39 protein-coding genes, 1 tRNA gene and 1 CRISPR repeat array (1 of these 41 cut by a window edge) are annotated in these 57,671 nt (G+C 41.8%); of the genes, 17 read left to right on the top strand and 23 right to left on the bottom strand.

Going from position 1 to position 57,671, the window contains the following annotated elements; all coding sequences use genetic code 11:
* On the top strand, positions 1-2,141 hold the 3' portion of the coding sequence (gene ppsA, locus V7K50_RS19410; protein ID WP_334962800.1) for a phosphoenolpyruvate synthase. The gene continues 334 nt to the left of window position 1, outside the view; only the last 2,141 of its 2,475 coding nucleotides appear in the window; the start codon falls outside the window, past its left edge; the stop codon is at positions 2,139-2,141.
* Positions 2,142-2,456: 315 nt separating this feature from the next.
* Here ppsA and ilvB read toward each other — a convergent pair whose 3' ends face one another.
* The 3 genes from ilvB to V7K50_RS19395 form a co-directional block, all read right to left on the bottom strand.
* Positions 2,457-4,346 carry a biosynthetic-type acetolactate synthase large subunit gene (gene ilvB / locus V7K50_RS19405; RefSeq protein WP_334962798.1) on the bottom strand — a complete coding sequence of 630 codons (1,890 nt, stop codon included), beginning with the start codon at positions 4,344-4,346 and terminating at the stop codon, positions 2,457-2,459.
* A 132-nt stretch (positions 4,347-4,478) separates the two neighbouring features.
* Positions 4,479-5,741, bottom strand: a complete 1,263-nt coding sequence (locus tag V7K50_RS19400; protein ID WP_334962796.1) for an MFS transporter — start codon at positions 5,739-5,741, stop codon at positions 4,479-4,481.
* 83 nt (positions 5,742-5,824) lie between these two features.
* Complete coding sequence (locus tag V7K50_RS19395) at positions 5,825-6,439, bottom strand: hypothetical protein (RefSeq protein WP_334962794.1); 615 nt, start codon at positions 6,437-6,439, stop codon at positions 5,825-5,827.
* Positions 6,440-6,702: 263 nt separating this feature from the next.
* On the opposite strand from V7K50_RS19395, the gene V7K50_RS19390 reads away from it, so the two are divergent.
* A complete protein-coding gene (locus V7K50_RS19390) occupies positions 6,703-6,927 on the top strand; it encodes a WD40 repeat domain-containing protein (RefSeq protein WP_334962792.1) in 225 nt (74 codons plus the stop codon).
* Between the two features lie 75 nt (positions 6,928-7,002).
* On the opposite strand, the gene V7K50_RS19385 is transcribed toward V7K50_RS19390, so the two are convergent.
* Positions 7,003-7,488, bottom strand: coding sequence for a DUF3368 domain-containing protein (locus V7K50_RS19385; protein ID WP_334962790.1), 486 nt, complete (start codon positions 7,486-7,488; stop codon positions 7,003-7,005).
* On the bottom strand, positions 7,481-7,735 hold the full coding sequence (locus tag V7K50_RS19380; RefSeq protein WP_334962788.1) for a UPF0175 family protein: 255 nt from the start codon (positions 7,733-7,735) through the stop codon (positions 7,481-7,483). The genes V7K50_RS19385 and V7K50_RS19380 overlap by 8 nt, the downstream gene beginning before the upstream one ends.
* A 574-nt stretch (positions 7,736-8,309) precedes the next feature.
* On the opposite strand from V7K50_RS19380, the gene V7K50_RS19375 reads away from it, so the two are divergent.
* Positions 8,310-9,419, top strand: coding sequence for a ferrochelatase (locus V7K50_RS19375; RefSeq protein WP_334962786.1), 1,110 nt, complete (start codon positions 8,310-8,312; stop codon positions 9,417-9,419).
* Positions 9,420-9,735: 316 nt separating this feature from the next.
* Here V7K50_RS19375 and V7K50_RS19370 read toward each other — a convergent pair whose 3' ends face one another.
* A complete protein-coding gene (locus V7K50_RS19370) occupies positions 9,736-12,279 on the bottom strand; it encodes a proteasome protein (protein ID WP_334962784.1) in 2,544 nt (847 codons plus the stop codon).
* Between the two features lie 780 nt (positions 12,280-13,059).
* On the opposite strand from V7K50_RS19370, the gene V7K50_RS19365 reads away from it, so the two are divergent.
* The 10 genes from V7K50_RS19365 (at position 13,060) to V7K50_RS19325 (ending at position 24,945) form a co-directional block, all read left to right on the top strand.
* Positions 13,060-16,413 (top strand): PAS domain S-box protein, encoded by a 3,354-nt coding sequence (locus tag V7K50_RS19365; protein ID WP_334962782.1) that lies wholly within the window; start codon positions 13,060-13,062, stop codon positions 16,411-16,413.
* Between the two features lie 301 nt (positions 16,414-16,714).
* The gene (locus V7K50_RS19360) at positions 16,715-17,437 is read left to right on the top strand and encodes a cyclase family protein (protein WP_334962781.1); all 723 of its coding nucleotides are present in this window, start codon (positions 16,715-16,717) and stop codon (positions 17,435-17,437) included.
* A gap of 192 nt (positions 17,438-17,629) precedes the next feature.
* Positions 17,630-18,334: a TIGR04283 family arsenosugar biosynthesis glycosyltransferase gene (locus V7K50_RS19355; RefSeq protein WP_334962779.1), complete on the top strand. Its 705-nt coding sequence runs from the start codon at positions 17,630-17,632 to the stop codon at positions 18,332-18,334.
* 33 nt (positions 18,335-18,367) lie between these two features.
* Positions 18,368-19,132 (top strand): TVP38/TMEM64 family protein, encoded by a 765-nt coding sequence (locus tag V7K50_RS19350; RefSeq protein WP_334962777.1) that lies wholly within the window; start codon positions 18,368-18,370, stop codon positions 19,130-19,132.
* A gap of 14 nt (positions 19,133-19,146) precedes the next feature.
* Entirely contained in the window at positions 19,147-19,287 is a 141-nt protein-coding gene (locus V7K50_RS30765; RefSeq protein WP_442944633.1) for a helix-turn-helix domain-containing protein, read from the top strand.
* Positions 19,236-20,735, top strand: coding sequence for a type I restriction enzyme subunit R domain-containing protein (locus V7K50_RS19345; protein ID WP_334962775.1), 1,500 nt, complete (start codon positions 19,236-19,238; stop codon positions 20,733-20,735). Before V7K50_RS30765 ends, V7K50_RS19345 begins: the two co-directional genes overlap by 52 nt.
* Positions 20,732-21,514 (top strand): M48 family metallopeptidase, encoded by a 783-nt coding sequence (locus tag V7K50_RS19340; protein ID WP_334962773.1) that lies wholly within the window; start codon positions 20,732-20,734, stop codon positions 21,512-21,514. The genes V7K50_RS19345 and V7K50_RS19340 overlap by 4 nt, the downstream gene beginning before the upstream one ends.
* A 204-nt stretch (positions 21,515-21,718) precedes the next feature.
* On the top strand, positions 21,719-23,578 hold the full coding sequence (locus tag V7K50_RS19335) for a Mu transposase C-terminal domain-containing protein (RefSeq protein ID WP_334962770.1): 1,860 nt from the start codon (positions 21,719-21,721) through the stop codon (positions 23,576-23,578).
* A gap of 4 nt (positions 23,579-23,582) precedes the next feature.
* Positions 23,583-24,437, top strand: a complete 855-nt coding sequence (locus tag V7K50_RS19330; protein WP_334962768.1) for an ATP-binding protein — start codon at positions 23,583-23,585, stop codon at positions 24,435-24,437.
* Positions 24,391-24,945, top strand: a complete 555-nt coding sequence (locus tag V7K50_RS19325; RefSeq protein WP_334962766.1) for a TniQ family protein — start codon at positions 24,391-24,393, stop codon at positions 24,943-24,945. The genes V7K50_RS19330 and V7K50_RS19325 overlap by 47 nt, the downstream gene beginning before the upstream one ends.
* A gap of 67 nt (positions 24,946-25,012) precedes the next feature.
* On the opposite strand, the gene V7K50_RS19320 is transcribed toward V7K50_RS19325, so the two are convergent.
* Together V7K50_RS19320 and V7K50_RS19315 are read right to left on the bottom strand one after the other, a co-directional pair.
* Complete coding sequence (locus V7K50_RS19320; protein ID WP_334962764.1) at positions 25,013-26,302, bottom strand: ATP-binding protein; 1,290 nt, start codon at positions 26,300-26,302, stop codon at positions 25,013-25,015.
* A 14-nt stretch (positions 26,303-26,316) separates the two neighbouring features.
* The gene (locus tag V7K50_RS19315; protein ID WP_334962817.1) at positions 26,317-26,394 is read right to left on the bottom strand and encodes a hypothetical protein; all 78 of its coding nucleotides are present in this window, start codon (positions 26,392-26,394) and stop codon (positions 26,317-26,319) included.
* A 22-nt stretch (positions 26,395-26,416) separates the two neighbouring features.
* On the opposite strand from V7K50_RS19315, the gene V7K50_RS19310 reads away from it, so the two are divergent.
* On the top strand, positions 26,417-26,575 hold the full coding sequence (locus V7K50_RS19310) for a hypothetical protein (RefSeq protein ID WP_334962762.1): 159 nt from the start codon (positions 26,417-26,419) through the stop codon (positions 26,573-26,575).
* Positions 26,576-26,589: 14 nt separating this feature from the next.
* Here the strand turns inward: V7K50_RS19310 and V7K50_RS19305 are convergent, their stop codons facing one another.
* The 3 genes from V7K50_RS19305 to V7K50_RS19295 all read right to left on the bottom strand — a co-directional run bounded on the left by V7K50_RS19305 (position 26,590) and on the right by V7K50_RS19295 (position 31,243).
* Positions 26,590-28,986 carry a WD40 repeat domain-containing protein gene (locus tag V7K50_RS19305; RefSeq protein WP_334962760.1) on the bottom strand — a complete coding sequence of 799 codons (2,397 nt, stop codon included), beginning with the start codon at positions 28,984-28,986 and terminating at the stop codon, positions 26,590-26,592.
* Position 28,987: 1 nt separating this feature from the next.
* Positions 28,988-30,553 (bottom strand): P-loop NTPase fold protein, encoded by a 1,566-nt coding sequence (locus tag V7K50_RS19300; RefSeq protein ID WP_334962758.1) that lies wholly within the window; start codon positions 30,551-30,553, stop codon positions 28,988-28,990.
* Between the two features lie 387 nt (positions 30,554-30,940).
* Positions 30,941-31,243 (bottom strand): hypothetical protein, encoded by a 303-nt coding sequence (locus tag V7K50_RS19295; protein ID WP_334962756.1) that lies wholly within the window; start codon positions 31,241-31,243, stop codon positions 30,941-30,943.
* A gap of 221 nt (positions 31,244-31,464) precedes the next feature.
* Here V7K50_RS19295 and V7K50_RS19290 point away from each other — a divergent pair, with 221 nt between their 5' ends.
* Positions 31,465-31,725: a helix-turn-helix domain-containing protein gene (locus V7K50_RS19290; protein WP_152590402.1), complete on the top strand. Its 261-nt coding sequence runs from the start codon at positions 31,465-31,467 to the stop codon at positions 31,723-31,725.
* Between the two features lie 41 nt (positions 31,726-31,766).
* Here the strand turns inward: V7K50_RS19290 and drmC are convergent, their stop codons facing one another.
* From drmC to V7K50_RS19250, 8 genes are all read right to left on the bottom strand, one after another.
* Positions 31,767-32,564 (bottom strand): DISARM system phospholipase D-like protein DrmC, encoded by a 798-nt coding sequence (gene drmC / locus V7K50_RS19285; RefSeq protein ID WP_334962754.1) that lies wholly within the window; start codon positions 32,562-32,564, stop codon positions 31,767-31,769.
* A 5-nt stretch (positions 32,565-32,569) separates the two neighbouring features.
* Positions 32,570-34,453 (bottom strand): DUF1998 domain-containing protein, encoded by a 1,884-nt coding sequence (locus tag V7K50_RS19280; protein ID WP_334962752.1) that lies wholly within the window; start codon positions 34,451-34,453, stop codon positions 32,570-32,572.
* The gene (drmA, locus tag V7K50_RS19275) at positions 34,450-37,998 is read right to left on the bottom strand and encodes a DISARM system helicase DrmA (protein WP_334962750.1); all 3,549 of its coding nucleotides are present in this window, start codon (positions 37,996-37,998) and stop codon (positions 34,450-34,452) included. Before drmA ends, V7K50_RS19280 begins: the two co-directional genes overlap by 4 nt.
* Positions 37,999-38,052: 54 nt before the next feature.
* Entirely contained in the window at positions 38,053-39,429 is a 1,377-nt protein-coding gene (locus tag V7K50_RS19270) for a hypothetical protein (RefSeq protein ID WP_334962748.1), read from the bottom strand.
* An 86-nt stretch (positions 39,430-39,515) separates the two neighbouring features.
* Positions 39,516-43,490 (bottom strand): Eco57I restriction-modification methylase domain-containing protein, encoded by a 3,975-nt coding sequence (locus V7K50_RS19265; RefSeq protein ID WP_334962746.1) that lies wholly within the window; start codon positions 43,488-43,490, stop codon positions 39,516-39,518.
* 13 nt (positions 43,491-43,503) lie between these two features.
* On the bottom strand, positions 43,504-46,725 hold the full coding sequence (drmD, locus tag V7K50_RS19260; RefSeq protein ID WP_334962743.1) for a DISARM system SNF2-like helicase DrmD: 3,222 nt from the start codon (positions 46,723-46,725) through the stop codon (positions 43,504-43,506).
* 391 nt (positions 46,726-47,116) lie between these two features.
* Positions 47,117-47,242: a hypothetical protein gene (locus V7K50_RS19255; protein WP_334898891.1), complete on the bottom strand. Its 126-nt coding sequence runs from the start codon at positions 47,240-47,242 to the stop codon at positions 47,117-47,119.
* Positions 47,243-47,292: 50 nt separating this feature from the next.
* Positions 47,293-47,454: a hypothetical protein gene (locus V7K50_RS19250; protein ID WP_334962741.1), complete on the bottom strand. Its 162-nt coding sequence runs from the start codon at positions 47,452-47,454 to the stop codon at positions 47,293-47,295.
* A 162-nt stretch (positions 47,455-47,616) separates the two neighbouring features.
* On the opposite strand from V7K50_RS19250, the gene cas12k reads away from it, so the two are divergent.
* On the top strand, positions 47,617-49,524 hold the full coding sequence (cas12k, locus tag V7K50_RS19245) for a type V CRISPR-associated protein Cas12k (RefSeq protein ID WP_334962739.1): 1,908 nt from the start codon (positions 47,617-47,619) through the stop codon (positions 49,522-49,524).
* A 495-nt stretch (positions 49,525-50,019) separates the two neighbouring features.
* Positions 50,020-50,506: direct repeats of the CRISPR family, unit length 37 nt; unit sequence GTTTCAATTACCATCCCGACTAGGGGTGGGTTGAAAG.
* Positions 50,507-50,794: 288 nt separating this feature from the next.
* Here cas12k and V7K50_RS19240 read toward each other — a convergent pair.
* The 3 genes from V7K50_RS19240 to V7K50_RS19230 form a co-directional block, all read right to left on the bottom strand.
* Positions 50,795-50,867: transfer RNA gene (locus V7K50_RS19240), tRNA-Ala, on the bottom strand.
* A 65-nt stretch (positions 50,868-50,932) separates the two neighbouring features.
* Complete coding sequence (locus V7K50_RS19235) at positions 50,933-51,661, bottom strand: HAD family hydrolase (RefSeq protein ID WP_334962738.1); 729 nt, start codon at positions 51,659-51,661, stop codon at positions 50,933-50,935.
* The gene (locus V7K50_RS19230; protein WP_334962736.1) at positions 51,658-52,545 is read right to left on the bottom strand and encodes a class I SAM-dependent methyltransferase; all 888 of its coding nucleotides are present in this window, start codon (positions 52,543-52,545) and stop codon (positions 51,658-51,660) included. Before V7K50_RS19230 ends, V7K50_RS19235 begins: the two co-directional genes overlap by 4 nt.
* A gap of 300 nt (positions 52,546-52,845) precedes the next feature.
* On the opposite strand from V7K50_RS19230, the gene V7K50_RS19220 reads away from it, so the two are divergent.
* Positions 52,846-54,930: an RtcB family protein gene (locus V7K50_RS19220; RefSeq protein ID WP_442944629.1), complete on the top strand. Its 2,085-nt coding sequence runs from the start codon at positions 52,846-52,848 to the stop codon at positions 54,928-54,930.
* A 77-nt stretch (positions 54,931-55,007) separates the two neighbouring features.
* On the opposite strand, the gene V7K50_RS19215 is transcribed toward V7K50_RS19220, so the two are convergent.
* Positions 55,008-57,518, bottom strand: coding sequence for a BsuBI/PstI family type II restriction endonuclease (locus tag V7K50_RS19215; protein ID WP_334962734.1), 2,511 nt, complete (start codon positions 57,516-57,518; stop codon positions 55,008-55,010).
* Between the last annotated feature and the right edge of the window lie 153 nt (positions 57,519-57,671).

Raw genomic sequence — 57,671 nt, 5'->3', positions numbered from 1 at the left:
AATTGCGGGAAGCGATCGCCACAGCATACCATAGTCTCTGTGAACGATACCATGCAGAGACAGATGTTGCAGTCCGTTCTAGCGCCACTGCTGAAGACCTACCCGATGCTAGTTTTGCCGGACAGCAAGAAACTTACCTCAATGTTGTCGGTGTCCAAGGAGTTTTAGCAGCTTGTCATAAATGCTTTGCTTCCCTATTTACCGATCGCGCTATTTCTTATCGCCACACGAAGGGATTTGACCATTTTAGCATTGCTCTGGCTGTAGGTGTGCAAAAAATGGTGCGCTCTGACTTAGCAACATCTGGAGTGATGTTCTCCATTGACACAGAAACCGGCTTTAAGGATGCGGCACTAATTACAGCCGCTTACGGTTTAGGTGAAAATGTTGTCCAGGGGTCTGTAAATCCCGATGAATATTATGTTTTTAAACCAACTTTAAAAGCTGGTTTCCGCCCAATTATCGATAAAAAATTGGGCAGTAAAGAACTGAAAATGATTTATGATGACGGCTCCAAATTTACGAAAAATGTTTCGGTTTCGGCCAGCGAAAGAGGTAAATTTGCCCTGAGTGATGAAGAGATTTTACAACTAGCAAATTGGGCGTGTTTAATTGAAGACCATTATTCTCAAGTCCACGGTATTCCCACCCCAATGGATATCGAGTGGGCCAAAGATGGCATTACGAACGAACTTTTTATTGTGCAAGCGCGTCCCGAAACCGTCCAGTCGCAGAAGACGGGAAATGTGTTGCGGAGTTATCGGTTGTTATTGGCGAATCGAATCGGCAATGGGGAAAAATCTTCCCAATCCCCAATCCCCCTTGTTACGGGAAGTGCCATTGGGGAAGCAATTAGTCAAGGAAAAGTACGTCTAATTTTAGATGTTCAGAAACTCGAACAGTTCCAAGTTGGGGAAGTTTTGGTGACAGAGAGAACTGACCCCGATTGGGAACCAATTATGAAACGCGCCAGTGCAATTGTCACCAATTCTGGGGGACGAACCTGCCATGCAGCAATTATTGCGCGAGAATTGGGTGTACCTGCGATCGTGGGATGCGGTAATGGTACGGAAATCTTAAAAGCTGGTCAAGAGGTAACAATTTCTTGCGCTGAAGGAGAAGAAGGAAAAGTTTATGCAGGGTTATTACCTTTTGAGGTTGAAGAAGTCCCTTTAGAAAACTTACCGCGCACCCGCACTCAAATTTTAATGAATGTGGGTAATCCCCAAGAAGCATTAAGTTTATCGGCAATTCCCAACGATGGCGTAGGTTTAGCGCGGACAGAATTTATCATCGCTAACCAAATTCAAATTCATCCAATGGCATTGATTCATTATGAATTGTTAAAAGATGAATTTGTCAAAGCTAAAATTGCTGAAATTACCTCACTTTACGACGATAAACCCCAGTATTTTGTAGATAAATTAGCCCAAGGCATCGGTAGAATTGCGGCGGCATTTTATCCCAAACCAGTGATTGTCCGAACGTCAGATTTCAAAAGTAATGAATATGCCAATTTGTTAGGTGGCCGACAGTTTGAACCCCATGAAGAAAACCCTATGCTAGGTTGGCGAGGTGCAGCGCGTTACTATGATGAAGGCTACAGGGAAGCTTTTGCCCTAGAATGTCAAGCCATCAAGCGGGTACGGGAAGATATGGGTTTGACGAATGTGATCCCGATGATTCCTTTTTGTCGCACTCCTGATGAGGGGCGTTTGGTTTTGGCAGAGATGGCAAAAAATGGTTTAAAGCAAGGTGTTAACGACTTGCAAGTTTATGTGATGTGCGAGTTGCCGAGTAATGTTATTCTGGCTGAGGACTTTGCTGAAGTATTTGATGGCTTCTCCATTGGTTCTAATGATTTAACTCAGCTAACACTAGGTATAGACAGAGATTCGGCGTTGGTAGCGAGATTGTTTGATGAACGCAGTCCGGCTGTCAAGGAAATGGTGAAAATGGCTATAAAAGCTGCAAAAAAACATCACCGCAAAATCGGCATTTGTGGACAAGCACCCAGCGATTACCCAGAATTTGCCCAGTTTTTGGTTGAACAGGGAATTGACTCGATTAGTCTGAATCCAGATTCAGTTTTAAAGACGATGCTGGAAGTGGCAAAAGTCGAGGGTGTCAATGTGCATTAAATGCAAGTTGGGTTTCCTTACCGAAAAAATGGGTTTAGAGCTACGTGCTTCACGCAATGCTTTAAAGTAATGAGTAATAAGTAATAAGTAATAAGTGAATATTCTTACTCATTACTCATTACTTATTACTTATTACTCCAGAATCACCGTTGCTTCAGTCCGGTGAGGATGTCAAGTCAACCCAACCTACGTTGAATCCATCTGAATTTTATAATGGCGATGTCTACAACGGGCTACGCCCTCCGGGAAGAGTCCGCGATCGCCTTTCTTTAACCCCTACTTCCCTGCCTTTGTGGTCTGAATTATCAAAAAGCGTTACAACTTTGTCCCACACTCAGCGCAGAAGTTATGGGTAGGAGCATTTTTGGCATTGCAGTGGCTACAATACACTGGCTCTGGTGCAGCTTTCGTCCCTTGCTTCTGCAAGCCGACCATTTGAGCGTTGCTCTTGCCAGGGACTACCATTGGATAACAGTTTTCCTCTCTGGTGACAAGGGCATTCACAATCACAGGGCCTTTGTGTGCCAGCATTTCGGCGATCGCATCTTTTAATTGACTGCGATCGCGGATTACCATGCCTTTAATGCCATAAGCTTTTGCTAATAACTCTACGTCTGGCATCCCTACTTCCATATCTGAGGATGAGTAACGCTCACCATAGAAGGCTTGCTGCCACTGACGCACCATCCCTAGCCAGCCGTTATTAATGATTAATGTTTTGACATTTATCCCATATTGTGCAAGTGTTCCCAACTCCTGCAAACACATTTGGAAGCTAGCATCACCACTGATACAGATGACTTCTTCATCAGGAAACGCTACTTTCGCGCCCATTGCCGCAGGTAAGCCAAAACCCATCGTTCCCAAACCGGCGCTAGAAATCCAGCGCCTTGGGCCATTCTTCAGAAATTGTGCTGCCCACATTTGATGTTGTCCGACATCTGTGGTGTAGAAAGCGTGGGGTGCTTGGCGACTGACTTCTACGATCACTTCTTGGGGTGAAATGCTGTCGGGATGGTGCGGCACGATGAGAGGATACTCTTCACGCCAACGGTTAACTAAATTTAACCAGTCTTGGTTTTGATTCGGTGTAGCTTTAACGCCTGTTTCTTGGCAGCGACGCAACAAGTCTACTAAGACGTTCCGCACATCGCCAACGATGGGCACTTCGGGAACGCGGTTTTTCCCGACTTCTGCGGGATCGATATCGATGTGAATTACTTTAGCGCGGGAGGCAAATTCATCTAATTTACCTGTAACGCGATCGTCAAATCTAGCGCCGACACAAATCAGCAAGTCACAATCACTAACGGCGAAGTTAGCGTAAGCGGTACCGTGCATCCCCAACATTCCCAAAGCTAGGGGATGATGTTCGTCAAATGCACCGATCCCCATTAAGGTTGTGGTGACAGGGATGTTGAATAATTCAGCTAGTTCTTTGATTTCTTCATGGGCACCAGCTGCGATCGCACCACCACCCACATACAATAGGGGACGACGACTTTCAGCAATCAACTGGATCGCAGCATTAATCTGCCGGGGATTTCCCTTCACGGTGGGACGATAACCGCGTAACTTCACTGAACCTGGTTTTACAGGTATATAGTCAAATTCTTCTAAAGCTACATCTTTGGGGACATCAATCAAAACTGGTCCCGGACGCCCAGTACTAGCGATGTGGAAGGCTTCAGCCACAATTCGCGCCATATCCTTGGGGTCACGCACTACATAAGAGTGCTTGACAATTGGCAGTGTAATTCCGTAAATATCAGTTTCTTGAAAGGCATCTGTACCAATGGACGGACGTGCTACCTGTCCTGTCACCACAATCATCGGAATCGAATCCATGTAGGCGGTGGCGATGCCTGTCACCAAGTTAGTTGCTCCTGGGCCAGAAGTACCAAAGCACACTCCGACTTTCCCCGTGGCACGGGCATAACCATCAGCAGCGTGGGCTGCACCTTGTTCGTGTCTGACGAGAATGTGCTTCATAGCACCAGTTGCTTCTACCTTATACAGGTCGTCGTAAATTGGCAGAATTGCTCCACCGGGATAACCAAAAATATAATCAACGCCGTGGCGATGAAGGCTGTCAAGGAGAGCAAAACCGCCAGATGCACGTTTGGGCACCACTGGCGGGCTAGAAATACGGGACTGTTTCTGATTCTCAGTTTGGGGGAGACTAATTTGGTCAAGCGATCGCACGGTCAAACCTCAGACTATAGCTAAAGTTAATGCTGAATTCTGTAGTTAAGATTTCATTTTAATTGAAAAGTTCAATCAAAATCTGATTAATTTTTATATTCAATATAAAGCTAGATTATTAGCCTACATTAGTTAAATTACATCTTGCAAGACTTTGCGGGTATTTTTCCAAGCCCAAACACCGACAACCACCACAACAACACTCATTCCGACAAGCACAAATCTCAAGCCCAGAGCATCAGTTAATGGCCCAGTAATGGCCAGAGGTAACGCCAGAGCGATGTTGACGGCATGATTTTGAAAGCCAAATACTTTACCGTGCATGGTAGGTGGTGTTTGCTGTTGAATTAAAGTTTGCATGGGTACACCAATTAAGGCAGCACCTACACCCAAAAATGCACAGAGTGCTAGCGCCAGCAACAAGTTGTGCATAAAAGTGAATACACCTAAAACTAGTGCAATCATCAAAAATCCAATTAAAGGTAGAGGCTTGTGATGCAATTTCTCACCCCAATGGCCTAAAATTGCTGCACCAAATACCATACCCACCCCTGCGGCTGCCAAGAAAAAGCCAAACTGTTTTTCTTTTAAACCAAACTCCTCGGCTAATCGAATTGTCAGCACAGTTAAGGCTGCAAATACACAATATAAAGTTGTCAGTTGCAGCATAGCATTCAAGATCAAAGGGTTTTTTTTGAGATAGCGTAGGCTTTCGGTAAATTCAGCCCAAGGGTTATTTGATGCCCGATGTTCCCGGTGGGGTTTGTCTTCTTTAAACTTAATTGGCTGCATAATCGCAGCCGATAATATGTATAATCCACCAACCACAAGCTCTTGACCGTATTCTTCTCCCATCCAGCTTTTCGCCAAACTCAAAATCGGCTCTCCGATCGCAAAGCCAACAATTAAAGCTCCCATCATCGTACTGGTAAACAGTGCATTGGCTGCCAACAAATTCTCTCGCTTCACCAATAAGGGAATCGCTGCTTGTTCGGCTGGTGCAAAAAACTGCGTCACCGTGGAAATGGCAAAAGTCAGGATTAACAGAATTAGAAAGTGTCGTGGTAACAAAGGGAGACACAACGTTAATATTCCCCGCACGACATCTGAACCGACCATAATCAGCTTTTTTGGCAAGCGGTCAACAAAGATGCCACCAGCAGAGCCGAACAAAATTGCTGGTATTGTAAACGACAGCATCAAGGTTGAGTACATCGAGTTTTGTGCCAACCCAGGAAGCGGTGGGTAGTTCTCCAAGAGAGCAATCAGCAAAACGAAGAAGACCTTATCTGCTAACTGGGACAGCAGTTGCCCAATCCACAGGAGCATAAAACCACGGTTTTTGAACAGTGCGCCAAACCCGTTATTAACAGCAGCTGGTTCAGTTGGAAACATTTAGATACTTTTTTTTGGGTAGATGGGGAGTGGGGAACTAATGACTAATGACTAACTCCTGTGTACTTACTCCATTGTCCGGATTAATTTGCTTCATAATGCTTTAACAGCATAAGCAAAAATTCAGCTGCTGTCAGACGACCTTTGGGTGGAATAATTTCAATGGAAGAATCTACCCAGCAGCCTTGTACAGTTTGGGGAGATTTCCAAATCAACAAATGATCAACTGCGGGATCAGCATAAAAGTTATTTTGTCCATTACCTAACAAACATGAACTCCAATGGGTGAAATAATCATGACTCATCCGATGAATAGGGAAATTCCCCTGTAGTGGTACTCCCCATCCATCTATAGCAATAAATGCTTTGACACAACCACCCAAGAGTTGCCACAAATGCGCTGCCCCTATTGCCCCGACTACGCCAGCACTGAAGCTAATGAATATAATTGATGATTCTGGAGAGTTGGTCAAGGGATACCTGCGGTGAGCTACGCTAACGCGCAAAAATTGCAAAATGTGCAAGGCTGATAAAACCAAAACATCTTTACCCGGATAAATCAGTATATTTGCGGAATTGGGTGCGTTAGCGTAGCTCACCGCAGGTATCGCGCCATGAGAAACTAAATCTAACAATCCGACTCTAAAGCTTTCAGTTAATTCTGGCTCATGAATTCCAGGGCAAATAATTATACTCATTTTTAATATTACCTTTCATCACATGAAATCTATCTGCTACCACTTAAACATTAGGAATTAATTCTGCTACTAAATTTTTATAGCCTTGCTATACTGAGAATCGTGAAGGCGATACCGATCCTGGATATCCCGATCCAGTACTCTTCAGCCCAAATGGCGAAATTTTAGCAGTCACAGCAATCGCCAACATCACATTATGGCAAGTTAGCTCTGGAGAAAAAATACGCACAATTTATCGTCATAATCAAGATTTGGGAGGCTGCTTGGCTTTCAGCCCCAATGGACAAACCCTAGCGTTTAGTGAGTTTGCCAATGGTGTGTTCAGTATTGAACTTCGTGATGTAGAAACTGGCAGCAAGACTTGTACTCTTCAACAAACCTTGTATAAGATCACCTCGCTTGATTTCAGTGGTAATGGAGAAGTTTTAGTGAGTAGTTATAGTGATGGCACGATCGCAGTATGGCAGCAAAAGGAAGATTTAACCTGATGAATGGAGTAATGCGATCGCACTTTCAGTATGTGATTGATGAGAGCGATATTGGCGGGAAACTACAAGATCGCACTATTCACCAACAAGTCTAAGTGCTGACTCCAAAACTTGTGTACTAACTCTGAACCCAATCTGAATCAGTTGTTCAAAAATTGGTCTAGCAACTTTTATCCTACCTTCTTGTTTTGCTAGTAAAATCACACCTAAAGTTCCTCTGGTAAGCATCCCTAAAGCAAGTGCGGCAATTTTTGCCGCCCGATCATCCAAAATTGCTTCATAGCCTGGGTTGTTATGTATCCAGGTAAGAACTTGACTTTCTCCTAAACCAAGATCCCACGCTGCAATCATTGAATCAACTTGTTCTAAATCTCGAACATAGCTAGATCCTTCATTCAAAATCGAGAACTTTGCAGGATCATTATCCGGTGCAACGGAGATTTCCCGAACCACACCACTAGGAATAATAACTTCATCACAAAGTTCAAAAAGCAGATGAACCTGATTAATCTTAGCCAGTACAATCAATGGAGAAGCATTCACAACCCATCGCCTAGTCACGTTCTAACTCCTCTGCTAATTCTTCTGGAGTCACCTGGAAAGGTGAAACGTTATAACGATTGAGTGCTTCTAGAAATTGGTGACGACTGACTCCTGCGATTTCAGAACCCTTAGATTGGGAAACTATACCAACTTCATACCATTTGACAGCAGCTGCTAAACGCATTTCCTGAACAAAGGTTTCTGGGTTACTGCGGAGTGCGGAAAAAACATCATTTGGAAGTTCAATATTAATCTTTATTGTCATGAAATCAGTTGGTTCTCCAGGTTATTTTTAGGCTAACATTAATTTACTATAACTGCAAAAAAATAAGCGATCATTTGCATAAATTCTTGATTTACTATATGCAATCTCAATCTTTTATTCTCAATTTCTAACCTTTTGTTTTCCTGTTATATCTTAATCACCATCTCTTGCAACTCTTACACTTAGACATTTTCTTACACTTGCGTTTAGAAATAGGTTTTATTTTTAAATTACTTAACTCTGTAACTTCTAAACTAGAATATTTATACAAAACCCTAATTACTGTGATTAACTCATTTTTGACACTATCTGATGATAGACAAAATTTCATTGATGCTATGAAATTCCCTCATCTTCTCCAGAGGAGGACATCTAATGGCGATTATTAAAGATGGGGCATTGATTCAATTTTCAATGCCCCACGTAAGTTTTGTATATCTTTTGATGTATTATCTTGATTTTTCCACCTATCCTATCCCCCTGGATGGGATAATATTTTACTAGTAGGGAAAATATTTAAGGTATTCCCTAACGTCATGTCTCTCTGCACTCTGCTTATATTGAGGAACTCATTGTGGTTGCCACGCCGGAAAAAGTACAACATACTCACGAGCATCTATCAGGTAAAGACCGTGTAGCCGTATTGCTCATGGGCTACGGCGAAGTCGAAAGCTATGAAGATTTCGCCAACTATAACGAACAGGCTTTAAATCTACTTACAGCAAAATTTGCACCAGTACCAACCTGGATTTATCCCCCCCTGGCAAAGCTTTTGGCACTATTTGACCGCCACGAGTGGGGACACACACACCACGATTTTATTTCCCCACACAACGCCATTTTTGAACAGCAGCGTGCTGGGATTGAGAAGAATTTACAAGAAAAATGGGGCGATAATATCCAAGTTTTCAAGGCTTTCAACTTCTGCGCCCCTTTTCTACCCAATCAAGTTTTAGCAGAAGTCAAAAACCAAGGCTTCGATAAGCTGCTGATTTACCCACTACTGGTAGTTGATTCTATCTTTACCAGTGGGATTGCGATCGAGCAAGTTAACAACGCTCTGGTTGAGTTGACTGATGGTGAAGAACACTGGGTTAAAGCACAGCGCTACATTCCTTCTTTCTTCAACGAACCAGCTTACATCGATTTGATGGCTCATCTGGTTGAAGAGAAAATTGCTGAGTTAGCCGGAGCTTATCTCCCTTCTCAAATCGGTATTGTGTTAATGAACCACGGCTGTCCCCATAAAGCTAAAGGCTTTACTTCTGGGATTGCCGAAAGTGAAGCAATGTACGATTTAATTCGGGATAAGTTGATTAATCGTTATCCTTTAATCTCCGTGGGTTGGCTCAACCATGACACACCCCTAATTGATTGGACACAGCCAAATGCAGAGCAAGCAGCAAATAACCTGATTCAATTGGGTGCAAAAGTGGTAATTTTTATGCCAATTGGCTTTGCTACAGAAAACCACGAAACTCTATTGGATGTACACCACATCATCCATGCTTTAGAAAAACAGCATCCTGGTACAAACTACGTACAAATGGCTTGTGTCAACGACCATCCAGAATTTTTGGCAATGGCGGCTCAATGGGCTGATGCTCATATTGCAGAGTTGCTGTCAGAGGAAACTTTGGCAGTTAATCCGCAACTAGCAGGGCATCATCACCACCATCATTAATTCGTAATTAGTAATTAAGAGGGACAAAGCAAGCACTGATTAAGCTAATCGGCATTTACAGCTATTTTCAGGTAAATAGACCACGCGGTAGGGGCACAGCATTGCTGTGCCCCTACGACAGATGTGGTTCAAATACATGAAAACTGCTGCAAGTTGCATAATCAAGGCGCTCATGTTGCCCACCCCAGAAGATGTTGAGAAAATCTTAATATGCAAATTAGATGTGTTTTAGCTAACAACTACGAATTACCTTAATACTCCCACGCCTTGAAGCGTGGGATTTTTTGTAACTTAATCATTCATTTTCTGAGTTAGCTCATTTCAAATCATCTGAGTCAGAAACATCGGAAATTTCTGAAAGAATCTGCAACCAAGTAGGAATTTCTATCTCAGATGGCAATTCCCTAGCCGCCAAATATCTCAGTAAAGTTTCTTTTTTTGAAAGATTTTGCAGACTAGGAATAATTTGATCCAAAATGCCTTCTAGTTCAGAATTAATTTGCTGATTAACTTCGCTAACATACTGCACAAGATGAAGGCTAGCACTAGCATTAATTTCATCTCGCAGTCGCAGTACTAAAAGTTGGTGATTGCTCGATCTGGGTAAGCCTTGGCTTTTTTCTGGTGCCCAATCAAAGATTTGACCAACGTTGTGTTTATCGTCTTGACGTGCTAGTGGAAAGATGATTTCGGGAGCAACTGTTTTGTCTTTGCTACTGATTTCAGCGATGATTGCCTCTTTCCATTCGTTAGGATCGCATCCTAGCAATAATTTGTAAAAGAGATCAGCATCTTCAAAACCAAATTTTTCTTCGATTTCTTGTTCCATTTCTGGATGGAAAAATGCCTGTAATTGTTCGCGTTCTGGGGCTATATGATTTGATAATTGGTTCAACAAATCTACCACGGCTTGCTGGATGCGATCGCGGGCAAAATCTTCTACTTCTTTAACGGTTTTCTCAAATACTGGGTAAAAATCATCACTTTTAGTCGGAACGGAAGTATTTACACGGTTTCCCCGATCAAATAATTTCCCAGCTGCACCTTTAGATTCTGCCAGAGCGATCGCTCCATTGTTGGCTTTGTTGAAGAGTAAAGTCCACTGGTTCCAATTGAGGATTCTAAAGGTAAGTTCGTCTTTTACTACATCACTGACGACAAAACCACGCCTGTCTTTGAGTGGTTCTTTCCCTAAATCTTTTTGAAAATTCCTATAGATTTTATCCAAGCTTTCGAGTACAAAGCGCAATTCGATAAAAGCGGGGCTATCGCCTGTGGGGATACCTTGCTCGTGAATTTCATCTATGATATCCTTCAAGTGATCTTGTTGCTGGCTCACCACATCAGCAGCTCGGCGAGTATCTTCATGTAGTTGCTTCAGACCATGAGTAGCTACGTGGGTTTGAATCAATTCCCGTAGTTTACTAAGTCCCCCATCTTGACCAAAGTAACCCAACTGTCTGCCTAAATAACTACGAGGATCAGATTCTAGCAGCCGTTCACTTAAGCGTTCCCATTTTTCTTGTAGCCGTTTAGACCGATCTAAGTAATCAGGATAGTCTAAGTTAGCCAAAAACTCTGGTGAGCCGGCTTTCACTGTCGTAGAACGTTTTGCCAATTCAGCCAATCCCAACAATGGCGACAGTAAAACTATCCGGTCTTTTTGGGTTGTAAAGGCTTCTGCACCATCAACGGTAGTTTGCAGAACTTTGAGTTTTTGGAAAACCGTTTCTTCCTGCAAATGTGTGCCATTTTCAATCAGTTGGTCAAGTTCTCTTTCGCCACCCTCGCTGTCTAAGGGTAGTTGATCGAAGCGACCTACACCCACGAGAATTAAATCTTTCAGGTCTTGTCCCGGTCGCTGCTGCTGCATCATGGTGAAGATTTTATTGGCGCGATCGCTCCCTGGAGATTTACCATTTAGCAATACCAAAATTGTCTGTACTTCTGCCAATTCCCGCAGTGACAAAAAGGTATCTCTAGCCCCCGAATTCGCAGCCCCCAATCCCGGAAAGTCGATGAGAATAAATTTAGCTGCGCCTGCAAAATCCCAAATTTCCCGTGAGATTTTCACATCGATATCTACGCGGCGAATCAGTGGGAAACTGTTTTGTAATAACTTTGTTGGTAGCCTTTGGGGTGGACTCGGTAATCGGATGTGCGCTGGGGGTAAATCCTCAAATTTCAGAGTTTGGATTGCCATTGGCTGTTCGACTAGCTGTAGCCCTTCACGGGCGGTGATGGCATCAATCTGGTAGTGCCCACCACACATAACTTCCCCATAAGCTTGATAAGCCCGCAGGAACAATACCAACTCCCGCAGTAAATAACGTAACTCTAAATTGTTGCTACTATTCCATGCTTCTTCACACCAGCTAATAATGTCTTTCCCAGAGTTGAGTTTTGATACTGGTATCGGAGGAAGTCCGGCTGCTGTTGTTCGTTTATTGGCTTCCCCTAGCATGAAGCGTAGACACTCGTGTACGCCTTCATGAGAAAGATACTCTACCGTAAAGTTACTTAATTGCGTAGTTGCAAAGTCGTCTTGCGGGATGATATGTATGGCGGTAACATTACCTGTAGTGGGGTTTTCACTCACTGGCAAAGCATCTGCATATCCAATTAGACTGCCTAAAAGTAAAGTTTTCCCACTACTGAATTCCCCCATCACCCCAATTTTCACAGGTGAAGTTGCCAGGTCTACAGTTTTCTGAGCAGCCGACCGCAAACGCAAAAGACAGTCATCAAGACTAGCTGGAACCCAATCTTCTTGTTGAGAAGGGTACTGGGGCACAGAATCTATCTTTCGGAGGATGAATTCGCCGTACTCCTTAAAACGGCCTAGTTGATCTGGTTCCATAAAATAGTTTCCGCCTAACATGAATTTCTGTGAGCTTTATAACATAATAAAATGCGTAAGCGCAGATCGTCGTAGACATCGCTAGCCATTACAGCAGATTTCAGGTAAATGAAGTACATATATAAAACCCAAAACCTTGTAGAGACGTAGCAGTGCTACGTCTCTACGTGTATTCGATTAGAGCGCAATCTGCTGTATTGCAATGTGTTGATATCACGTTTAGCATTTCTCTCATTTAATTGGCGATTTTAGATCAGGAATTTTGAATGGTCAAAGTTCATACTAAGCACTAAAGTCGTTACTAAAAACCTTCAAAACTAGCTTGAAAAAATACTATTGCCAGGAGTCTAATTCATGCTGAATTCTTTTTGATAAAAAATCAATATTTATTTAGTATGAAATTCTTGATTATTGTAAATTTCTTATAAAGATATGAGTCACTCACAATAAATTATATAGTTTTCGTGAAGCTAAATCAGGTTTTTGGGCAATGCAATTACATAGCTAAGATGAATTTATCGATGATTTTAATAAAAACAAAGTCAAACAACTTCCCTAAGAGATGGGTAGTTTGAAATTTATCAAAAATGCGAACTTATCATAAAGAATAGCTTCAGTCTTTTTACAATTTATTTACATTAAAACCGGAATTTTTGCATATATAGAAACAAATAAAGTATTAAGATAAAAAATAGATTGGCATGAAATTATACACATGTATTAACAAATACTATTTCCCGAATATTAACTTAATAATTTAGGCAGAGCAGGCAGGCAAAAGTGTTTTCTAAAAAGGTGCAGAGCTACGTTAGCCAAATCATAGTTGATGAGGAAGAAATACAACAGGATGAAAAAGTATTTTGCCAGCAGGCGGATACTGCTCCTCTGATGATTTGGATGTCTGGATGCAATACACTTTACTGTTACTTCAATTCCAGTTGGCTGGAATTTACCGGAAAACATCTAACAACACCTGCGTCTGCATCTGAGCGAGAAAAGGAGATAGACAATATCTGGACTTACAACGTCCATCCAGAAGATAGACAGCGATGTGAAGATATCTATCTGGGAGCATTTGCGACCCATGATTCCTTCCAGAGACAATATCGCCTGCGTCGGGCTGATGGTGAATATCGTTGGATTTTAGATACAGCTGCGCCACGATTTGCAGCAGATGGCAGCTTTGTCGGTTACATCGGTTATTGTGTGGATATAACAGAACTGACCATAGTGGGAAGCCAGGCTTCCCTAACACCAAGCTGCTCACCATCGACAAATTCCTCTTGCTGCCTAGGTAAAATTACGGGAAGACAAAAATCACTAGAGCAACTGCAAGCTGAAACTGCAAAACGCCAAGCAGTTGAAGTACAGTTACGCCAAAAAACCTCAGAATTTGCCGCGATTTTGCAAGTGCTTCCTGATTTGTACTTTCGTCTTGATGCTGATGGAACTATTCTGGATTACAAGCCAGGATTGATGGAGAGTCTGTATATTCCACTAGGAGATTGTCAGGGTAAGAGTTTGCGAGAATGCCTACCCCCTGTTGTAGGCGATCGCTTCCAGCAAGCAATAACTCAAGTATTGGAAACTCAATATGAAGTCAGTTTTGAATATACCTTAACCCTACCAGAAGATAACAATAATTTTGAAGCGAGGTTATTACCATTACCAGATCAGCAAATCATAGTTCTTGTCCGCCACACCCGCGACAACATTCAAGCAGCATTAATAGAAAGCGATGGGAAATTTCGCAGCATTCTTGAAAACGCCAATAACGTTATTTTTGCACTGACACTGGAAGGAATATTTTCCTACGTTTCTCCTAACTGGACTGAGCTTTTTGGGCATGAGGTTGCAGAGATTGAAGGCAAATCCTTTATTCCCCTTATACATCCTGATGATGTATTTATCTATACCGATTATTTTCAAAGAATTTTGACAACAGGTAAGAAACTAGACGCAATTGAATATCGGGTAAAACACAAAAATGGTAATTGGCGATGGCATACAAGCAACTCATCTGCTATTAGAGATGCCAATGGCAATGTTTTATACTTCGTTGGTATTTGTTATGACACCACTGAACGCAAACAAGCAGAAGAAGCTCTAGCAGAAAGAGCGCGTTTAGCAAATTTTCGTGCAGATGTAGACGCAGCCCTTGCCCAGAGTGACAGCTTACAGAAGATGATGCGCCGTTGCACTGACGCTTTAGTTGAACATATTGATGCAGCTTTTGCTCGCATCTGGACGCTGAACAAAGAAGACAATGTATTGGAGTTGCAAGTCAGTTCGGGGATGTACACCCACATTAATGGGCCTCATCAACGTGTGCCAGTCGGTCAATTTAAAATTGGTTTGATTGCCGAAGAGGGCAAACCCCACCTAACTAACTCTGTGCAGACAGATCCCCGTGTGGGTAACAAAGAGTGGGCACAGCGAGAGGGTATGATCGCCTTCGCTGGCTATCCCTTGATTGTTGAAGGTGAAACTGTAGGGGTGATAGCGATGTTTGCCCGTAAAGCATTGACAGAATCAACTTTCACCGCACTGGAATTTGCCGCCCAGGAGATTGCCATTGGCATCAAGCGCAAACAAGCAGAAATTGCACTCAGAGAAAGCGCCCAGCGAGAAGCACTACTTAATCGTCTTTCTAATCAAATTCGAGCTTCTTTGGATCTTAATCACATTGTGGAAACGGCAGTGCAGGAGATTCACAACTTATTTCAGATCGATCGCTGCGCCTTCTTTTGGTATCGACAAGATACTGATGTACCATACTGGGAAAAAGTATATGAGGCGAAAAGTCCCTTTTTACCCTGTCTGCTTAACGATAAAGAAGCAACTGATGCCGAAATCGAACTAATCGCAGCCAAAACCTTGAACGGAGAAATCATCTGCATTGATGATGCTGAGACTGTGGGCGATTCCATAGCACAACAGTTTTTGCAGGATTTTGGTTTTACTGCCTTTATGTCGCTGCCAGTACACACCCAATCTGGCGAAATTGGCACATTTAGCTGTGGTTATTGTAATGGCTTTCGCCCTTGGCTGCACAACGAAGTAGAATTATTACAAGCAGTTACAGTTCAACTAGCGATCGCTATTGACCAAGCTAAACTTTACACCCAAAGTCGCATTGCTGCCCAAACTGCCCAAGACAAAGCCCAGCAACTAGAAGCGGCGCTGCTAGAACTTCAACAAACCCAAGCGCAACTGATTCAAACTGAAAAAATGTCCAGTTTAGGACAATTGGTTGCAGGTATTGCCCACGAAATCAATAATCCCGTCAATTTTATCTACGGCAATATTACCCACGCCCGTGAATATACCAAGGATTTGCTGCACTTAGTAGAACTTTTTCAACAGAACTACTACCCACCAGTACCAGAGATTGATCAACAAATTGACACCATTGATTTAGACTTTCTCAAGCAAGATTTGCCCAAAATTCTGGATTCTATGAAGATGGGAGCCGAACGCATTCGGCAGATTGTCCTATCTTTACGCAATTTTTCTCGCCTTGATGAAGATGGTGCCAAGGCAGTGGATATTCATGAAGGGATGAATAGCACCTTGCTGCTGTTGCAAAATCGCCTGAAAGCCAAACCAGGACATCCCGAAATCCAAGTAATCCGAGACTACGGCAACCTACCACCAGTCATGTGTCACGCTGGACAGATGAATCAGGTGTTTATGAATCTGTTGACAAATGCGATCGATGTTTTAGAAGAGTCATTTGTCATTAGTCCTTTGTCATTAGGAAATAACAGTGAACAAAGGATAAATACTTCGGCTTCTCTGCCTGACGCTACGCGTAGCTTGCTTCCCCGGAGGGGTACGCTCAGTACAAGTGACCAAGGAAAAATGACTTGTCCCCAGATTCGCATTCGCACCTTCATCGAAGAAAACCGTGTAATTATTAGCATTGCCGACAATGGTCGAGGGATGACTGAGGAAGTACGCAAACGTCTATTTGATCCCTTCTTCACGACAAAACCTGTGGGTAAAGGCACGGGTATGGGGTTATCAATTAGCTACCAAATTGTTGTCAACAAACATGGTGGGAAAATCCAGTGTATTTCGGCACTGGCAGAAGGTGCCGAGTTTATCATCGTCATTCCACTAAAAAAGTAAGTCTCAACTTAGATATCACACAACCTTGATCTAAACTTAATTAAAAGTTAACCAATTGGTTGTTAACTAAGATCAATTCACTTTTTGCTGCAATAAATATTTTAACCCCCTCAATGACCTAGAATTTACACGAGCTGGGGGGATTATTTCTCTTACTATCAAGAATTAAGAGTAGTAATGTTGCAGTTGAATCGATTAAAAAACGTTGTAATGGTAGTACTATGTTTGCTTAGGTGTAGCCCAATCCAGGCATCGCACCGTTGAAAAAATCCCTGAGTACAAATTACAATAGAAGGCTGGGATGATACAACCCCAAAATCCAAATAGTATCACCTACACACGCGTTATCCACCTAAGTCATATAATTGACCTAGATATTCCCCAATGGTCTGGAGATCCCACAGTAGAATTTGAAACTGTGGCGGAACTAAATAATGATGGCTATTACCTCCGGCGTTTCTCTTTGGGGGAACATAGCGCTACCCATATCAACGCCCCTAACAGTTTTCATCGTTCTGCCGTGGGAATTGACCAATACCCAGCCCAGTCTTTGGTTGTACCTGCGGTAGTCATCAATGTTTGCCAAGCCACAGAGGTTAATCCTGATTATGCTCTGACTATTGCTGATATCCTGGCTTGGGAAGAAGAATACGGTGAGATTTCTGATGGCTGCGTAGTTATACTGAATACTGGCTGGCAAAAAAAGTGGTTTGATAAAAGTGCATTCCTGAATCATGATGCTCAAGGAATTGCTCACTTTCCAGGGTTTGGCAGCGATGCGACTCAATTTTTACTGAATGAACGGCAAATAGCTGGAGTAGGAATTGATACTCATGGTGTAGACCCTGGACAGGATAACAGTTTTGCCATTAACCGCCTAGTTTTAGAACAACCGCGCATTGTGTTGGAGAATCTGACAAATTTGGATCAACTGCCACCAAAAGGTACTACTCTAGCGATCGCAGTTCTGAGATTACGTGGTGGTTCTGGTTCTCCTGTAGGGGTGTTGGCCTTAGTGCCTTAATTTTTATCGAAGAGAATTCAGGAGTCAGGAGCTGACTTTTCACGGTATCTGCAAAACCTCACTTCTATTTCTCTCTCCTTTTAGGAGAAAGACTTTGAATTTTCCCCCTTCCCGACGCGGGAAGGGGGTTAGGTGTTTCGTGGCTTTTCCACATAACGTGAAAAATCAGAGTCAGGAGTCAGATGAGAAATTATGAATCAGAATATTGTAAGTAGTAGAATTTCTATTATTATTCCAGCTATTAATGAAGCGGTAAATATCAAAGAAGCTAACGCAACTACCCAACCCAGCACAAATATAGAAGTGATTGTAGTAGATGGTGGCTCAAAAGATCACACACCAAAAATAGCTCAGTCTTTAGGTATCAAAGTTATCTCATCATCTCCGGGTCGGGCTGTGCAAATGAATGCGGGTGCTTTAGCAGCTAGTGGTGATATTCTGCTATTTCTTCATGCAGATACCCGTTTGCCAACTGGGTTTGATGAGATGATTCGCACAGCACTACAACAGCCTGGGACTGTGGCTGGTGCATTTAACTTGCGGATTGATGCGTCACTTTTGAGTTTACGATGGGTAGAGTGGGGAGTAAATTTGCGATCGCATTTTTACCAAATGCCCTATGGCGACCAAGCAATTTTTGTCACAAAAGAAGTATTTGAGCAAATAGGCAGCTTTCCCCAATTGCCCATCATGGAAGACTTTGAATTCATCCGTCGTTTAAAACGCCTTGGACGCATTGTAATTATCCCCACACCAGTTGTCACCTCCGCCCGTAGATGGTTGCAAAAAGGAGTATTCAAAACTACGTTACTTAATCAAATAGTAATTATTGCTTATTTACTCGGCGTTTCACCTGAGCGAATTCGTAGCTGGTATCGCCAAGAAAAATTTAAGTAGGTAAATTAAAAATTTCTCTTATCCGTCGAAGTTATGAACAAGCAATTTATCGTAAATCGATTTAATTCTGGAGACTTACGGAAGTTTTTGAGATTGATTGTATTAATATTACTAGTACTTAGCTTTGCTTTCTCATTAAACACAGACCTGGCTTTGGCACAAGAATCTGCAAATCCAAATTCTTTCAATCCCCAAGCAATTTTACCGGACGCTTTGCACTGGATTGATAACCTTGGTGCGGTGGGAGCCATAGCTTTTATTGCTCTTTATATTATCGCTACCGTTGCTTTTTTCCCAGCTTCTATTCTCACTTTGGGAGGTGGTGTGATTTTTGGTGCAATTTGGGGTTCTTTGTACGTGTTCATTGGTGCAACCCTTGGCGCTACAGCTGCTTTCCTCGTCGGACGTTATTTAGCAAGGGACTGGATTGCTCGTAAAATCGCCGATCACAAAAAATTTGCCGCCATTGACCAAGTGGTTGGAAGAGAAGGATTAAAAATTGTGCTGTTAACGCGACTATCTCCCATATTTCCTTTCAATTTATTGAACTATGCCTTTGGCATCACAGGAGTTTCACTCAAAGATTACTTTATCGGCTCCGTGGGCATGATTCCTGGAACCATCATGTATGTTTATCTTGGTTCCCTTGCAGGTAATCTTGCCATGATTGGCACTGAGACTCAACCTACCAACCCTACTTTGCAATGGGCAATTCGCATATTGGGTTTGTTTGCGACAGTCGCCGTTACAGTTTATGTCACCCAGATTGCACGCAAAGCTTTAGAAGAGGAATTGTAGGGTAGGACAGATGGATTTGCAGGGCGTTGAATTGCCAGCCTGGTGAGCTTTTGGAATACGCACCTTTAGGTGCTAGTAGTTCTTTTGTTCTAACAAAGCTGAGATGCTCCCCTATGTCACCCGGATCATGCAGGGTAAATTTAAAGCTCAGGTAGCAGCAAGCGATCGCCAAGCTTGCGTTTTGTACCAAGAATATCTTACCGCAGCTAAAACCGAACTGATTCAAGAATTAGAATCAAAAGCCGTTATTTTGCAAAGTCTGAAATTAGAATCCGCACCCGCCGAATACCGCATCTTGGTACAAGCTTATCCTTATCTAGATACCATCAAGCGCTTGGAATTTGCGGCGATTATCTCCGCCGACAGCAAAAAAGACCCCCAAACCTGGAAACAATGGACTGATGAAAATAACCACACCACCTACAAAAACCGCTTCTGGAAAAACTTAGATGAAGACGGTTTAGCTTTTTTAATTGTGAATAATAAATTGCTGGTAGGCTTCGACGCACCTTTAGAACAAGTGCTATATGTAGACCGCAGCTTAGTAGAACATGACTTATTACAAGCGATCGCTCGTACTAACCGCACCGCCGAAGGTAAAGACTACGGTTTAATTGTAGACTATTACGGTATCGACATCGCCGCCGCCATGAGTGTCTACGATCAAGAAGATGTCGATGGCGCTTGGTTTGATATCCAAGAAGAACTACCCAAATTAGACGAAGCCCACCACCGGGTAATCAACTTTTGGCAAGAACGCAACTTAAATATTGACGATGACAAAGAAGCTTGTGTAAATATCCTAAATCATGATGAGCGATCGCGCGCGGAATTCTACCAACTGCTGCGGGAGTTTCTGCAAGCAATGGATGCCTTTTTACCTCGTCCCCAAGCTTTGCGCTACCTCAAAGATGCCAAAGAATTGGGGGAATTAAAGAAATTAGTCGATGATATTTTCCGAGATGAACGCCCAGAAGACGCGAAAGAAAAAGTTCAAGCGCTGATAGACGAACACATTCAATCTCAGGGTATTAACCTCAAAGTCTCACCAGTAAATATTTTAGACTTGGACTTTGAGCAACGGGTACAACAAAGACATTCCGTGCAAACTCGCGCGGCGGAAATGGAACACGCCATCAGATACCACATCCGCACTCATCTAGACGATGACCCAGTTTATTACCGCAACCTGAGCGATAAACTAGAAGAAATTTTACAACGTTTGGGTGCAAATTGGAATGCGATCGCTACAGAATTTTTAAACCTAGCGCAAAAAGTCCGAACTGAACAAACCGAAGTTAGCGAAAATCAACCATCAGCCCGAATTCGCCCCTTCTTCAATGCTCTCATAGATGCGCTAGACTCACCAACACCGGAAATTTCCACCCAACTCCAAACCTTTAGCACCGAACTGGTAGACTATATCTACAACCAAAGTTATGTAATCGGCTTCTGGAACGATTTGGTAGCCAGAGAAAACCTCCGCAAGAATATCTGGCTGAAATTAGAAGATTTAAATGTCTTCCCAGATAGTAAACTGGATGGTTTAGCAGACCAAATCACCCAATTAGCCGAACGACACGATGCAAATCGAGGGCGATGAAAACCATTAATGTTGGAGAACTCTCCTTTGAACTGCGCGAAAGTCCCCGTCGTCGCACAGTTGAAATTACCATCGAACGCGACGGTCAACTAATCATCACAACACCACCTCAAGTCCCAGTAGAAAAACTAGGACAAATTATCGAACAACGCCGCTTCTGGATTTACAGCAAACTGCTCAAAAAATCAGCAATCAAACCGCCATCTGAACAAAAAACTTATTTACCTGGCGAAGGCTTCCACTATTTAGGACGCAGCTATCGCCTGAAATTAGTAGACACCGCAAACACCCCACTTAGACTTTACCAAGGACGCTTTGAACTTTTGCGATCTGCTGAAAGCAGCAGCGCTTCGCTATCGCATCAACAGCAAGATCGAGATTTATTTATTCAGTGGTATCGCGGTCATATTCAACAGCATTTAGAATCAATTACTACATCAATTTCTAACCGAATCGGCGCAAAACCTACTTCTATCCAAGTGCGCGAACTCGGTAATCGTTGGGGTTCATGTAACCCAAAAGGTGATATTTATTTCCACTGGCGGGTTGCTTTGCTTCCTAGTTCCATGATTGAATATGTGGTAGTGCATGAAATGGTTCACTTAGTGCAACCCAACCACAATAGAGATTTTTGGGACAGGGTAGAGCGAATCTTACCTAATTACGAAGATAGAAAAGAGTGGTTAGCAAAAAACGGCGCAATTTTTAGTTTATATGTACATTCGCACATTATATGTCGTAATTCGCAGATAGTGTCGCAACCGCATCTAAATAGCTGAAACCTTTACTCTGTAAGGATTATAAACTATTTACTCACATAGAAAATAAATTTGCATAATTCGCATTTTCTATGTCGTAAATCCTAGATTATCAAATTAAATGTCGTTTGTTAAGATTTAGGCATTTATCAAATTGTATGTCGCATTCTTAGTAAATTAATGGTACATTAGTACCTTAATTATTCATGAGTGTTTTTCACTCCAATGGCAGACAAACAATTTGAATTCACGGAAGAATTAACGCAAGCTCCAGATGCTATTTTTCTTGACAAGAGTAATTTTGTTGTAGATCCATCCCAAATTATTCTGGAAACATCAGATAGGCATAAACTGACATTTAATCTGATCCAGTGGCTTGCTGAATCACCAAATCGCACGATTAAGTCTCAGAGAAAGCAGGCTATTGCAAATACGCTTGGTGTTTCTACTCGCCAGGTGGAACGTCTCCTCAAGCAATACCATGATGACAAGTTATCAGAATCAGCAGGAGTACAACGCTCAGATAAGGGAAAACATCGAGTCAGCGAAGACTGGCAAGAATTTATCAAAGCAATTTATGAAGAAAGTCTTAAAAACAAACATCCAATTTCACCAGCATCTATAGTTCGGGAAGTAAAGCGACACGCGATCGTTGACCTGAAGCTGAAACCAGGAGATTATCCTCATCAAGCTACTGTTTATAGGATTTTAGATCCTTTAATCGCACAACATAAACAGAAGACAAAAGTGAGAAATCCGGGTTCGGGATCTTGGATGACAGTTGTAACACGAGATGGACAGCTACTGAAGGCTGACTTTAGTAACCAAATTATTCAATGCGACCATACCAAACTGGATATTCGCATAGTTGATAGTAATGGTAATTTATTGTCTGACCGTCCTTGGCTAACTACTATTGTGGATACTTATTCAAGCTGTATTGTTGGTTTCCGCCTATGGATCAAACAACCAGGTTCTACAGAGGTGGCTTTAGCTTTAAGACACGCTATCTTGCCCAAAAACTATCCTGAAGATTATCAGCTAAATAAAGTTTGGGAAATATGCGGGACTCCTTTTCAATATTTTTTTACTGATGGTGGAAAAGATTTTCGCTCAAAACATCTTAAAGCCATTGGTAAGAAACTAGGATTTCAGTGTGAACTACGCGATCGCCCTCCTGAAGGCGGTATTGTAGAACGCATTTTTAAAACTATTAATACTCAAGTTCTCAAAGATTTACCTGGTTATACAGGGTCAAATGTTCAGGAACGACCCAAAAATGCAGAGAAAGAAGCGTGTTTGACAATACAAGATATAGACAAGATCCTAGCTAGTTTCTTTTGTGATATTTATAACCACGAACCATATCCTAAAGATCCCCGCGAAACAAGATTTGAGCGCTGGTTTACAGGAATGGGAAGAAAACTACCTGAACCTTTGGATGAGCGAGAATTAGATATCTGTTTGATGAAAGAAGCGCAACGAGTTGTTCAAGCGCATGGATCTATACAGTTTGAGAACCTGATTTATCGAGGAGAATCACTCAAGGCATATAGAGGTGAATTTGTAACGCTTAGATATGATCCAGACCATATCCTGACTTTATATATCTACAGCTGCGAAACTAATGATAATTTAGAAGATTTCTTGGGCTATGCTCATGCCGTCAACATGGATACCCATGATTTGAGTGTGGAAGAATTGAAAGCCTTGAATAAAGAGCGAAGTCAAGCTCGTAAGGAGCATTTTAACTATGATGCCTTATTAGCATTAGGTAAACGGAAGGAACTTGTAGAGGAACGTAAAGAGGACAAAAAGGAAAAAAGACGCTCAGAACAAAAGCGTCTACGTTCAGCTTGCAAGAAAACCTCAAATGTTGTTGAACTGAGGAAAAGTAGAGCTAATGTTTCTTCAAAGAAAGATGACAAACTGGAACTCTTGCCACAGAGAGTTTCAAGGGAAGAACTAGAGCTTCAGAAAACAGAACTACAACCAGAACTATCTGTTCAAGTTGACACTCAAGAGCAGGAAAGACACAAGCTGCTTGTCCCTAACCGTAAACAACATTTGAAAAAGATTTGGTAATTCTATGGCGCGATCGCAACTTGCTATTCAGTCCTCCGTTGAAGCCTTAGCTCCTGAGCTAGATTTAAATGCCCAACTTGCTAAAGTCGTTGAAGTTGAAGAGATATTCAATAATTGCTTCATACCAACTGATCGTGCTTCAGAATATTTCAGATGGTTAGATGAGTTGCGGATACTGAAACAATGCGGTCGAGTAATTGGCCCTAGAGATGTGGGGAAAAGTCGAGCGTCTCGTCACTATCGCCAAGAGGATAGGAAAAAACTTTCCTATGTAAGAGCTTGGTCAGCATCAAGTTCCAAGCGCCTATTTTCGCAAATTCTTAAGGATATTAACCACGCAGCACCAACAGGTAAGCGGGTAGATTTACGTCCAAGATTGGCTGGTAGTCTTGAATTATTTGGGATAGAACAGGTCATTATTGACAATGCTGAAAATCTCCAAAGAGAAGCACTGCTAGACCTTAAACAACTTTTTGACGAATGTCATGTTCCTGTCGTCTTAGTTGGAGGACAGGAGCTAGATAAAATCTTAGCCGATTTTGATTTGTTGACTAGCTTTCCAACACTGTATGAGTTTGACCGCCTAGAATACGATGATTTTAAGAAAACACTAAGTACAATTGAATTCGATATTCTGGCTCTGCCTGAAGCTTCTAATTTATCTGAGGGAACTATATTTGAGGTTTTAGCTGAAAGTACAGGTGCGCGAATAGGACTGCTAGTCAAAATACTGACGAAGGCAGTTTTACATTCACTCAAGCATGGCTTTGGCAAAGTTGATCAAAGCATTTTAGAAAAAATCGCTAGTCGGTATGGCAGAAAATATATTCCCCCAGAAAACAGAAATAGTAATAAATGAAGATTATGACATTCTGCCAAGGTTGGGTTATGTTGAGCCATACCCAAATGAAAGCATCAGTCATTATCTAGGACGCTTGCGCCGATTTAAGGCTAACAGTCTTCCTTCAGGATATTCTTTAGGAAAAATTACTGGTCTTGGTGCTATCACAACGCGATGGGAGAAGCTTTATTTCAATCCATTTCCGAGTCTTGAGGAATTAAAAGCTTTGAGTAAGCTAATTGGTGTGCAGGTCGAGAGGTTATATGAGATGCTGCCACCAAAGGGTATGACTATGAAACCCAGACCAATTCGGTTATGTGGTGCTTGCTATGCAGAAGCTCCTTGTCACCGCATTGAGTGGCAGTTCAAGGAGAAAATGAAGTGCGATCGCCACCAGTTGGGTTTATTAACAAAATGTACTAACTGTGAGACAGCATTTCCAATCCCTGCTGATTGGGAGCTAGGGGAATGCACCCATTGTTCCCTGCCTTTTGCAAAAATGGTGAAGCGTCAGAAGCGCTATTAACATATAATGCACGTAGTTTAATTTATCTCTCTATGAATGGGGAGTGTTAGGAACAGTACCTAGAATATTATATTTGTTGTCTACTTAGCCAGTGACGGAAACTGGAATGATAGAGGCTGTAATGGATTTCTTCAGCAATTCGTTGCTGCTGTAAAAACTCAAGCCAATTTTCTAGTACTTCCTCAACTTCATATTCATCTGCATCAATTATATGAGCGATCGCTTCTACTGATATTGGTTGTTTTTGTTGGACTAATACATTTAGCACAGCTATGTTAAAGCCTTCCTCTTGCTCAAATGAAATCATATTCTGTAAATGCTGCTGATAATATGCTCCTAGAACCGAGGTTAACTGGTTGTACTGGAAAGGTTCCGGGTAAAAACCTCCAAGTGTCGCACTTATAATTTGGCTAAGGTACATGAAATTATTTTCGCTGTCAGTGGTGAGGCGATCGCAGAATTCTTCCTCATTAATCTGGTGATTACTCAGCCAAGATTTAAAACTTGACCTCTCCCCCAACCCCTCCCCTACAAGGTGAGAGGAGTAATCTTGTCCCCCCCTTCCCTCATAGGGAAGGGGGGTTAGGGGGGTTAGGGGGGTTAGGTAACTTTGAATATAAGCTTGAATATCCCGCCGATTTTCTTCTGGATAATCTGCCAAATCAAGACTTTGCGACGGCGTTTCAATTAATAAACCCGACTTCTCGCGCAAGAAAGGTCTACGAGTGAGGAGGAAATAGACCCCATCCGGGAGATAGCGGGGGAGATAAAACAGATTTGTACTAGGTGGTTGGCTGTTGCGGTCAATGCAATTCAACCCATCAATGGCAATTATCAGTTTTTGATGAGGTTCTAACTCATCGCTGATTTGCTGAAGGAGAAGAGACAAAAACCAACTCCCCTCAGTCGCATTATCTGGAACTCCCCCTAACTGGGAAAAATCTTGCTCCTTCCTCGCTTGCGGGGAGGGTTGGGGTGGGATTCTTAAATCTTGCTCCCTCCTCGCTTGCGGGGAGGGTTGGGGTGGGGTTCTTAAATCATGCAACCAGTCGATTAACTGAGTACAAACAACCTTGAGAAATTCGTCAGCACGATTTTTACCCTCAAGTTCGGCATTGTAATAAATAACTTGAGGATTGTTTGTCACATATTTGGCGAGGATGGCACTTTTACCGCTACCGGGTGCGCCAATGATAGTGAAGTAACCGTGGCGATGGCGGTCGAAAAAGTTATTAATACCCGTGAAGACAAATTCACGACCGACAAAGTTTTGGCTTTTTTCTTGAATGATTTGCTCAAACTCCCTTGGATGTCCTCTGAGATGATTAGTAGTGGGTGGTCTGGGTGGTGAATTCATAGTTATTTTTGTACCTATTCTCCAGCCTGTTGTTTAAGCAAATTCACTAAAGTATCAGATAACCATAAACCTGCATCACGTAAAGCTTGAATTCCGGGAGATACGCTTAAAATTATGCCGCGTCGTTTTGCTAGTACTAGTAAGCCTCCTGTTTATCAACAACCAACAGCCGCAAGATATCAGTTGATGCAAAAGTTCGCTAGTGGTCAAACTTTATCAATTAAAGCTTTCCCCGATGTAAACATTACCGTCAATGAAATCTTGGTTAGATAAAATTACTTTTCTCTTCATCCCTCTCTTATATTTTCAAGACGCAAAAAATGTACCCTACCTAATTGTTCTCCTACCACAATTGTCATGTGATGGGGTGCAACTGCACAGCAAAGGATGGGACTTTCTCCTGTGAAAGTGGCGATGACTTTCCCAGTTACCAGATTCCAGACTTTGAGAGTGTTGTCATCGGAGGCAGAAATTGCCTGTTGCCCGTTGGGGATGACAGCAACGGTATTTACGGAGTTTGTATGACCGTTGAGGGTGAATATTTCCTCCCCTGTCACCAGATTCCAGACTTTGAGAGTGTTGTCATCGGAGGCAGAAATCGCCTGTTGCCCGTTGGGAGTGACAGTAACGGTATTTACGGAGTTTGTATGACCGTTGAGGGTGAATATTTCCGCTCCCGTTGCCAGATTCCAGACTTTGATAGTCTTGTCATAGGAAGCAGAAATTACCTGTTGACCATTCGGGGTGACGGCGACAGCATTTACAGAGTTTGTATGACCGTTGAGGGTGAATAGTTCCTCCCCTGTTGCTAGATTCCAAACTTTGAGGGTGTTGTCATAGGAAGCAGAAATCACCTTTTGCCCATTGGGGGTAACGGCGACGGCATTTACCCAATCACTATGACCCTTGAGGGTGAATTGTTGCTTCCCTGTTGCTAGATTCCAGACTTTGAGGGTTTTGTATGCAGAAATTATCTGTTGTCCATTAGGAGTGACGGCGACGGTATTTACCCAGTCGCTACGATCTTTGAGGGTGAATTGTTGCTTTCCTGTTGCTAGATTCCAGACTTTAAGAGTCTTATCATCGGATACAGAAATTAGCTGTTGTCCATTAGGGGTGACGGCGATGGCTTTTACCCAGTCACTATGACCATTAAGAGTGAATAACTCCTCGCCTGTTGCCAGATTCCAGACTTTAAGCGTGTTGTCATAGGAAGCAGAAATCACCTGTTGTCCATTAGGAGTGACGGCGACGGCATTTACCCCTGAACTATGGCGATTGAGTTGCCCTTGAAAAAATAAAGTCATGGCAGAAAAAATATCTTCTATCCAAGAATGATTCCAGACTTTGAGGGTGTTGTCAGAGGATGCAGAAATCACCTGTTGCCCATTGGGGGTGACGGCGACGGCATTTACCGAGTCACTATGACCGTTAAGGAGAAATTGTTGGTTTCTTGTTGTCAGATTCCAGACTTTGAGGGTGTTGTCAGAGGATGCAGAAATTACCTGTTGCCCATCGGGGGTGACGGTGACTGCATTTACTGAGTTACTATGACCCCTGAGAGTCAACAGTTCCTCCCCTGTTGCCAAATTCCAGACTTTGAGGGTGTTGTCAGAGGATGCAGAAATTACCTGTTGCCCATTGGGGGTGACAGCGACAGCATTTACTGAGTCACTATGACCCCTGAGAGTGAATAGTTCATCTCCTGTTGCCAGATTCCAGACTTTGAGAGTGTTGTCAGAAGATGCAGAAACCACCTGTTGCCCATTGGGGGTGACAGTGACGGCATTTACTGAGTTACTATGACCATTGTTAGCGTAGCGTTCTGAAGGAAGGGTGAATAGTTCATCTCCTGTTGCCAGATTCCAGACTTTGAGGGTGTTGTCAGAAGATGCAGAAACCACCTGTTGCCCGTTAGGGGTGACAGTGACGGCATTTACCGAGTCACTATGACTCTTGAGGGTGAATTGTTGCTCTCCTGTTAGCAGATTCCAGACTTTAAGGGTGTTGTCACAGGATACAGAAACTACCTGTTGCCCATTGGGAGTAACGGCGACCGCATTTACCCAGTGACTATGACCCTTAAGGGTAAATTGTTGCTTTCCAGTTGCCAGATTCCAAACTTTGAGGGTGTTGTCAGAGGATGCAGAAATTAGCTGTTGCCCATTAGGGGTGACAGCAATGGCATTTACCGAGTTACTATGACCAGTGAAGGTGCGGAGTAAGTGTCCTCCTGGTGGCGTTAAACTAATATTCAAGGGACACAGCCAAGGGGTAGTCGTGCTTCGCTTTATTTGTGCTAATAATATTTGAACCTCCTTTGAGGTTTTCTGATTTATTAACCGTCCGTGCAATTGACTCGCTAATTGCTCCTTATCCACTACTAAGATATGCGCTGACAGTCTTAATGCCCCTTGAATCAATTTGAGATTTTTGACTTTCTCTGAGTTGTATCCTGGGTAATTGAATGTATCTGCATCATCTAACAAATCATAATCTTCAATTAGCGACTGCACTCCAAACTCAGCATGGTTGATCTTTGCTACCAGAAAATCAAAATTAGTTAGGGTTTCGTAATACTTGTCCAAATTTCTTGACTTCACCAAGCTTGGCGCTAAACTACCCAAGTAAGCACGTTGAAATGCAGGACTTTGTGCCGCTAATTTGTCAGCAAATTCTCCCATTTCACGCCATCTTCTCGATAAGGTAGTCTGCAATGCGTTGATTAACCTCTTGAAATAGCTTCCGTTTGGAATCCAAAACCCGTTTTGCTTTCAAAAAGTCTAAAAAACTAGCGTGATAAATGCTATAGCAGATTTCTCCTTTTATATCCTGCTGCTTCAAATACTCAACCCACTCTTCTAAAACTGATTGCACATCATCTTCATCTTGTTCGGCAATATCTGCTATCATCTTCCAGGTAATTGGTGTGCCAATCTCCACTAAAATAAACAGGATAAATACTTTTACTTCTTGGGGCTTTGCATCCATCCCCATCCGTCCCCAATGAACTTGATAATAGTCCTGAAGACCATCGGGTAATTGCGTTAAACTCAGGTCTTTATAGTCACCTTTAGCAATTCCTGGCAAGACATAGCGCAGGTACATGAAATTATTTTCACTCTTAGTTGCTACCTGCTCAACAAAATCATTCTCATCAATTTTGCGGTCTTGAATCCATTGTCTAAGTGCCTTCTTATGGTCTTCATCGACATTCAAAAATAACCCAATATACTTTTTGATATCTTCACGGCTCAAATTAACATAGTCATTTGCCCTTAAATCTAGCTCCTCCATCGGGACATCTGGTGCAGACAAGCGTTTTTTATCTATAGTATATGGTCGTCTAGTCAGCAGAAAATAGACACGTTCCGGTAGCGCCGTTGGTAAATCTAAAAGATTACCCCCAGTTTCTTGCTCCACTTCATCCAAAGCATCAACTACAATTACCAGACGTTCACTAATAGGAATTTTCTTACTAACTTGTTCTAGTAAATCAGCTAAATTAGCCTTTTCGACATTCTGCAACTGGTAACGCTTACTTAATTGCTTGCGAATACTTTCAAGAAATAGCTCCGCTCGATTGCTACTAGTTTGGCGAATATTAAAATAGCATGGTGATTTATGATCCCAGACGTATTTAGCAGCAATGGTACTCTTCCCCATCCCCGCATCACCCACTACTGTAAAATAACCACTGCGATTTTTAGTGCAAAATTGTTTAAATGCGTCAAAAACAAACTGACGACCACAAAACGAGCGAATTTTTTCTTTAATTAATGACTTAAATTCTGTTGGATACTCATCTAAATTCCATTCAGGGAAAGGCTCAAACTCTTTTGATTTACTTCTTTTAGCAACCTTAATAAATATTTCCCCAAACTCCTCTAACTGCGATCGCAGTTCAATTCTCATCAATCGGATATCAAATTCTGAATCCTTCCCCTGCAAAAACTTTTCTACTTCCTTGTAGAACCCCAAAGGATTATTTGAAGTATAAGCACTCCAAAAAGCATTTTTAATTTCTATTTCTCGAAAAAGATTCAGCAGTACTTCGGGCTTATCCACACCATACTCAATTAAAGAATAAACATAAACACCATCAACATCTTTAGGTGGTTGTACTGGGTCAAAATTGAATTGTTTTAAGGTTCTAACTACAGTTTCATTGCGTTGAGCTTGATTAATAACAAGAGAAGCCGCAGGTTTAGCAATACTTTTAAGTACATTAGCTACAGGGTCAATATTCATCTTTGCTAGCAGTAGAGATAATTTTTACACCTGTAACATATCCTAACGGCAGATGACAACATTTAGCCTACCCACCGCCATCTAATAGCGATCGCTCTTTCTTAACCTCTTCCTCAGCCTTCTCTCTACCTCTGCGATTTGATTTTTATAATCATTTGACAAAGTGTTTAGGCGTAGCACATCGTAGACATCGCTTTTTGTCCTTGATACCTAAAAATATCGCGTGTTCGCATAGCTGTTTTAAGTGTTAAACTCACAGCTTAAGATTCAAAAGTACAACCTCTACCCTTAAAAACTTAATATTTTGCAATTTTACACAAAACTTTAAACCAGAAAAAGACGTGAGTTTAACCACGTCTCTAGGCGATAGGAAAATTTTTTAAGGGCTTACGCTACATCTGCTACTAATAAGCCATTGACAGCTATGATCAACAACTGCGCTTGCAAAGAAGTTTCACAACAAGGTCTTTCATCTCTATTACAAGGCTGCGCTATCCATTTACCCTCCAGATTTTGATAAAAAGTACCTAACAGTTGTGAACTGTTCCAAACTCGATACAGCTCTCCAAAATCATCGGTCACAGAATCAATTTCTATTTCTGGTGCTGGTGGGTCAATTAGCTGGTCAACGTAGTCTTCAAACTCTGATGACATCAAAGTTTGGTCATCAAATGCCTCTTGTGTAATCATGTGAATAACCTCACTGATGGGGTTTTACAAAAAGCGATCGCAGCCTCTTCCCGGAGTGGCGATCGCTTTTATTTTTGTCTACAGCTTAATCTACGTGACGCGTAGGATTACGTCAAGCGTAGATTAATAAAACTTAGAATGTTATATATCTACTTGTAATCTAGATTACTGACGAGTAGATAAATCTACATCTAGCAGCGACTAAACTGGTGATGTAGTCTATGTCTGAGAATCAAGTGATTCGTTGGAAATTAAATGAAGTGATGGCGCGAAAGCGGATTAAGAATAAGGATTTAGCTAAGATACTAGGTATAACTGAAAACTCAGTTTATAGATTGCGTAAGGTTGACGAAATGCCAAGATTAGCACCAGAACGATTGAATGGCATTTGTAAAGCGTTGAATTGTCAACCAGGGGAACTGTTGGAATATTTATCGGATGAAAGTGAAGGGAATGTTGTTTCTCAGGTTGATATAGTTTGAGCGTGATGGATTTACAAATCACGTAGGCGATCGCTAAACAATTAAATCCCAGGAATGGGAAGCAGGATTTTATGGGATACCAAAGTGTCAAACTGTAACCGCAACGCTTGGGCTGTCGCTGAGTCAGTAAGTAACACACCTGCTTCAATATTGCGTTCGTGGGCGGCTTCTGTAAAGTTGGCTGATGTAATCAGCACAGATTCTTCATCTACAATAATGCTCTTGGCGTGGAGAGATGATTTTTGCTTAACATTCACTGCTAGCGATCGCGAATCATAAAAGACTTCTGGTAATCTGTTTCCTGTCCAGATATCGCGGCGGAAGGTATCTGCAAATTCTCTCAATAAAATTGACTCTGCTACTTCGCTGTTATGAGGGCGTTGGATGTTAAGAAACATCTGTACATATAGTTCCGGGTTAGCATCCATGCGTTCTGCAAGTACCTGGAATAATTTCCGTGCTTTCTCACCTCTATCAATGGCAAAGCTGGAGATGAGAACGCTTTTTTTCGCGTTACTAAACAGTTCGCGGACAACAACGCTAGTATCACGGCTTTGAGAACCAGTTACCTCTGGGCCAGTCCATACCAACTCAATGCGATCGCGTATTTGTTGAGATGCGCTTCGTTCTGCTGCTAGCAAGCGTAGGGTATAAGCAATATAGCTGCATTTTACGCCTTCAGAAGTTAGATGATTAAGTTCATCAATTACTGTTTGGCTTAAAGTTGCGGGTACGTAGTTAATAATTGCTGATACCAGAAAAGGAGGGGATAGCCTGCCGTTTTCTAGCGCTATTGCTAGTTTAAGCAAAGTTGGGCGGCTCAGTTGCAAAAAAACCATTGTGTTTATTCTGGGAAAAACTCTGCTCCTAAACCCTCAACTGTGGAGACAACCAAGGCACGGTCAAGAAATTCATTGCGGCGTTCGCAGGATGTTTCTGCAATCAGCAAGCATCCGTGACAAGCGGAACCGTGCAGAAAACGCTCCTCTTGCTCATTATCTGGTCGATGTTGAGCGCATACTGGGTCATTAGAGCATAATCTTCCTTGCTCTATTGCTACTTCCAAATGGTATTCAATACGTTTGCCAACTTCTACTAGTCCGCCTAATGTCCCTTCTGACCCAGATGAACCTGTGTATAAAAGAATTCCATATCCTGTATCACCAGCGTAGATACGTTCGCGGATGGAACTGGCAGCATAGCCGCATTCTAACGATACAGCCACAATTAATAAATGCGATAGAGAATGCAGCATAATATATGGCAAAGCAGGAAAGTTAACTTTTTGCTTTTCTTGGTCTATACCTTTACGCGCACACCAGATATCAAATCCTCGTGATAATTCTCGTCCACGTTTTTTGACGGCTTCTCGCTTTAACCAATCTTCGATCGCTTCCTTACGGAAAGCAATAAATACACCTTCACCTTTATTCTCAATTGCTGGAACCCAAGTGGTTTCAATATCCAACGCAGCACGCCTGACGCTTATATCAAGTTCGCCGTCGATATCTGGCATTTCCGCTTCAAAGCGGGTAAAACCCACCTGAGCAATTACTTCACGCAAGCGATCTACTAAAACAATTCGTTCAATGCGGGAGGAAAAAGCAGGCTGTAAATTATCTAAAGTACGTGATCTAGCGTGAAAGTCACCTTCTGGTACATCTTCTCCAATTTGGATGGCGCTAGAAAGTAGTGTTTCAATTTCTACTTGCTTAATGCTTTTATGTTGGTTAACCTGTCCGTTTTGTCGGCGTTCAATTTCTTGCCAAACAGCTTCATTGCTAAATCCTTCTAAATTTGTGGATACCTTAGACATTAAACTCTTAACAAGAGCAAGTTGTTCGAGTGTTGTTATGTTTTTAAGAAAATCTTCGTAGACTGAATTCACTGCTTTTTGTAAAGCTGCGTCTGAATCAGGCAGGGAAATAACGCTAAGAACTTGTGAAAAATAAGCGTTGCTGGCAGACCTAACTAACAAGCGGTTGTATTCTGGTAAACCAGTCGATTCACGAATACAGAAAGGTTCCTGGGCAAATGAGCCAAGCCAAGGGCGATGTCCCTGACATGGGCCTAAAACTTTACCATTGCGGACTGTTGCATCAGCAAGGGGACGGCGTTTTTTACAGGCTTCGCAACGCACGTAAATCTCAGCGAAGTCGTTACCTGAACCACCTTCGTCCAACCATAGCTGACCTCGACACTTGTTTTCAGAGTCATTATGTACAAAACGATACCAATCAATATCGCTGATATGACCTTTAACGCAGGCCTGGACGAAGCGGACAGGTACAACAGGTTTTGATTTTTTCTCGGAATTAAGATATTCACCCCTTACCAAATTACCCCACGGTAGCAGAGGGCGAGTGCGGTAAATTTTTCCTGGTAGTAATTTTCCTTGCTCATTTGCCTTAGGCCAAGTTTCCTTTACTTGAGCTAAAAACCAAGTGGGAAAAGTAAAAACATTAATCCCAGTGCGAGGAGCTTTGGGGTCTTGTTCATGAACTGGCGGTGCATACAGCTTGACATAATTGACTTGTAAAATTTCAGCAACTCTCGCCGCCAGCCGCTCTTCAAAAATGCGTCTTCTGTCGCCACTCCAGTGATTTAAACCAGAAATTAACACGGAATGTTTAGGTAAGTCTACCATCGCCCCAGGCCCAAAGGTAGAGAGAATCTGACTTTGGCGCACTTGCCCTTGTGACCGTTTATTTTTATTAGATTTACTCATTTTCCTTCCTCCTCTACCTCATATCCATAAGGATTAATCACCCACAGGTTGACTGTTGGTTCGACATCGCGCAAACTTCGCTGGGCTTTGAATTTTTTTCTTACTTCTGGGGGTTGATTCTCTAATTCAGGGTCGAGGGGATCAAATATTAGTGGTGGTGCTTCGCCTACTTCACGCTGATATTGGAGGCTAATTTTTCCATTGCTATTAGCAATGCTTTCCCATGTATCTAGTAAGTTTTTTACTCGTCCTTTGACTTTGTGACGTGTTTCCTCTGCATCATCCTCGTCGTTTTTACAAACCTCTGCGCGTTGTGCAATAGTTTCAACAACAAACTCTAATTCTTGCCGATGTTGAGTAATATCGAAAGCGCGGAGTGGCGCTGTCATCTTAGGATGTCCGAGACGTGCTAAAGCAACGGTAATGGCTGCAATACCTCGATCAATAGCGCGAGGTGAAAAGGGAGTTACGCTGGTAGCTTCCACAGCCCGATAAAATGTTGAATGCCAAGCACAAAAGCGTTCATAATGAGAGCGATCGCGCGGACGATGAATATTCAGTAAGGTCACTACTAACCCTGGTCTTTCCTCATCTCGTCCCACACGGCTGGTAGCTTGGATATATTCGGCGGCTGTCTTGGGTTGACCAAGAACTACCATTAAACCCAAGCGAGTAATATCCAAACCTACGGAAATCATGTTTGTTGCTAAAACAACATCAACCTTTTCATCTTTATCAAAGGTTGATTCCATTCGCCGCTTAGTCTCTGCAACGTCGCTAGTGCTGACACGAGAAGTTAATTCTTCTGGTTCGTCATCAATTTTACGACCAACAAATAATCCTGATATTTCACCTACTCGCTTACGCTGGCTGTAGCGCACAAGCCCGGAATTTACTTCATCTTCCACAATACGCCGACTACCACCTAGCTCACGTAGGGAATTAAAGTAACCTAACAGCGTCATGTAGGGGTCGGCTGGGTTATTAGAATTTTTCTTCCCTCCTTGTTCGAGCCAATACTTCTGGGCTGCGCCTAATAATGCCAAATAGCTACGCAATAACACTACTTTTAAGCTGCGTCCTTGAGCAGTAATTCCTACATAGGTGCGGGCGTTTTTCTCTGTAGCGGGGACGGTTTTGGCAAAGAATGAATTACGTCTATCTGGGCCTGGTGGGGGAAATATATCGACTTGGCTGCGACCAAATAAAGCTTGAATTTGCTTGCTGGCGCGGCGGACTGTTGCAGTTGAAGCAACTATTTTCGGACGAATTATTTTACCGTCTATCTCTTGGCTGCACAAAGCATCAATGGCTGTTTCGTATAGTCCTACCATTGTTCCCAATGGGCCGGAAATTAAATGTAATTCGTCTTGGATAATTAAGTCTGGTGGTGGTAAATAACCGCCAAGGGGTTTCCCGCGACCTGGTTGAGTAGGGCCGTAAAAACCATCATTATCGTAGCGGTCTACTCGTCCAAATAATGCACCAGTTTCTCCCACCCAAGGCAGGCTGGCGAATTTATCTACTGTAGAGATAATAAAACAAGGTAAACGACGATATATTGGCTCGTCTACGGCGACTATTGGTAAAGGATTATCACCACGAAAATGACAGTGACGATTGGCACAAAATACGCGTAAGTTTGTTGGTTGATCGGTATTTGGTAGTAATTGGAATGAGTTGCGTTTAAATTCTGCATCGCACCAAGGACACTTTTCTAATGGGATGGGTGATGGGTTGTTGCGGTTATTGTTTTGGAAGTCGAGAGTCCGCTTTCTAGCACTGTTATCGTCGTTATCTCCTTTTTTACCCATGCGGTTGGGTGTTGCTGTTTGTCCCACCCATAGTCCAATTTCAAACGGCCAAGTTCCCAGTTTCTCTGGGTTTTTCTGACGTTCCAATTCTAAGGCGCAAATCATCGTCGCCGCCCGTCCGAGTTGGTCGAGAGTCAAAAGACGCAGGGTATAGCGCATGAGGACGCTTAAACCAGCCGATTTGATACCGGGATAACGCAGCCGTCGTAGGACAAGGGTGAAGGCTGCGAGTCCTAAGTAAGCTTCGGTTTTACCGCCACCTGTGGGGAAGAATAGCAAATCGACTAATTCACGATCGCTATTTTCGGGATAAGCTATTCCTGCTAAGTTCATCAGTATAAATGCTAGCTGGAAGGGTCGCCATTCAGGTGGTGCAAGACTTTCAGGAGTGATATTTTTACCATGAGTAGCACGCTGACGCACATACGTAGCAATAGCTCGATTTCCTATTTGAAATGCTTCAAATATTTGTGGATCACTTAATGCTTTGATACCTGCCTCGATGCGCTTGTTGGCAATTTCTGCATTGTTTAGCAAACTTATGGCCATATTTAACCGCTTGAGTTCGCTAGGGCATTTCGTGCGTTGTTCCTTAATCCAATCAGCGTAAGCATCCACCATTGGACTCAGTACATTTTGCAATGCTTCTGGTGTGGGTGCATCGGCTAAGGCTTCCATTCCCAACTCAACGTTTTTTACTTGAGTGGCTATCACCTTTTCCACATCAGCAGTTGGTATCCAAGCGGTACGCACTTCCTGACAACTACCATCGGGATTGGTTAGTGCGATCGCAGAAACGTTATGACCTACCGCATATTCATAATCATCGCGGTATTGTAAATCAGCGACGTTTTCATCCCAATCATGATTATCTCGTCCGCGTAAGTTGGGACGGGGTACTAATGCTTCTGGGGTATGGATGATTAAACTAGCTTGAAAAATATAGCTAATATCGCGCTGTTTATCTGAGGTGGAGAGGCGATTATTGACTAGAAATACAGAAACGGAACGAGTCCCCGCAGGTACAAGTTCTTTGGAAGTTACAGGACGGATGGAGACGACGAGTTGTAAACCGTTGCTATCAGCTATGGGAATAGTTTTTGTAGATTGGCTTTGATGAAGCGGTAATTTTAATTGTTTAGGACTACTTAAACCTAAACCCAATTCTAGTTGTTCGGGATTGCGATCGCCCATTAGAGGAACAGTGATTTGGGCTTGGCGTGGAATCCGCTTCCAGCATCCCAATAAACTGTTATTTGATTCTTCTTGGGGGATTGTCGTTTCTATTTCCAGGGGTAAATGAATTTTCTCCTCGCCAGAATCATTCTGAGATTCTGCTACAGAATTATCTTTGATTGGGAAATAATCACCCCATTGCACTGTGAGATTAAGTTGACTGGCATTTTCAGCAACCAGTAAACTTAAACCCATCGATGAAGGGAAAAAAGCTTTCTTGGCGAATGCTTTGTCTGGGACATTTTCATCTTCACCTGCGCTACCCTTCTGTAATTGATCTAAATCATCATCAACCGTATCATCTCCACGCTGTTCGATGGGCGCACCATGTGGAACAAGAAAGCCTGTAAGATACCACTTTGATGGTGCTTGGTCGAGAATTTCTTCTGCGTGGTCGATATCATCAGGGGTGGGGCCTATGAGGTCGAGTTGTAAGGCTTCGATGAGGTGCGATCGCACTTCGGCTGAATTGGTTGTTACGTTATTTTTTGTCACAAATTTTTCACATTATGTATCTAAATCAATAAGAATTAAACTTTAAACAGTAAGTTACTCTGGTTTGTAATCATAAATTTTCAATTTTTTCGGCTTTTTTTTGAAGAACAACATTATTTCCTCTATCGATTCTTTAAAATCATTATTCATGGGCGAGTTACTCTTATTGTCAAAATATTTTAATTTTTCTATTTTTGCCGATAAAATTTCAATATCTAAAGGTTCGGGCTTACATATTTTTTTTGGGTTTTCCTCGTGTATTTTGTTCTCATTACATATATTTGAACTAGTATGTCTCCTATTTCCACTTGCAGCTTTTATTGAAAACCGGAGTAGTTCTTGTTGAATCTCCCTTTTAATTTGACTGTTAATTTTAAATTTAATAAGTTCTAATCTATATTTATTTATAGAATTTAGATCAGCAGTAGATATATTGGTTATCTTTTCTAAAAATCTTTCTGAATATTTTAATCCTCTCTCTGCTATTTCTAAACTATTTTCGGCTATTCTGTGTGATAATATATCTTCTAGTTCGACTGATTTATTTGTATTCTTTTTAAGAGAACTGCATAAATTTTCTTGTTTGATTTTGCTATATTCTTTTAAGAAAATGATAGCTTGTTTTAGTTGACCTATTATTTTCTCTTCCTCTTCAATTAAAATGTCCTTAACTGTCTTATATTGTTTTTTATAATTAGTTACTGCTTGGACTTGCATCTCATAAATATTTTCTTTAATCCCAAAAATTTTTGCAAATGCGCTAGTCAAGTATTTAACAGTATTTTCATCACGATATGCCCATATATAAAGTGGTTCAGCTTTTTTGTAATTTTCTTCTATAATTTCTATTTTTTGGATTTTATCATCTCTTTCTCTCAGAAACTGGGCTATCTTTGCATCTGTAGATGTTAAACCATATTGATCCATACAACGTTCAATGATATTTTCATATTTATCTATTAGCGTATATTTTCGGTCGTCAATTTCTTCGATAGTGCTATATAAATTCTCTGCAAAAAGTTCTTCGCACTTTCTGATTGCATCAACGCTACTTTTGATTTGGGCAGGATAAAAATAATCTTCATGCTCTATAATTACATCCCACTTCCAATGTATATCTGCAACACTATTAGAAGGTGTTTGCCAAGCTTTAATGTTGGGTAATACATTTAAAGCAGAAAGTACAATATCAACTGTATACTGCCCTAATTCATGGGCTGTAGTATCAGTATCATAAAATGCGGAAGATTTCTGGCTACATAGTTTTTTAACAAATTCTTTTGGTTGTGAATAACAAGTACCAAAAATACCAAATAGCGGAAGGTCTATTTGACCTATAATAGCCTTTCTAGGTTCTGCTTCAATTGGTAAAATCTTGCCATAATCTACTAAAAAATCAATTAGCTCTATAGTTATTTGCCCACTTAACATAAGTATTATATTTTGTAATAATGTAAACTTAAATTTTTGGTAGTTTTTAAGGACAATAAATTACATTTATCTTCAAAAAATGTGATTTATATCATGGTTAAACCAGGAATAGTTGCAGATTTGGCTGCTGTTTTACGTAAATTTTTACTTTTGTTAGTATTCCCTTTTACCTTACTGGTATTTACAGCTTTACCACCTAAGATTTCTGCTTCGGCGCGTTTTTGGTTTAAATCAAGCAAGCGTGCTAAAACTTCATCGTGGATTTCTTCGCGCCAACGATAACGCCAGGGTTTTTTCTTTTGTCGTCCACTGCTGTTTTCTGTGTCTTCTTCCTCTTCGTAGTCGAGGATAAAATCGCAGTCGGTGGGGATATTTGACCAGCCGTAAGCGTCGAGGACGGCTTTATCCATTGCGGTGTGGAGTTCGCGGAGTTTGAGTATTTCGGGGTCGTATTCGTCGGGGTCGTGGAAGCGGTTGTAGGTGTCGGTGAGTCCTTGGTTGTTGCGAACCATTAAGGCGGCGCGGTATTCGTAGTATTCTTTGCCTATGGCTTCTAGGGTGAGGTTGGTTTCCCAGTTTTCAGGGAAGGGGAAGGTTTCAAAGCAATCGGACGGAGTGTAGCGAAGCCTATCTTCTAAGGACGCACTAAAAAACTTAGCCCACACTTCATGAGGGTAAGATTGAATAGTTGCAAAAGCAGAATAGTTAGATACAGCAAAAACATAATGAGGCCCAGCAACAATTACGTTGGCTGGGACAAAAGCAAAAGACATATATTTGGATACATAAGCATGAACTAACACACGTTCGAGAGGTGCGATCGCTTTAAACAAAGCAGGTGTATATCTTCCGTACAGCCACCAATTTTTTTTACGACGTTCTGCATCAGCGTTTCCTCCTAGCTTTAATCGTTCTGGTTTTACTTTTTCCTCAACTATTTTCATTAAATTAGGATAATTCCTTGCTTCATATTCACTCATCTCTGCGAAATTAATTACATATCTATGATGTGCGTGGATTGGACTAGAGTTAACCTCTTCTCCACCAATATAAGGAAGAATTCGCTCTTGATTTTTAGGATTTTGTTCAATCAAACGGTGCATTTCTGCAATAGGTGTAGCGTCTGGGTTGGAATCATCAAATGTAAAACCCATACCCAGCACAATGTTACCCTGAAAACTTTTATCAGCATTTGCTAATAAAACAGCAGGGTTTTTATTACTACCTGACTTAAATAAAAATGCAGAAATTAAATCAACTTTGCGCCCATCTAATAACTTTACACTTTGATAATCGCCTTTAATAACATTAACCACACTAACAACAACGGCGGCTAAACCTGGCCACTTTAACCGCTTTTGAGCATTGTAAATAGTACCGCCATTCTCACAGATATATCTCAACCCAGTGCTACGAGTGTCGCCTTGAGCAATAGTATTCGTAGCAATCAAACCAAAACAACCTGATTCTCTTAAAAGCGCAAACGCCCTACGGTAAAAGTGAGCAACTAAATCAGAATTACCATGTGATTCAGGATTAACCACTTTCAACCAATCCATATATCCATCAGCATGAGCATTTATCGCTGTATTCTTACCTGCAAATGGTGGATTACCAACAATCGCATCAAACCCTGGGTTTTCTCTATCAAATACCTCTGGAAATTCAATTTCCCAATTAAACGGCTTCACAGGTTTATCTGCCTGCTGCAATCTTCTACTAACATTTAAAACTTCTGCGTTCTCATCTGGATTTCGTCTATATTTAAAATATTTCTGAAATAGTCCATTTCGCTCATCTTTCCTCCCTTTATCTTTCTCCGCAGCAAAGAAAGAAGCAATCACTAAATCGCCTTTGAGCCGAGGGTCATGTAATAATTCCTCCGTCGCCTGATAAAAATCACGCTTCGCCTCGTAATTATCATCACCTAAGCTTTGAATTTCATCACGGTTAAACTTAACCTTATTTATTCGCTCATTAAATAAAGGTAATTCTTTATCATCATAAGTAGTATCTTTTTCCCAATTAAAGTTAATCAGTTGCTCACGAGTTAAACCTACCAACGAATCACCACATTTCAACGCATGGTCTAGAAACGTAAAAGGATGCTTCTTCGCTAAAGTTACCAACCACAAAGATAACTTCGCCAAATTCACCGCAAACGGGTTTTTATCTACCCCATACAAACAACGCTGCGCCACCAAACGCCGCGCATAAAGTAACGGTTCTTCATCCGAGGGAACTTCTGAAATCATGCCATGTTGGTTCCAAGCTTCCACTAATTTTTCTGCCAACTGACGACAAGCTTCCACCAAGAACGCAGCCGAACCAACAGCTAAATCGCATACCTTTAAACCCAAAATTTGCTCTGGTGTAGGACGTTCTCCCAACGCTTCCAAAACAGGTCTGAGGGTTTCTTTGACAATCGGTTCAGTCAAAGCACGGGGCGTATAATGAGAACCACTACGTCGCCGTTCTTCCCCTGGTTGCAAATACAATGAACCAGCCGCCAGTAAAGCGGGAGTTTGCGGCGATATCTTCCGTCCTAAAGCTGCAATTAAATCCTCTGCGGTTTTCGCTTGCTTTAACTCCGTCAGTGATTTACCAGAGATTTCACAACCTGCAACTTCTTTTAAATACTTCGCCCTGTCATTGGCTTTGGTGTTTAAAACCTCATCGACGCTAACAACGACAGTAACAGAGGTTTTCGCACCCTTGGGTTTACTCCATACCCCAATCGATTTTGAAGTAGCATTATTTACTTCATAACCCATTATCGCGGAGTACACTGATCCAATTTGCTCTACATCTAAAGCCCGGTAAGATAGGCGTTCACCATCAAGCACGAGTAACCCTCGCAATACCTCATGAACTACGCCATCAGAAATGCGTGGCGGTTCAATTTCCATTTCTTTATAGGTAGTATTGCGAGAACGACCTTCTAAAAATGTGTACTCATCCGGGTCAAAAAGCTGTCCGTGACGCGCTGGCAAGTATAAATCAGCATGACAACCGCCATCGTAAACTAAGCGAAAAAGACTGAGTAACCATGCCCAAGCACCATAACGCTGTTCCATCGTGTCAGGATAGTTACCCGCATCCTCGCGCAATCTCTCATAAAGCCCTGTTACCGAATAGTTGCGTGTGTAAATCGAACCCTGCGGCATCAAACCCTCATCTTCCGCATACAGCAGAAACACTAACCGCAGCAAAACTGTAATTAAGCCACCGTAGATATGTTGGGGTTCCTTTTTGGCAATGTCATCAAGCAAGAATCCGTTAGCAGTTGCATTTGCAGTTTGAAAACCACGCAGTAATTCCCACAGCGCATCAACTACCTGTTCTGATAACTTGGTAGAAACCTCGTTTTGGTACTTACGGCTATTTTGCAGCAACGCTACCAAACGGCGGTCAGTTGGCGCGTTGAACACTCGCTGTTCTTCCAACAACATCTGCATTGCACCTAAAACTAGCCGTCCCGATACTTCGCACATCGCCTGTACCGGAAAGGTCAGGTGTCCAGAAGATTCGCCGCGTGGGGCATATACCAAACGTAATTCTGTACCATTACACAAAATACCTACAGGAATTTCCTTCTCCCGCAACAGTCGCTCAAATTTCCCTTGAGGGGTGGCGTGCCATCCTGTAGATTTGGTATTTTCGCTGACTCTATCAAGGTCAGTACCAGAGGAAATGACCTGTACCAGCATCAGCCAACCACCGTTATCCGGGTTGGGTACGGCATAGGTTGGTTGTAAAGTCTCACCGTATTCCGGTAGTGATACCGCCAAATCCTCTAGACTTTCGACTAAATCTGTCGGTTGCCAACCAAGAATTTCAACTGTGAAAGTAGGAAAGTCAGAAATTACAGAGGTGTAGTTGGTGCTGTCATCAGAGGAATCTCGGCTAACTACTTCGCTTAACCGTTGTTGTAACTCAACAACGTTGCGATTTACCGACATTTGGGCATTATTTAACGCCGTTGGGGACACTACCAACCCTACTGGCTGAAGGAAGCCCAACCATTCCTTATGCGCTTGAATTTCTCTATCCTTAACCATACTCTTCACCCCCTTAACCCGAAACTGGCCACAAATAAATCAATCCCACAGGTTCAACTCGCACCGCCCTAATTTCGTAGGAAGCCTCAATTCGGGTAGGTTCAGAATTAATCTCTTCAACAAGTTTCTTCAGTCGCTCTTCCCAGTGGCGGCGGTCTGCGTCTAACTGCCGTTTTTCCTCGACTGGGAACTCTGCAAATGGAATCGATAACTGGATAGCTTTAGTTTCTTCAATTTCCTTTTTGCGTTGGCTAATACGCTGCTGCTGCTGTTCGAGAATTTTTTTCATCTCCGCAGCTTCTTTCTTGCCCCGTTCGGTTAACTGTTTCCCAGCCTTTTGAGCTAAAACATTAGCACGACGTTCTAAATGGGGAATCAAATCATCAATATCTTGGGCAGCATTCTGTTTTAGCAATGCTTTGACCGTCTCAGATGCTTTTTGCAAACGAAGGGAAGCTAAAGAATCTTCCAATAAAGCCATTACATTCTTTTTCTCGCCTTCATTGAAGGGTTGTAGTTTCTTGCGTCCCCTAGCTACTGGATCAGACCATTCCGCAGCGATCGCAATTACTTCGTCATGCAGCCGTGATGCACCCTGTCCGTAAACAGATAAGCGTCCCAAGGCGATAATTTTAGGAATTGGGTCATCAGTGAGGCAAACGCAAGCACGGGTTAACTCGTCATGTAAAAACCCTTGCGCTAAAAATCTCCCTAAAAGACGCTGTACAACTCGGTGTTCTAAATGCAGGTGAACTACATCCCCATCTAAGGAACAAGGATCGCGAAATACCACCGGACGAATCGGTGCTTCCCGTCGCCATTCCCAAGGCTTTTGCCCCCTCTTGCGTGGTGGTCTTAAGGTATCAAGAGTATTCGCCCATGTGGGATCTGCGCGTTGGTCAAGGGGTGGAAGCGTCCAACGTGCAGTTGCGGAGTCTTGGCAAGCTTCATTGCTATTGACTGGGGTCAGAGGAGTCGCGCCGAGAATTTCTAAAGAAGCAGAAATAGCATTGCGGAAGTGTTCGTCACTCAGTCCCAACCAATCCCGTGACGTTTTCAGCATCTCTTGCAACTGGGATAATTGCTTGGTTAATTCTTCTCTCCGCAGTCGATTTTCTTCCAATTCCTCATTTACTATCTGTAAGTTAGGTAAATCGGCTTGTTCTATGGAAGCAGTAATATTAGTTACCTGATTGTGGCGAATACCACCTTCTAATAACCGCGATAAATTCTTCTGCACAACTGGCGAAAGCGTTCCCAATTCTTTTTGAATTGTTTCGGTCTTCTTCACTAGCACTTTTAATACTTTGTCCTCTGTCCGTTGCGCTAAAACAAAGTAGTAGCAGCGAACAACAGGCGATCGCTGTAATTTCCTGTCAATACGTCCGTTACGCTGTTCCATCCTCGACGGGTTCCAAGGCACATCAAAATGGAATAGGTCAGCACAATTGTTTTGCAGGTTGACCCCTTCCCGTGCTGCATCTGTGGCTATGAGAATGCGGAGGGGGTGACGCGATGGGTCAGCATTGAAGGCATTTTTGATAGCTTCCCGGCGTTCTTCTCCAATACCACCATGAAATACATCAATGCGATCGCGTTCTTTATCTGAACCTGCGATCGCTTCTTGGAGTTTTTGCTGCAAGTAGCGTTTGGTATCTGTATATTCAGTAAATATAATGACTCGCTTCTCTACCCAAGCAGCATTAGGTTTACCCAAATCAGGACAGAGATTTTGTTTAATCCAAGCCACTAAATTTTCAACTCGTGGGTCTGCTTGATATCTAGCTTGGTTGGCTACATCGGTCATCTCTTCTAAAATTTCCAATTCCCGACTGCTTAACCCAAAGCTTGCAGCCTGCCCAGTAGCCACCGTTACCTGAGTATCTTCTTCTGCTTGTACTTCTTCTTCTGCTAGTTCAGCCCGTTCATCGTCAGCACCAGGGGATTCTAACAGCAACGGTAAATTATCGATGGCGTTTCCAGAACGGTTAATAGATTGCTTTTCAATCGCCACACGATGAACTTTTAAAGTGCGTGCAAAAGCTTCAATAGAAGACAGCAGACGCTTTTGCAGCGAGGTAATTACTAACATCGCCGCATTTTGGGTTGACCTTGATGCTTCCTTGAGTCGTTCTTCCCGCAGGTTGCGATACTCTTGTAGTAAGCGCGATAGCTTCAATTCCGGTGCATCTTCTGGAAGATGATCGATGACAATAGGAATAACCCGCCGTTCGGGAAACTCTTCGCCAATCTCCCGTAAATCTTGCTTTAACCGCCGCACCATCACCGTATCTAAAAGCTTGCGATCGCGCACGGGTACACCTCGACAAAACCGTTGCGGGTCGAGGATTTCTAACAAAGCTGCAAAGCTATTGGAATGTCCATTATGGGGCGTAGCAGAAAGGAACAATTTATGTTCAAAGCGTGGCGCAATATCGCGGACAGTGCGTGTGAGTTGAGAATCTACAGCATACTTCGTACCACTAGCTGGGGCTGCGTTGTGTGCTTCATCAAGAATCAACATTGATGCGCCTGTAAAATCTCCCAACCAATCACGCAAAGGAGCAGCATAGCTTTCATCGCGTAACAAAGCATGAGAAATAATGAAGCGGCTGTGAGTTGTCCAAGGGTTAATTCCATAACCCCGTTCTTGACGACGACTAGCTACAAACTCACGGTCAAAAATTACAAAAGTTAGCCCGAAGCGGCTTTCCATTTCTTCTTGCCATTGCCGTACAACCGACGGCGGACAGGAAATCAAAACACGGCGAACTTTTTGCCGCATCAACATCTCTCTTAAAATCAGACCTGCTTCTATGGTTTTCCCTAAACCAACATCGTCAGCAATAAACAAAGCAACTCTAGGCATTAATAAAGCCTTGCGTAGCGGTTCAAGCTGGTAAGCTTTGACTTCAATACCTGCACGGTATGGTGCTTGAAACAGTTTTGGGTCAGTTGAGGTAACACAATTCCAGCGCAGAGTATGGAGATAAGCCGAAAATAAACGGGGATTGTCAAAACCTCGGTTTGCTATGGACTCCCACGAAGTTTTACCTATGACTTTGGCATCAACTTCTCTTTCCCAAAGAACTTCTAACTGTTCTCCTAACGCGTCATCTTCTAAACACGAAAGGCAAACTAAAGTGTCTTCCTTCACCAAAGGTTTAGCCACTACATCTTCTACAAGATACTGCCGCGATCGCACCCGCACAATTTGACCAGTAGCAACACTCATCCCCTACACCCCTTTGCCCTGTTGGAACCCCTGCACCAATCACAGAGAAGCTATTTTTTGCATGAAAAATTACCTGTTAAGCGATCGCTTACAGTTACAAATCCGCAGATTTTAATTGAGTATAAAAATTTAGGATTTAAAATACTTGTAAATTTACTTAGCCAAAAACTAATGTATTTTTTAATACTTAATTTAAGAGCATATTAATTTACATTATTTAAACCATTTGAGTCTATTTAATGAAATATTGATATATTTTGCCCATCAAAGCCATACATAATTATGGCTATAAGCGTGAGCAAGTATACCAAGTTGTATGTTTAAAATGTAGCAATTTATCCTGTAAAACGTATCAGCATTAGTACGGATGTTACTATAAATTCCAACCCAGTTAGTCAGGCTTATATGTGATTGTGGTAGTCAGATTTGATGAGAAATTGCGATCGCACTGCACCGTCTCTTGAGGATTTTGATAGGAATTACCGGAACCAAAACGGTTCCAGAATATAGCCGCCATTACGAAGAATTAGTTAACCCAAATAAAACGTCTATCGCTTCTAAGTGACTTTATTTGTCACTAGACGTAGACTCATGTTTTTTCAACCATTCCTTAATAGCCTCCTCCAAAGCCGCAGTCTGCGTCAATTCCAGACGCGCACAGGCAATTTCAAAAGCGATTTTTAAGTTTTTAGGGAGTCTCCCCCGAACTTCTCTAGTTTCTTCTGCCATCCTAATTTGAAGCCAAAGCTTGCGGCTTTCATTTTTGCATAGCCTCTCAGTAAAAAAACATTTGCGGCATTGCGCTATTGCGGCATTGCGCTATAATATTAGAAGTAAAAAAACAATTAACAATCCTGTCAGTGTTACCCAATCTACAAAGCTGAGGACACCATGAGCGTTATTACAATTCAATGTCGCTTGGTTGCGGAAGAAGACACTCTCCGTCAACTGTGGGAACTTATGGCTGAAAAAAATACACCACTTATCAATGAATTGTTGCTACAGGTAGGAAAGCACCCAGAATTTGAAACCTGGCTAGAAGAAGGCAAAATACCTACTGAATTACTTAAAAAACTTGGTAACTCCCTCAAAACTCAAGAGCGTTTTGCTGGTCAACCTGGACGCTTTTACACTTCAGCGATCGCTTTAGTGGAATATTTGTATAAATCCTGGTTCGCATTACAGAAACGAAGAAAGAACCAAATAGAAGGGAAACAGCGTTGGCTAAAAATCCTCAAAAGCGATCTAGAACTGCAACAAGAAAGTCAATGCAGCTTAGATGTAATTCGGACTAAAGCCACTGAACTTCTTAGCAAATTTACCCCTCAGTCTGATCAGAATAACAACCAGAAAAAGGGCAAAAAGACTAAAAAATCTACAAAAGCTAAAACATCTTCACTTTTCAAAATTCTCTTAAACACTTACGAAGAAGCACAAGACCCTCTTACTCGTTGCGCTCTAGCATATCTGCTCAAAAATAACTGTAAAATTAGTGAACTGGATGAAAACCCAGAAGAATTTACGAGAAATAAGCGCAGAAAGGAAATAGAAATAGAGCGATTAAAAGACCAACTCCAAAGCCGCATACCTAAAGGTAGAGATTTGACAGGAGAAGAGTGGTTAGAAACTTTAGAAATGGCGACTCTCAATATCCCTGAAAATGAAAACGAAGCAAAAGCTTGGCAAGCAGCACTTTTAAGAAAAACGGCTATTGTCCCATTTCCTGTGGCTTACGAATCTAACGAAGATATGACATGGTTAAAAAATAATAAAAATCGTCTCTTTGTTCGCTTCAATGGTTTGGGAAAACTTACTTTTGAGATTTACTGCGATCAACGTCATTTGCACTATTTCCAACGCTTCCTAGAAGATCAAGAAATTAAACGCAATAGTAAAAACCAACACTCAAGTAGTTTGTTCACTCTGCGTTCAGGAAGACTTGGTTGGCTTCTAGGTAAAGATAAAGGTGAAGCCTGGAAAGTAAATCAGCTACATCTTTACTGTTCTTTAGATACTAGGATGTGGACTAATGAGGGAACTAAACAAGTAGTTGAAGAGAAAATTACGAAAATTGCTAAAACTTTAGATAGCACAAAACAGAAAGATGATCTCAACGATAAACAACAAGCTTTTATTACTCGTCAGCAATCAACACTAGCTCGAATTAATAACCCTTTTCCTCGTCCCAGTAAACCTAATTATCAAGGTAAACCCTCAATTCTAATAGGCGTTAGTTTTGGACTAGAAAAACCAGTCACAGTAGCTGTGGTAGATGTTGTTAAAAATGAAGTTCTAGCTTATCGCAGTGTCAAACAACTACTTGGTGAAAACTACAATCTTCTGAATCGTCAGCGACAACAACAACAACGCCTATCTCACGAACGTCACAAAGCTCAGAAACAGAATGCGCCAAATTCATTTGGTGAATCAGAATTAGGGCAATATGTGGATAGATTGTTAGCTGATGCAATAATTGCGATCGCAAAAACCTATCAAGCTGATAGCATAGTTCTTCCCAAACTGCGGGATATGCGGGAGCAAATCAGCAGTGAAATTCAATCCAAAGCAGAAAAAAAATGTCCTGGTTACAAGGAAGCTCAACAAAAATACGCCAAAGAATATCGGATTAGCGTTCATCGCTGGAGTTATGGACGATTAATCGAGAGTATTCAATCTCAAGCTGCACAAGCTGGAATCTCTACTGAAATGGGGACACAGCCAATTAGAGGCAGTCCACAGGAAAAAGCGCGAGATTTAGCCCTCTTTGCTTACCAAGAACGTCAAGCTGCACTAATTTAGTTTACTAATCCGAACCTTGAAAATATAATATGGATACAACAGTGCCGCAGTTCATGTTCTTTAGAGCCTCTGTACTGTGAAAAATCTGGGTTAGTTTGGCAGTTGGAAGACTGTCATGCTTTCTGACCCTGGTAGCTGCCCGCTTCTGATGCTGCCATCTGTAGAATTCTATAGATGAGATAGGTGCGCTCCCAGCAATAAGGAGTAAGGCTTTTAGCCATAGTCGTTATTTATAACGATGTGGATTTCCACAGTGGTGGCTACTGAATCACCCCCTTCGTCGGGGGAATCCTCCTAAACATTTTTTTTGGCGAACCAAAGCGAGGGCAAAAACCCTGGGGGTCTGCCAAAATCTTGAATCCCTTGTCCAGTATTGATTTGACTCATTTGAGTATTAATGAATGTCCTCACTTGAGAGCAGAAAAACAAGTTTTTAAACAGGTCTGCCAAAATCGCATCTGGAAACCTGTATTGGCAAGGGTCTAGACGGGCGGGGTTTCAATTACCATCCCGACTAGGGGTGGGTTGAAAGATATCCTGCAATCTCTCAACCCGAATACTTGTACATTCAAGGTTTCAATTACCATCCCGACTAGGGGTGGGTTGAAAGAATTCAACATCATCCTCATCGTGCAACCAACCATTGGTTTCAATTACCATCCCGACTAGGGGTGGGTTGAAAGTATTCATCCTTTGAATCTAAAACATCGCAAAGATCAAGTTTCAATTACCATCCCGACTAGGGGTGGGTTGAAAGCTAAAAATCGCATCGTAGGCGTGGGGTAATACTTGAAGTTTCAATTACCATCCCGACTAGGGGTGGGTTGAAAGATTAAACAGTAATTCTCGTTCTGAATTAGAAATTGTGTTTCAATTACCATCCCGACTAGGGGTGGGTTGAAAGTATCCAGTCGGAGATTGTGGGCTTGAAGGAAAATTCAGGAAGTTTCAATTACCATCCCGACTAGGGGTGGGTTGAAGATAGGTTGTTAACTTGTCTTAATAAGACTTTAAAATGGTTATAAAATAGGGCTGATCATGGGAGGGTTGAAAGGAGTGCTGCGATCGAACAAATATAAATAATCGAATAATGCACTTGCATTAATAACTTATTGTGTAGTCAATGGTAAGATCAAACGACATTAATTTGCGAAAACTCAGGATAATCGAATTGACTCCGAAAAATAGTCCCAGCGACATCAATTTGAGAAAAACGACATTAATCTGCGAATTGCGACATATAATGTGCGAATGTACATTTATAAACAAATGGAGAATAACGGATTTGAACCGATGGCCTCTGCGGTGCGATCGCAGCACTCTACCAACTGAGCTAATTCCCCAAAATCTGTACTAAGTCAAGAGTAATATTACTCATTAACTCGATACACCATCACCATATAGTATTCTAACATTCAGTTGCCGATGGCTGAGGCTCTTTTTGAGAATAAACTTTCTGGACGCGTTCGAGTTCCAAATCACTGAGATAATCAACAGTCCAGTTACAGCAGCGCTGGAGTATATGGAATGGGTAAGTATTCGCCACACCGACAACTTGCATTTGCGATCGCTTCGCCGCTTCGATACCTGCTGGAGTATCTTCAATTGCCAGACACTCGTATGGTTGAAGATTTAATTCAGGATATTCTTTATTCAGGCGTTTCACTGCCAATAAATAACCATCGGGTTCTGGTTTATTGGTGGTGATGTCATCACCCGCAACAATAATTATAAAATGCTCGGCTAGTTTAGCGCGGTGGAGTACCAATTCTATTTCTTGGCGAATCGCGCCACTGACTAATCCTAGTTTCAGATTCCGCGATCGCACTTGAAATATTAAGTCTTCTACGCCTGGATATAAAGGCAGTTTCTCGATTTTCTCTAGTTCCACCACATAGGCTTGGGCTTTGCGGTACAACAACTGAGTTAAATAGTTTTCGTTAGCTACTCTACCACGATTAGCGAGTAGTTGCCCAAAATAAGCGCGATCGCTGCATCCAAGAGAAGCTTGACGCTCACTCACTTTTTGGGGTTGGAGATTTTCTTTAACGAGAATCTCATCTATCAGTTGCAGGTGGATTGCCTCATCGTTAATGATGACACCATTAAAATCAAAGAGAACTGCCTTTAAACTCATGCGATTATGCCAAATACTGGAGATCCAAGTCCCTCCAAATCATTATTATCTATTGATGCGGGAGTATACCGACGGATATTTTCGGTTGCTATTGGTTTAACGCCGCTAGTTACCTGATTAATCCACCATACATCCTGCGATCGCACAGCTTCAAATCCGGCTGCACCCATATTCGCATCTATACTACCAGCAGCATACTCACGAATATATGGCTCTTCAAAAACATCATTAAGCCATTCTAACTGACGCAGAGTTTTTTGATTCCCATCCAGAATTAATACTTGCCCCCCAGTTACCAGCAACCGGAAGCTTTCTCGCAAAATTTCTAGAGACACCGCATCTGGTGTTTCATGAAATAGTAAAGAAGCTGTCACCAGATCAAATGTTGCATCCTTCAAACCAGTTTTTTCAGCATTCCCGTGTCGCCAGACTATATCTAAACCAGCATTTCTCGCTTTATCTTCCGCCCTTACCAGCATATAGGGTGATAAATCTAAACCAATAACTTCCGCTTCGGGGAAAGCCTGCTTTAACATTAAAGTAGTGGAACCTGTACCGCAACCTAAATCGAGTATGCGTCGTGGTTTCACCTTGACGGCATCAACTAAAGCCTGACGGACAATAGTTTCATTCGGCGGTAGAACGTATTGGGTAATGGGATCGTAAGTAACTGCTGCATCGGAATTGAGATATCCACCTGTAACACCGTGAAAGTTTTGATTACTGTAGTATGGCGGAATTATCACATCATCTCGTCGATAGCGATCGCTCTGTTTCTCCCAGTCAATACTATCAGCGTAACGCTGCAACCCGTCTTCATCAATCAAAAGACGCACTACAGGGGATAAAAAACGTTCCCAGATTGTATCTTGACGCACTGCCATATTGTGTCAGTTTTTGTAAAGGATTATTTCAATCATCGTTATTTTCTTTACAAATTTTAATACATCTTTTCTTCCAGTGGCATCGATTTGACACTTATAACTTTTTGTAGTATATTCGTAGTATTGACGTGTTATTCCCTAAAAGTAGTTCTTCAGCTCCCCGAAAATTGAGCTAGGCAAATGAAAGACAATGCAACATTTAAATTGCTACAACTAACTAGGTAATGGGTTATAAGTCATACCGATAATTATCAGTGCCCTATACCCAATCTAAAATTTAAAATCAAAAATAGAAAAATTATGCCTTACGAAAAGTTAGAAATTACCACACCAACACCCGTTTTATCTTGGGCAAATCACTCTTTGGGTTCAGAAGAAACCAAGATGGCAAAGAATATGGCATCATTACCATTTGTGTTTAAGCACATAGCTTTGATGCCAGATGTTCACTTAGGAAAAGGTGCCTTAGTGGGTTCTGTAATTGCGACGAAAGAGGCAATTATACCAGCTGCTGTCGGTGTGGATATTGGTTGCTTCATAGGAGATACCTTAATTCCTGTAGTGGATGGTAAATCCTATCGTATTAAAGACCTAATGGATTGGGGTAAAGAATTTATTGTTTATGCTTGTACGCCAACAGGAAAAATCGTTGCGGCTCAAGCAACTGCTAAGTTGACTAGACGAAATGCTTCATTAGTGAAAGTGATTCTGGATAATGGCGAAGAAATTATTTGTACTCCCGATCACCAATTCATGCTTCGGGACGGAACCTATAAAGAAGCTCAGTTGCTTCAAGCAGAGACTTCCTTAATGCCCTTTTATTCCAAGACTGACAAAGATGGTTACACCCTGATTAGTCAGCCATACTCCAGCAAATGGCAAAAAGCACACTGGATTATTGCCAGGTCTGGATTACTCGGCAAGATTCCGAGATTTGAGGGACAGAAAACAGTTATTCATCATCAGAATTTCCATGAATCTGATCATCGACCAGAGAATCTTGAATTCATTGCCGAATTTGAAGAGAAAAGAATTGCATCCCTTGCTCAAAAAGCAAAAACTCCAGAAGGATACCAATACTATGCTGAACGGGGAACTAAAAATATCCTTCAGTACATGGAACACCAACCAGAGCATTTTAAAAATGCAGTCGCAGGTAATGGTAATCGGGGTAAACAATATCTAGTTGAATATAATAAGAGTGAAAAAGGGAGAGAAAAGTCTCAAGAGATTGCTAACCGATACTATACCTGTGAGATTTGTGGTATAGATGTCAAAACTCCAATTGGACTCCACAATCACCGCAGAAAAGAACATCAATGCAATCACAAAGTTGTAGCAGTAAATCCACTAAATTACACAGAGGATGTTTACTGTCTAACAGTACCGCAGTACCATAATTTCGCGCTGAAAGCCGGAGTATTTGTTCATAACTGTGGAATGAGCGCTATCAAAACATCATTTACCGCCGAACAACTAGAAGGTAAACTAAAGAAAATCCGCCTGGATATTGAAGCCGCAATTCCGACTGGATTCAACGAAAACAAAGACGTTGAAAAATCTGTCAGCAATTGGCAACACTGGGATGATTTTAAAGACTTGCATCGCGGTGTGCAAGACCTCCAAGGTAAAGCAATGAAACAGATGGGTTCTCTGGGTGGAGGAAATCACTTTATTGAAGTGTGTCTCGATACAGAGAATCAAGTTTGGCTGATGCTGCATTCTGGTTCGCGTAACATTGGTAATAAACTCGCCCAGTGTCATATTCACACAGCCAGAGAATTAGCAAAAATGGCTGGTAATAAATTGCCTGACCCTGATTTGGCTCATTTTGTCGCAGGTACGCCAGAATTTCAAGCATACTGGCATGATTTGCAATGGTCACAAAACTATGCGCGTGTCAACCGCGATGTGATGATGGCGCGTTTTAAGCACATAGTTGAGAGGCATATAGCAGGTGGGAAGGCAACTAAACCTTTATTGCAGGTTAATTGTCATCACAATTATGCCGAAAAAGAAGTGCATTTTGATGAGAATGTATACGTTACTCGTAAAGGTGCAGTCCGCGCCCAGACTGAAGACTATGGGATTATTCCTGGTTCCATGGGGGCAAAGTCTTTCGTCGTTAAGGGTAAAGGTAATGCCCATAGTTTTTGTTCTTGTTCTCACGGTGCAGGGCGTTTGATGTCTAGAAATAAGGCAAAAAATGTCTATACACTGGATGATTTGATAGAGCAAACAAATGGCGTAGAATGCCGCAAAGATGAGGGAGTTTTAGATGAGATTCCTGGTGCTTATAAACCCATAGAACAAGTTATGGCAAATCAAGCAGATTTGGTTGAGGTTGTAGCAACACTCAAGCAAGTTCTTTGTGTGAAAGGATAAATTTGTAGAGAATATCCCAATTTGCCAAAAATATGAGAGAGAGGGCAAATTATTTGCCCTCTTATAGTTTATTCTGTTTAAAAATCTCTATCTACTTTGTAAGCTTGTAATAAGTATTGTCCATTGAAGTGAATGAGATGAGTAGAATCTTCAGCAACCCAAACATCGGTTTCCCAAGCAATTTCAGCTAAATACTCCACCATCGCTTTCCGACTTAAAAAGGTTGTTACCATTACAAGAGGAATTTTTATATCAACAAAAATAACTTCCAGTTCTTTCTTTGGTTTAGGGTTAATTGGGCCATGAGAAGTTACAGCTTCAATTAAAACTAGCCAATCATTTTTTAGATGATGGATAATCACATCAGGCATTTTTCCGTGAGAATCAACAGTAACGCCTAAATCTCTCAAGGCAACTTCATTAAAGTGGGCAAATTTTTCATCCGTATCACCAACATAAATCAATTTTCCTCCAGGTGTAAAACGTTCTGCGAACTCCTTAATAATCTTCTCAATCAAAATATTCTGTCCACCTGGAGATAAGGTTTTTATCTTCCCCTCAATCACAATAGGGATACGTGATAGTTCCCGCTCCTGAGCATATCGTTTTTTCAAAGTTTCAGATGAAGCAAGGTAAGTGCCAAGGCTCTTTTGCCATTCAGTGGTTCTATAAGTACGTAATAGCTCAAGCGCACTTTCTTCAATCTTATATACCGTTTTGGGACTGTTAATAGCGCGGTCAGGAGCATCTGGATTTGCAATTATCAAAGCTGCGTCTAAGAATTGATGGACTGTTTGACGGCGAACAGTTTCCCGCGTATTAGGTTTATATGTTTTGCCATAGTGCTGTGCCATAAATTCCATCATTGGTGTAATTCCCATTAAGGGAGATGCAGCAGCTTTCCAAGGTTCAGTCGGCTTTAAGTCAAGTAGAGCCAAAAGGGTTAAGGCTGAACGTTCATTAAGTTGTGCCCGTGGAAATCCAAGTTCAATTAGTATTTGTAGTGCTTCATCAATACGGGTTTTAATTATTAAGGGGTTGTTTTCAGACTGACTGCTCATACTCAGTAACTTTTCTTGCACAAGTTGATCAATTTCTTTCTGTGATGGGAAATACTCAGTAATACATCGCCCCACGGTTATTAGCTGTGCTATTGTAGGATATTTTAAATTTCGTAAATCAGTTGCATTAACCTGAGTATGACCATTAAATAAACGAAAAAATGTGTCCACGAGGCTAGAGTTAAGATAAGCAGTAAGACCACGTGCTAGGGTAAGATTTAGTCCCCTTCCCTCTTTGTGAAAATAATTAAGATGATTTTCAAAACCTACCCAATAACAATCAATCTGGTTAGCATCATATACAACGGCAACCACTCGTTTTTTTTCCTCTTTTGACGAAAATCGTTTGGTCAATACATAATTTTCATTTGGTACTAAAAGAGAGACTGTTTGTTCTGTATATACTAGAGCTTGGTGTTTTCTAGTTACCTTTGGATACTCAATATATCCTCCTGAGAAATTCAATGGATAAATCAAAGGAACAGAGTTTTTTTCTGGCATTAAACACAGATATTCTTTGGCACGAAAATCTACAACACGTCCAGTTGATACGGTCAATCCAAGGTCTTTTAATGTGCAGGTAAAATTCGCCATTTGTCGAATGACCTGCTGACTTAGTGTATCTGGGATAATATGGATGAATTGTTGCGAATCGTCGGGATGAACTACCTCTGTATAAGGTGAGTCATTTGACATAATAAAATCATCATCAACACTCGATATCGTATTGATGAGTACATTGTCAAATTTTGGTTTTTGTTTGACAGCATGAATGATAATTGTTTCTTGCAAAACTTCATCATCACTAAAAGCTTCCTGTCTGGATTCAAAAATATGTATTTGGTCTAAAGCCATCATTTCCAAAAACATTCTGCGGAAGTCTCTAAAATATGGACCATTACAGAAACTACGCGGCGAGATAGCTACAAGTTGCCCTCTTGATTCAAGAAGTTGAACTGTAGCAGCGATAAAACCTGTATATAGATTGCTGGCTTCTAATCCTATAGAACGTAACAAACCACGAACTTTGGAATGAGCGTTAATTTTTAAATATGGGGGATTGAGAATAGCGTGAGTAAATCTGCGATTGTCAGGATTATCGAATAAACTAAGTCCAAGAAGCCTGACGACATCCTCAATAAAATCCCTATCTCGAATCTCATAGTTGAAATAGATCCCAGCTATTTGACATTCTCTGGCACATAATTTCAATGTCTGATGCAAATACACAATCAGAAAAGGATCAATTTCATAGGCAACAATATCTAAATTGGCTGGACGTCGTTTCCTTTGACAAAGGTTAGCCACAAAAGCTGCAAGTAATGAGCCAACTCCTGCACCAGCATCAAGTAGAGATATTTGAGGAAGATCAAGCTTATCAAACATCCCAGCCATTAATTCCGCTACTGGAGCAGGAGTCAAAAATTGTCCAAGTTTTCCCTTCTGTTTTTGCTCCTGTTTCAAGCTTGCAGCAATCCTCAGAAGGTCTACTTGACCAAGTAAGTTTCTGGCAGAAGATTTCGACAAGCTTTTAAATTGCAACGGCTTGTGATGATAGTGCAAAATTATTATAGTTTGTCCAAAAAAATTGAGATGTAGGTATTATTTATTGTTAGCGCTATCACCGAGAAGCAGTTTTTCCTAGAGTAGCGCTAACATTTAAATTTGGTGTCTTTTCAA

Source organism: Nostoc sp. (assembly GCF_036917135.1).
In the GTDB taxonomy this organism is placed as follows: Bacteria; Cyanobacteriota; Cyanobacteriia; order Cyanobacteriales; family Nostocaceae; genus Nostoc.
Note: the sequence above shows the minus strand (reverse complement) of the source record. Positions and strands in the feature narration are given on the sequence as shown.

Coding starts and splice junctions, on each gene's coding strand:
- V7K50_RS19400 (WP_334962796.1), bottom strand. CDS start 5,741: ATGTTTCCAACTGAACCAGCTGCTGTTAATAACGGGTTTGGCGCACTG.
- V7K50_RS19395 (WP_334962794.1), bottom strand. CDS start 6,439: ATGAGTATAATTATTTGCCCTGGAATTCATGAGCCAGAATTAACTGAA.
- V7K50_RS19380 (WP_334962788.1), bottom strand. CDS start 7,735: ATGACAATAAAGATTAATATTGAACTTCCAAATGATGTTTTTTCCGCA.
- V7K50_RS19370 (WP_334962784.1), bottom strand. CDS start 12,279: ATGGAACCAGATCAACTAGGCCGTTTTAAGGAGTACGGCGAATTCATC.
- V7K50_RS19360 (WP_334962781.1), top strand. CDS start 16,715: ATGATACAACCCCAAAATCCAAATAGTATCACCTACACACGCGTTATC.
- V7K50_RS19355 (WP_334962779.1), top strand. CDS start 17,630: ATGAATCAGAATATTGTAAGTAGTAGAATTTCTATTATTATTCCAGCT.
- V7K50_RS19350 (WP_334962777.1), top strand. CDS start 18,368: ATGAACAAGCAATTTATCGTAAATCGATTTAATTCTGGAGACTTACGG.
- V7K50_RS19345 (WP_334962775.1), top strand. CDS start 19,236: ATGCTCCCCTATGTCACCCGGATCATGCAGGGTAAATTTAAAGCTCAG.
- V7K50_RS19340 (WP_334962773.1), top strand. CDS start 20,732: ATGAAAACCATTAATGTTGGAGAACTCTCCTTTGAACTGCGCGAAAGT.
- V7K50_RS19335 (WP_334962770.1), top strand. CDS start 21,719: ATGGCAGACAAACAATTTGAATTCACGGAAGAATTAACGCAAGCTCCA.
- V7K50_RS19330 (WP_334962768.1), top strand. CDS start 23,583: ATGGCGCGATCGCAACTTGCTATTCAGTCCTCCGTTGAAGCCTTAGCT.
- V7K50_RS19325 (WP_334962766.1), top strand. CDS start 24,391: ATGGCAGAAAATATATTCCCCCAGAAAACAGAAATAGTAATAAATGAA.
- V7K50_RS19320 (WP_334962764.1), bottom strand. CDS start 26,302: ATGAATTCACCACCCAGACCACCCACTACTAATCATCTCAGAGGACAT.
- V7K50_RS19310 (WP_334962762.1), top strand. CDS start 26,417: ATGCCGCGTCGTTTTGCTAGTACTAGTAAGCCTCCTGTTTATCAACAA.
- V7K50_RS19305 (WP_334962760.1), bottom strand. CDS start 28,986: ATGGGAGAATTTGCTGACAAATTAGCGGCACAAAGTCCTGCATTTCAA.
- V7K50_RS19300 (WP_334962758.1), bottom strand. CDS start 30,553: ATGAATATTGACCCTGTAGCTAATGTACTTAAAAGTATTGCTAAACCT.
- V7K50_RS19295 (WP_334962756.1), bottom strand. CDS start 31,243: ATGATTACACAAGAGGCATTTGATGACCAAACTTTGATGTCATCAGAG.
- V7K50_RS19290 (WP_152590402.1), top strand. CDS start 31,465: ATGTCTGAGAATCAAGTGATTCGTTGGAAATTAAATGAAGTGATGGCG.
- drmC (WP_334962754.1), bottom strand. CDS start 32,564: ATGGTTTTTTTGCAACTGAGCCGCCCAACTTTGCTTAAACTAGCAATA.
- V7K50_RS19280 (WP_334962752.1), bottom strand. CDS start 34,453: ATGAGTAAATCTAATAAAAATAAACGGTCACAAGGGCAAGTGCGCCAA.
- V7K50_RS19270 (WP_334962748.1), bottom strand. CDS start 39,429: ATGTTAAGTGGGCAAATAACTATAGAGCTAATTGATTTTTTAGTAGAT.
- V7K50_RS19265 (WP_334962746.1), bottom strand. CDS start 43,490: ATGGTTAAGGATAGAGAAATTCAAGCGCATAAGGAATGGTTGGGCTTC.
- drmD (WP_334962743.1), bottom strand. CDS start 46,725: ATGAGTGTTGCTACTGGTCAAATTGTGCGGGTGCGATCGCGGCAGTAT.
- V7K50_RS19255 (WP_334898891.1), bottom strand. CDS start 47,242: ATGGCGGCTATATTCTGGAACCGTTTTGGTTCCGGTAATTCCTATCAA.
- V7K50_RS19250 (WP_334962741.1), bottom strand. CDS start 47,454: ATGGCAGAAGAAACTAGAGAAGTTCGGGGGAGACTCCCTAAAAACTTA.
- cas12k (WP_334962739.1), top strand. CDS start 47,617: ATGAGCGTTATTACAATTCAATGTCGCTTGGTTGCGGAAGAAGACACT.
- V7K50_RS19235 (WP_334962738.1), bottom strand. CDS start 51,661: ATGAGTTTAAAGGCAGTTCTCTTTGATTTTAATGGTGTCATCATTAAC.
- V7K50_RS19230 (WP_334962736.1), bottom strand. CDS start 52,545: ATGGCAGTGCGTCAAGATACAATCTGGGAACGTTTTTTATCCCCTGTA.
- V7K50_RS19220 (WP_442944629.1), top strand. CDS start 52,846: ATGCCTTACGAAAAGTTAGAAATTACCACACCAACACCCGTTTTATCT.